Source organism: Leisingera sp. CC-HEC096, from assembly GCF_059429235.1.
The window spans coordinates 2,928,672-2,983,345 of record NZ_JCAIJS010000001.1 but is presented as its reverse complement, the minus strand read 5'-3'; the positions used below and the strand labels follow the sequence as shown (position 1 = coordinate 2,983,345).

At 62.3% G+C, this 54,674-nt stretch carries 54 protein-coding genes, 3 tRNA genes and 2 riboswitches (1 of these 59 only partly in view); of the genes, 19 read left to right on the top strand and 38 right to left on the bottom strand.

Going from position 1 to position 54,674, the window contains the following annotated elements:
- The 8 genes from flhB to AC5STI_RS14285 all read right to left on the bottom strand — a co-directional run.
- A protein-coding gene (gene flhB / locus AC5STI_RS14320; RefSeq protein WP_475048755.1) for a flagellar type III secretion system protein FlhB crosses the window boundary here: on the bottom strand, nucleotides 1-657 show its 5' portion. 432 nt of this gene lie to the left of the window's left edge; only the first 657 of its 1,089 coding nucleotides appear in the window; its start codon is at nucleotides 655-657; the stop codon falls past the left edge of the window.
- Nucleotides 654-1,433, bottom strand: coding sequence for a flagellar biosynthetic protein FliR (locus AC5STI_RS14315; RefSeq protein WP_475048753.1), 780 nt, complete (start codon nucleotides 1,431-1,433; stop codon nucleotides 654-656). The genes flhB and AC5STI_RS14315 overlap by 4 nt, the downstream gene beginning before the upstream one ends.
- On the bottom strand, nucleotides 1,430-3,463 hold the full coding sequence (gene flhA, locus AC5STI_RS14310) for a flagellar biosynthesis protein FlhA (RefSeq protein ID WP_475053059.1): 2,034 nt from the start codon (nucleotides 3,461-3,463) through the stop codon (nucleotides 1,430-1,432). Before flhA ends, AC5STI_RS14315 begins: the two co-directional genes overlap by 4 nt.
- Before the next feature lie 459 nt (nucleotides 3,464-3,922).
- Nucleotides 3,923-6,373: a hypothetical protein gene (locus AC5STI_RS14305; protein ID WP_495447143.1), complete on the bottom strand. Its 2,451-nt coding sequence runs from the start codon at nucleotides 6,371-6,373 to the stop codon at nucleotides 3,923-3,925.
- Nucleotides 6,370-7,239 carry a flagellar motor stator protein MotA gene (gene motA / locus AC5STI_RS14300; RefSeq protein WP_475040211.1) on the bottom strand — a complete coding sequence of 290 codons (870 nt, stop codon included), beginning with the start codon at nucleotides 7,237-7,239 and terminating at the stop codon, nucleotides 6,370-6,372. Before motA ends, AC5STI_RS14305 begins: the two co-directional genes overlap by 4 nt.
- Before the next feature lie 78 nt (nucleotides 7,240-7,317).
- Nucleotides 7,318-7,932, bottom strand: a complete 615-nt coding sequence (locus tag AC5STI_RS14295; protein ID WP_495447142.1) for a MotE family protein — start codon at nucleotides 7,930-7,932, stop codon at nucleotides 7,318-7,320.
- Entirely contained in the window at nucleotides 7,932-8,378 is a 447-nt protein-coding gene (locus AC5STI_RS14290; RefSeq protein WP_495447141.1) for a hypothetical protein, read from the bottom strand. The genes AC5STI_RS14295 and AC5STI_RS14290 overlap by 1 nt, the downstream gene beginning before the upstream one ends.
- A gap of 9 nt (nucleotides 8,379-8,387) precedes the next feature.
- Nucleotides 8,388-8,912 (bottom strand): flagellar basal body-associated FliL family protein, encoded by a 525-nt coding sequence (locus tag AC5STI_RS14285; RefSeq protein WP_490399460.1) that lies wholly within the window; start codon nucleotides 8,910-8,912, stop codon nucleotides 8,388-8,390.
- Between the two features lie 119 nt (nucleotides 8,913-9,031).
- Here AC5STI_RS14285 and fliF point away from each other — a divergent pair, with 119 nt between their 5' ends.
- Genes fliF through fliP form a run of 4 tightly spaced genes read left to right on the top strand, consistent with a single transcriptional unit; the run spans nucleotide 9,032 to nucleotide 12,330 of the window.
- The gene (gene fliF / locus AC5STI_RS14280; protein WP_490399459.1) at nucleotides 9,032-10,702 is read left to right on the top strand and encodes a flagellar basal-body MS-ring/collar protein FliF; all 1,671 of its coding nucleotides are present in this window, start codon (nucleotides 9,032-9,034) and stop codon (nucleotides 10,700-10,702) included.
- On the top strand, nucleotides 10,702-11,301 hold the full coding sequence (locus tag AC5STI_RS14275) for a FliH/SctL family protein (protein WP_475048738.1): 600 nt from the start codon (nucleotides 10,702-10,704) through the stop codon (nucleotides 11,299-11,301). Before fliF ends, AC5STI_RS14275 begins: the two co-directional genes overlap by 1 nt.
- On the top strand, nucleotides 11,294-11,590 hold the full coding sequence (locus AC5STI_RS14270; RefSeq protein WP_259967947.1) for a FliM/FliN family flagellar motor C-terminal domain-containing protein: 297 nt from the start codon (nucleotides 11,294-11,296) through the stop codon (nucleotides 11,588-11,590). The genes AC5STI_RS14275 and AC5STI_RS14270 overlap by 8 nt, the downstream gene beginning before the upstream one ends.
- Nucleotides 11,587-12,330: a flagellar type III secretion system pore protein FliP gene (gene fliP / locus AC5STI_RS14265; protein WP_475048735.1), complete on the top strand. Its 744-nt coding sequence runs from the start codon at nucleotides 11,587-11,589 to the stop codon at nucleotides 12,328-12,330. The genes AC5STI_RS14270 and fliP overlap by 4 nt, the downstream gene beginning before the upstream one ends.
- Nucleotides 12,331-12,805: 475 nt before the next feature.
- Here the strand turns inward: fliP and AC5STI_RS14260 are convergent, their stop codons facing one another.
- The 5 genes from AC5STI_RS14260 to AC5STI_RS14240 all read right to left on the bottom strand — a co-directional run bounded on the left by AC5STI_RS14260 (nucleotide 12,806) and on the right by AC5STI_RS14240 (nucleotide 18,683).
- Nucleotides 12,806-13,912: a flagellar basal body P-ring protein FlgI gene (locus AC5STI_RS14260; RefSeq protein ID WP_495447140.1), complete on the bottom strand. Its 1,107-nt coding sequence runs from the start codon at nucleotides 13,910-13,912 to the stop codon at nucleotides 12,806-12,808.
- Nucleotides 13,909-14,916, bottom strand: a complete 1,008-nt coding sequence (locus AC5STI_RS14255) for a flagellin (RefSeq protein ID WP_495447139.1) — start codon at nucleotides 14,914-14,916, stop codon at nucleotides 13,909-13,911. The genes AC5STI_RS14260 and AC5STI_RS14255 overlap by 4 nt, the downstream gene beginning before the upstream one ends.
- 3 nt (nucleotides 14,917-14,919) lie before the next feature.
- A complete protein-coding gene (gene flgK, locus AC5STI_RS14250; RefSeq protein WP_495447138.1) occupies nucleotides 14,920-16,368 on the bottom strand; it encodes a flagellar hook-associated protein FlgK in 1,449 nt (482 codons plus the stop codon).
- 46 nt (nucleotides 16,369-16,414) lie between these two features.
- Nucleotides 16,415-17,722: a flagellar hook protein FlgE gene (locus tag AC5STI_RS14245; RefSeq protein ID WP_475048728.1), complete on the bottom strand. Its 1,308-nt coding sequence runs from the start codon at nucleotides 17,720-17,722 to the stop codon at nucleotides 16,415-16,417.
- 124 nt (nucleotides 17,723-17,846) lie between these two features.
- Nucleotides 17,847-18,683 carry a flagellar motor protein MotB gene (locus AC5STI_RS14240; RefSeq protein WP_495447137.1) on the bottom strand — a complete coding sequence of 279 codons (837 nt, stop codon included), beginning with the start codon at nucleotides 18,681-18,683 and terminating at the stop codon, nucleotides 17,847-17,849.
- Nucleotides 18,684-18,955: 272 nt separating this feature from the next.
- Between AC5STI_RS14240 and nirK the strand changes: the two genes are divergently transcribed.
- Together nirK and AC5STI_RS14230 are read left to right on the top strand one after the other, a co-directional pair.
- Entirely contained in the window at nucleotides 18,956-20,080 is a 1,125-nt protein-coding gene (gene nirK / locus AC5STI_RS14235; protein WP_495447136.1) for a copper-containing nitrite reductase, read from the top strand.
- Between the two features lie 76 nt (nucleotides 20,081-20,156).
- Entirely contained in the window at nucleotides 20,157-20,951 is a 795-nt protein-coding gene (locus AC5STI_RS14230) for a formylglycine-generating enzyme family protein (protein ID WP_475048723.1), read from the top strand.
- Between the two features lie 335 nt (nucleotides 20,952-21,286).
- Here the strand turns inward: AC5STI_RS14230 and hemN are convergent, their stop codons facing one another.
- Entirely contained in the window at nucleotides 21,287-22,642 is a 1,356-nt protein-coding gene (hemN, locus tag AC5STI_RS14225; protein WP_495447135.1) for an oxygen-independent coproporphyrinogen III oxidase, read from the bottom strand.
- Nucleotides 22,643-22,859: 217 nt separating this feature from the next.
- On the opposite strand from hemN, the gene AC5STI_RS14220 reads away from it, so the two are divergent.
- Nucleotides 22,860-22,946, top strand: a tRNA-Leu gene (locus tag AC5STI_RS14220).
- A gap of 97 nt (nucleotides 22,947-23,043) precedes the next feature.
- Here the strand turns inward: AC5STI_RS14220 and AC5STI_RS14215 are convergent.
- Together AC5STI_RS14215 and AC5STI_RS14210 are read right to left on the bottom strand one after the other, a co-directional pair.
- Nucleotides 23,044-24,531 (bottom strand): flavin-containing monooxygenase, encoded by a 1,488-nt coding sequence (locus AC5STI_RS14215; protein WP_495447134.1) that lies wholly within the window; start codon nucleotides 24,529-24,531, stop codon nucleotides 23,044-23,046.
- Nucleotides 24,532-24,542: 11 nt separating this feature from the next.
- Nucleotides 24,543-24,986, bottom strand: coding sequence for a cupin domain-containing protein (locus AC5STI_RS14210; protein WP_495447133.1), 444 nt, complete (start codon nucleotides 24,984-24,986; stop codon nucleotides 24,543-24,545).
- A 125-nt stretch (nucleotides 24,987-25,111) separates the two neighbouring features.
- On the opposite strand from AC5STI_RS14210, the gene AC5STI_RS14205 reads away from it, so the two are divergent.
- Nucleotides 25,112-26,131, top strand: a complete 1,020-nt coding sequence (locus AC5STI_RS14205) for an AraC family transcriptional regulator (RefSeq protein WP_495447132.1) — start codon at nucleotides 25,112-25,114, stop codon at nucleotides 26,129-26,131.
- 130 nt (nucleotides 26,132-26,261) lie between these two features.
- On the opposite strand, the gene AC5STI_RS14200 is transcribed toward AC5STI_RS14205, so the two are convergent.
- A tRNA-Arg gene (locus tag AC5STI_RS14200) sits at nucleotides 26,262-26,338 on the bottom strand.
- 144 nt (nucleotides 26,339-26,482) lie between these two features.
- Here AC5STI_RS14200 and AC5STI_RS14195 point away from each other — a divergent pair.
- Both AC5STI_RS14195 and AC5STI_RS14190 read left to right on the top strand, forming a co-directional pair.
- Nucleotides 26,483-27,508, top strand: coding sequence for a LacI family DNA-binding transcriptional regulator (locus tag AC5STI_RS14195; RefSeq protein ID WP_421052924.1), 1,026 nt, complete (start codon nucleotides 26,483-26,485; stop codon nucleotides 27,506-27,508).
- Nucleotides 27,508-28,710, top strand: a complete 1,203-nt coding sequence (locus AC5STI_RS14190) for a winged helix-turn-helix domain-containing protein (RefSeq protein WP_495447131.1) — start codon at nucleotides 27,508-27,510, stop codon at nucleotides 28,708-28,710. Before AC5STI_RS14195 ends, AC5STI_RS14190 begins: the two co-directional genes overlap by 1 nt.
- A 6-nt stretch (nucleotides 28,711-28,716) precedes the next feature.
- On the opposite strand, the gene AC5STI_RS14185 is transcribed toward AC5STI_RS14190, so the two are convergent.
- The 6 genes from AC5STI_RS14185 to AC5STI_RS14160 form a co-directional block, all read right to left on the bottom strand.
- Nucleotides 28,717-29,145, bottom strand: coding sequence for an acyl-CoA thioesterase (locus AC5STI_RS14185; protein WP_495447130.1), 429 nt, complete (start codon nucleotides 29,143-29,145; stop codon nucleotides 28,717-28,719).
- Nucleotides 29,146-29,313: 168 nt separating this feature from the next.
- Nucleotides 29,314-30,819 carry a TRAP transporter large permease gene (locus AC5STI_RS14180; RefSeq protein WP_475048707.1) on the bottom strand — a complete coding sequence of 502 codons (1,506 nt, stop codon included), beginning with the start codon at nucleotides 30,817-30,819 and terminating at the stop codon, nucleotides 29,314-29,316.
- Nucleotides 30,816-31,397, bottom strand: a complete 582-nt coding sequence (locus AC5STI_RS14175) for a TRAP transporter small permease (RefSeq protein ID WP_495447129.1) — start codon at nucleotides 31,395-31,397, stop codon at nucleotides 30,816-30,818. Before AC5STI_RS14175 ends, AC5STI_RS14180 begins: the two co-directional genes overlap by 4 nt.
- 81 nt (nucleotides 31,398-31,478) lie before the next feature.
- Nucleotides 31,479-32,522 (bottom strand): TRAP transporter substrate-binding protein, encoded by a 1,044-nt coding sequence (locus AC5STI_RS14170; protein ID WP_490399445.1) that lies wholly within the window; start codon nucleotides 32,520-32,522, stop codon nucleotides 31,479-31,481.
- A 322-nt stretch (nucleotides 32,523-32,844) separates the two neighbouring features.
- Nucleotides 32,845-33,543 (bottom strand): fumarylacetoacetate hydrolase family protein, encoded by a 699-nt coding sequence (locus AC5STI_RS14165; protein WP_495447128.1) that lies wholly within the window; start codon nucleotides 33,541-33,543, stop codon nucleotides 32,845-32,847.
- Between the two features lie 345 nt (nucleotides 33,544-33,888).
- Nucleotides 33,889-33,964: transfer RNA gene (locus AC5STI_RS14160), tRNA-Lys, on the bottom strand.
- A 187-nt stretch (nucleotides 33,965-34,151) separates the two neighbouring features.
- Here AC5STI_RS14160 and dapF point away from each other — a divergent pair.
- Nucleotides 34,152-34,994, top strand: coding sequence for a diaminopimelate epimerase (gene dapF / locus AC5STI_RS14155; RefSeq protein ID WP_475053055.1), 843 nt, complete (start codon nucleotides 34,152-34,154; stop codon nucleotides 34,992-34,994).
- Complete coding sequence (gene mtaB / locus AC5STI_RS14150; RefSeq protein WP_495447127.1) at nucleotides 34,991-36,253, top strand: tRNA (N(6)-L-threonylcarbamoyladenosine(37)-C(2))-methylthiotransferase MtaB; 1,263 nt, start codon at nucleotides 34,991-34,993, stop codon at nucleotides 36,251-36,253. Before dapF ends, mtaB begins: the two co-directional genes overlap by 4 nt.
- A gap of 17 nt (nucleotides 36,254-36,270) precedes the next feature.
- Here mtaB and AC5STI_RS14145 read toward each other — a convergent pair whose 3' ends face one another.
- Both AC5STI_RS14145 and AC5STI_RS14140 read right to left on the bottom strand, forming a co-directional pair.
- A complete protein-coding gene (locus tag AC5STI_RS14145; protein WP_495447126.1) occupies nucleotides 36,271-36,495 on the bottom strand; it encodes a nuclear transport factor 2 family protein in 225 nt (74 codons plus the stop codon).
- Between the two features lie 16 nt (nucleotides 36,496-36,511).
- Nucleotides 36,512-36,685 carry a hypothetical protein gene (locus AC5STI_RS14140; protein WP_495447125.1) on the bottom strand — a complete coding sequence of 58 codons (174 nt, stop codon included), beginning with the start codon at nucleotides 36,683-36,685 and terminating at the stop codon, nucleotides 36,512-36,514.
- 339 nt (nucleotides 36,686-37,024) lie between these two features.
- On the opposite strand from AC5STI_RS14140, the gene AC5STI_RS14135 reads away from it, so the two are divergent.
- A complete protein-coding gene (locus tag AC5STI_RS14135; protein ID WP_495447124.1) occupies nucleotides 37,025-37,462 on the top strand; it encodes a glyoxalase superfamily protein in 438 nt (145 codons plus the stop codon).
- Nucleotides 37,463-37,547: 85 nt separating this feature from the next.
- Here the strand turns inward: AC5STI_RS14135 and AC5STI_RS14130 are convergent, their stop codons facing one another.
- The 4 genes from AC5STI_RS14130 to AC5STI_RS14115 all read right to left on the bottom strand — a co-directional run bounded on the left by AC5STI_RS14130 (nucleotide 37,548) and on the right by AC5STI_RS14115 (nucleotide 41,075).
- Nucleotides 37,548-38,333: a cytochrome c1 gene (locus AC5STI_RS14130; protein WP_490399440.1), complete on the bottom strand. Its 786-nt coding sequence runs from the start codon at nucleotides 38,331-38,333 to the stop codon at nucleotides 37,548-37,550.
- A gap of 19 nt (nucleotides 38,334-38,352) precedes the next feature.
- Nucleotides 38,353-39,687, bottom strand: coding sequence for a cytochrome b (gene petB, locus AC5STI_RS14125; protein ID WP_490399439.1), 1,335 nt, complete (start codon nucleotides 39,685-39,687; stop codon nucleotides 38,353-38,355).
- Between the two features lie 12 nt (nucleotides 39,688-39,699).
- Nucleotides 39,700-40,260, bottom strand: coding sequence for a ubiquinol-cytochrome c reductase iron-sulfur subunit (petA, locus tag AC5STI_RS14120; RefSeq protein ID WP_490399438.1), 561 nt, complete (start codon nucleotides 40,258-40,260; stop codon nucleotides 39,700-39,702).
- 212 nt (nucleotides 40,261-40,472) lie between these two features.
- Nucleotides 40,473-41,075 carry a glutathione S-transferase gene (locus AC5STI_RS14115; RefSeq protein ID WP_495447123.1) on the bottom strand — a complete coding sequence of 201 codons (603 nt, stop codon included), beginning with the start codon at nucleotides 41,073-41,075 and terminating at the stop codon, nucleotides 40,473-40,475.
- A gap of 112 nt (nucleotides 41,076-41,187) precedes the next feature.
- Here AC5STI_RS14115 and AC5STI_RS14110 point away from each other — a divergent pair, with 112 nt between their 5' ends.
- Complete coding sequence (locus AC5STI_RS14110; protein ID WP_495447122.1) at nucleotides 41,188-41,484, top strand: antibiotic biosynthesis monooxygenase family protein; 297 nt, start codon at nucleotides 41,188-41,190, stop codon at nucleotides 41,482-41,484.
- 51 nt (nucleotides 41,485-41,535) lie between these two features.
- Nucleotides 41,536-41,685, top strand: a riboswitch (FMN riboswitch).
- 79 nt (nucleotides 41,686-41,764) lie between these two features.
- Nucleotides 41,765-42,202 (top strand): 6,7-dimethyl-8-ribityllumazine synthase, encoded by a 438-nt coding sequence (locus AC5STI_RS14105; protein ID WP_495447121.1) that lies wholly within the window; start codon nucleotides 41,765-41,767, stop codon nucleotides 42,200-42,202.
- Between the two features lie 67 nt (nucleotides 42,203-42,269).
- On the opposite strand, the gene AC5STI_RS14100 is transcribed toward AC5STI_RS14105, so the two are convergent.
- From AC5STI_RS14100 to thiB, 3 genes are read right to left on the bottom strand one after another with little or no spacing between them, the layout of a single operon-like run.
- Complete coding sequence (locus tag AC5STI_RS14100; protein WP_495447120.1) at nucleotides 42,270-42,962, bottom strand: thiamine ABC transporter ATP-binding protein; 693 nt, start codon at nucleotides 42,960-42,962, stop codon at nucleotides 42,270-42,272.
- A complete protein-coding gene (locus AC5STI_RS14095) occupies nucleotides 42,949-44,505 on the bottom strand; it encodes a thiamine/thiamine pyrophosphate ABC transporter permease ThiP (RefSeq protein ID WP_495447119.1) in 1,557 nt (518 codons plus the stop codon). Before AC5STI_RS14095 ends, AC5STI_RS14100 begins: the two co-directional genes overlap by 14 nt.
- Nucleotides 44,481-45,458 carry a thiamine ABC transporter substrate binding subunit gene (gene thiB, locus AC5STI_RS14090; protein ID WP_495447118.1) on the bottom strand — a complete coding sequence of 326 codons (978 nt, stop codon included), beginning with the start codon at nucleotides 45,456-45,458 and terminating at the stop codon, nucleotides 44,481-44,483. Before thiB ends, AC5STI_RS14095 begins: the two co-directional genes overlap by 25 nt.
- A 32-nt stretch (nucleotides 45,459-45,490) precedes the next feature.
- A riboswitch (TPP riboswitch) is annotated at nucleotides 45,491-45,582 on the bottom strand.
- A gap of 232 nt (nucleotides 45,583-45,814) precedes the next feature.
- Between thiB and aroC the strand changes: the two genes are divergently transcribed.
- Entirely contained in the window at nucleotides 45,815-46,915 is a 1,101-nt protein-coding gene (aroC, locus tag AC5STI_RS14085; protein WP_495447117.1) for a chorismate synthase, read from the top strand.
- A gap of 65 nt (nucleotides 46,916-46,980) precedes the next feature.
- Here the strand turns inward: aroC and AC5STI_RS14080 are convergent, their stop codons facing one another.
- Entirely contained in the window at nucleotides 46,981-47,397 is a 417-nt protein-coding gene (locus AC5STI_RS14080) for a MerR family transcriptional regulator (protein WP_495447116.1), read from the bottom strand.
- Between the two features lie 73 nt (nucleotides 47,398-47,470).
- Here AC5STI_RS14080 and AC5STI_RS14075 point away from each other — a divergent pair, with 73 nt between their 5' ends.
- Nucleotides 47,471-48,109, top strand: coding sequence for a cation efflux transmembrane domain-containing protein (locus tag AC5STI_RS14075; protein WP_475048677.1), 639 nt, complete (start codon nucleotides 47,471-47,473; stop codon nucleotides 48,107-48,109).
- 92 nt (nucleotides 48,110-48,201) lie between these two features.
- On the opposite strand, the gene AC5STI_RS14070 is transcribed toward AC5STI_RS14075, so the two are convergent.
- On the bottom strand, nucleotides 48,202-49,704 hold the full coding sequence (locus AC5STI_RS14070) for a malonate--CoA ligase (protein ID WP_495447770.1): 1,503 nt from the start codon (nucleotides 49,702-49,704) through the stop codon (nucleotides 48,202-48,204).
- Between the two features lie 94 nt (nucleotides 49,705-49,798).
- Between AC5STI_RS14070 and AC5STI_RS14065 the strand changes: the two genes are divergently transcribed.
- Nucleotides 49,799-50,734, top strand: coding sequence for a DMT family transporter (locus AC5STI_RS14065; RefSeq protein ID WP_495447115.1), 936 nt, complete (start codon nucleotides 49,799-49,801; stop codon nucleotides 50,732-50,734).
- 55 nt (nucleotides 50,735-50,789) lie between these two features.
- Here AC5STI_RS14065 and AC5STI_RS14060 read toward each other — a convergent pair whose 3' ends face one another.
- A complete protein-coding gene (locus AC5STI_RS14060) occupies nucleotides 50,790-51,494 on the bottom strand; it encodes an SDR family oxidoreductase (RefSeq protein WP_495447114.1) in 705 nt (234 codons plus the stop codon).
- 96 nt (nucleotides 51,495-51,590) lie between these two features.
- Between AC5STI_RS14060 and AC5STI_RS14055 the strand changes: the two genes are divergently transcribed.
- Nucleotides 51,591-52,427, top strand: a complete 837-nt coding sequence (locus AC5STI_RS14055) for a LysR substrate-binding domain-containing protein (protein WP_495447113.1) — start codon at nucleotides 51,591-51,593, stop codon at nucleotides 52,425-52,427.
- Nucleotides 52,428-52,430: 3 nt separating this feature from the next.
- Here AC5STI_RS14055 and AC5STI_RS14050 read toward each other — a convergent pair whose 3' ends face one another.
- From AC5STI_RS14050 to AC5STI_RS14040, 3 genes are all read right to left on the bottom strand, one after another.
- Nucleotides 52,431-52,802, bottom strand: coding sequence for an SPW repeat domain-containing protein (locus AC5STI_RS14050; RefSeq protein ID WP_495447112.1), 372 nt, complete (start codon nucleotides 52,800-52,802; stop codon nucleotides 52,431-52,433).
- A 139-nt stretch (nucleotides 52,803-52,941) separates the two neighbouring features.
- Complete coding sequence (locus AC5STI_RS14045) at nucleotides 52,942-53,901, bottom strand: AraC family transcriptional regulator (RefSeq protein WP_495447769.1); 960 nt, start codon at nucleotides 53,899-53,901, stop codon at nucleotides 52,942-52,944.
- 133 nt (nucleotides 53,902-54,034) lie between these two features.
- Nucleotides 54,035-54,505: an MgtC/SapB family protein gene (locus AC5STI_RS14040; RefSeq protein ID WP_490399424.1), complete on the bottom strand. Its 471-nt coding sequence runs from the start codon at nucleotides 54,503-54,505 to the stop codon at nucleotides 54,035-54,037.
- Nucleotides 54,506-54,674: the final 169 nt, after the last annotated feature.

Sequence of the window (54,674 nt, the reverse complement as noted above, 5' to 3'; positions counted from 1 at the left end):
GTGCTCGGCATGCTGGAATGCCGCGTCGACGATCCCGATTGCCAGCGCGATGATAAGTGCCAGGAACAGAAACTCCATCGACAGCTGCGCGAGCATCATAACCACCGATTGGGGTCCAGTTCCGGAAGACGCAATCATCTCTGGCAGCCGATGGGAGAGGTAGATGCCTAGGCACACCGAATAGAGCGTCAGCTTCACAAAGCTTTTGAAGAACTCGAACAATCCGGAGCGGCCAAATTTGTTCTTAGCGTTTGAGACGATCGAGATCCGCGATAATTTCGGCTCCAGCTTGCTCGGCGCAAACACCAGCGCCCGCTGTCCGACAATCGACAGCAGCACAATCGCAAAAGGCACAAGAAACCATGGCAGCACCGGGCGGAAAGCACTGCCGATGAACCCGCCCACCGGCGCAGCGGCGGAGCCCTCGAAGAACAGCGGCGCCAGCCGGTCCGGCTGGTCCAGGTAGGCCATCAGCGCGGTGCCGATCCCTTCGACGCTGCTGCTGCCGGCCGCGTAAAAGGCGATGATCAGCCCTAGATAGGCGGCTGCCACCGACAAGTCTGTGGACTTGGCAACTTCACCTTTCTCCCGGGCCTTGCGGAGCTTCTGCTCCGTTGGCTCGAATGACTTGTCTGAGTCGTCGTCCTGGCCGCTCATGGCATCCCGCCCCCTGGATCGGCAAAGAAGGTCATCAAGGCCCGGGACCAGACATCCAGGATTACCGGGCTCCCGACCATAAGGATGAACAGCCCCATGAGAGTGATCACCGGTGCGCCAACCATGGCCACCATCAGCTGCGGCATCGCACGGTTTATCACGCCGAGCGCGAGGTTATAGATCACTGCGGTGATCACAAAGGGCGCTGCCAACGTAAACGCCAGCGAAAAGCTTTGCGAGACACGGAAAACACCCCATTCTGTCAGCCCGGCCGCAACCGGAAACTGGCCCGCTGGGAACATCTGGTAAGAGCCGATCAGCAGTTCCGCCACCCGCACATGCAGACCCATCATGGTGGCGAGGGTCACGCCGGAGATCATCAGCACGGCGCCAAGCGCCGGCATCGGCTCTGCACCGATGCCGCCCAGCACCTGCGACAGTGAAGTCGCCTGCGCCGCCATCGTTCCTGCCGTCTGCAATGCCAGCACAAAGATCCGGACGCCAATGCCCATTGCCAGGCCAATGATGGCTTCAGTCACAGCAAAGCGGCCATAGGCCAGCACGTTGTCCGGTTCTGGTAATGCAGGCAGCGCCGGTGCCACAACAAAGGTAAAGGCCGCAGCGACCGCCAGCTTGACCCGCGTTGGGACGTAGAGTTCCCCCATCGCGGGCAAAACTGACACCATCGCAGCCACTCGCAGGAAAACAATGGCAGCGTGCCAGAATCCTGCCCCCAGCATCAGAACAAGCTCTGGCGGCAGAAAGTTCAGGTTCATGCCTGCACCATGCCAACGAGGGCAGGCCGCGCCTCCAGGCCGATTTCCTCGAACGACAGGACCGGATTGGTGATCCCGCGGGACTTCAGAATCGTCCTCAGATAGCGGCGGCGGCGGGTCGACGTAACCACTGCGGCGAACACGCCCTGATCGGTAATAGTCGAGAGCTTATCGCTCAGCCCGTCGGCCAGGCGGTTGAACAGATCCGGCGGCAGCGCGATGTCGAGCCCGGCGCCTTGCGCGTCGACTTGGTAGGTCGAAAACTTGTCCTCCCACTCCGGCGCCAGCTGGATCAGAGGAATGGTGCCGTCCTCGCGTTTCATCTCGGCCACCAGCTGGAAGCCGAGGCGCTGGCGCACGTGCTCGCAAATCAGCTCAGGCTGCGTGGTATGCAAGCGCGCCTCTGCAATCGATTCCAGAATCAAAGGCATGTTCCGGATCGACACTCTCTCCTCCAGCAGCAGCCGCAGAACCGCATGCAGCGTATCCATCGGCACCTTGTCCGGCACCAGCGCATCCAGCAGCTTGCGGTTCGCCTCGGCGCGGAAGCTGTCGGTAAGCTGTGTCATTTCGTCAAGCAGCCTGCGCAGGGACTTGAGCGTCAGCAGTCTGCTGAAGTTCTGCTTAATTATCTCCAGCAGGTGGGTCGCCAGGATTTCCGGCGGCGTGACCACGGTTGCGCCGGCCAGCGCCGCCTGCTCCTGTGCCTTGGCGGAAATCCAGCGCGCCGGGGCACCGTAGACCGGCTCCGTCACGTCCGCGCCGGCGGGCAAAGCATCATGGTTGTCCGGCATCAGCGCCAGGACCATATCGGGATGCAGGGTGCCGCGCACCTGTTCGACACCCTGCACCTTGATCACATAGGTGCCCCGCTCGAGATCGTGCTGATCGGTCAGGCGGATCTCCGGCAGGATCAGGCCGAATGTCGTGGCGATGTGGGACCGCATGTTTGCGATCCGCGCATCAAGCCCAGTGCCATGGTCCAGCACCATGCTGACCAGATCGGGCGCGAACTCCAGATGCAGATCGTCGAGATCCAGAATGTCGCCCAGCGGCCGCGCGGCAGAGGGGTCGGAGGCCTCTTCGATCTTTTCTTCGATCTCGGCTTCTTCATCGTCCTGCTTCTTCTTGGCCATCCGGAACGCCGTGTAGCCCAGAACTCCCCCTCCGATCACGAAGGGCAGAAACGGCAACCCCGGCACCAGCGCAAACAGCACCATCAGCACGGCAACGGTGGTCAATGCAGCGGGGTGCCGGCCAAACTGTTCGAACAATGCGGTGTCGGTTGCACCCGTAGTGCCGCCGCGCGCCAGCAGCAATGCGGCCGCAATCGAAATAATCACCGAGGGGATCTGCGATACCAAGCCATCGCCCACGGTCAGAATAGCATAGGTCTCAAACGCGGCCCCAACCGGCATGCCGTGGACCAGCACCCCCATGATCAGCCCCATGACGAGGTTCAGCAGAGTAATCAACAAACCGGCAATGGCGTCGCCCTTGACGAACTTCGACGCACCATCCAGCGAACCGAAGAAGGTCGTTTCCTGCTGGTCGCGCTCGCGCCGTTCCTTGGCGGTCTGGTGATCGATGGCACCCGCGGACATATCGGCGTCAATGGCGAGCTGCTTGCCAGGCATTCCATCCAGGGCAAAGCGGGCACCCACTTCAGCCATCCTGGCGGCGCCCTTGGTGATCACCATGAAGTTGACGATCAAAAGTACCCCAAAGACCACCAGGCCGAGGAACACACTGCCGCCCATGACGAACTGAGCAAACCCTTCGATGACGTTACCAGCCGCATCGGTGCCAGAGTGGCCTTGACCGATGATCAGCTTGGTGGAGGAGACGTTCAGCGACAGGCGCAGCATCAGCGAGGCCAAAAGAACTGTCGGGAAGGAGGAGAAATCCAGCGGCCGTTCGATGAACAGCGTGATGGTGAAGATCAGGATCGCAAGCGCAAATGAAGCCGCCAGCCCGACGTCCAGCACCCAGGCCGGCATAGGCAGGATCATCATTACGATGATCGCCATCAGCGCCAGCGCCAGCAGGACAGTGGGGCTGAAAAGTTGTTCTGTCGTCAGCTTAGGCACAGTTTCGGCCCCATTTATTAATGTTTTTCAATTGATTGAAAATCTCACTGGGCGCCACAGCCAGAAACGGCAGCCATCCGGATGTTAGCCAGTCAGCAGCCCGCTCGGTGCCGGCTTGCATCGACCCGGCGGCTGCCTCTGCAAGCCATCCGGAATTAACCTTGGAGAAATGTGTGAGAGTGGCACCAGTGGCGCCAATAGCATCGCGTGCCCTGTGCGTTGCGCGCGGACTTGGCCCTTGCAGGCAAAGTTTAAAGTTGTTTTCCGGCATTCTGCCCGTTCCAAATCAGGATTCACCCGTTACCCAGGTTACCGGCAGCCAGTTGACAAAGTGTTATCAGCCGAATGCAAAGGCCGCCCCGGGCGGGACGGCCAAAACACAGTAAACCGAATGCCGGATCACTGACTGTCTTCAGGAGCGTCCAGTGTTGTGCCGACCTGGTTCAGCAAGTCGGCGATACCGCCCCGCGTCCCCTCGCTGCTCTCCACCAGTGCCCGCGCATACGCCAGCGGCGGCAGGCTGTCCGGATCCTGGGCGGTTTCGCCGATTTTTGTGGTGACAGAGGCGACGGTTCCGAATTGCGCCCCTTCCTCCGGCTTGATTTCCTCGATCGCTCCCAGATCCTCAGAGTGCCAGAATCCGCGGGCGGCTGCATCCTTGTCATCCTCAGCCAGGAGATACTCCCCAGCACGGGCATACTCGCCATTGCGCCAAAGAGCCTCGGCGCGCAGGCGGTTGGCCCGGGATCCTTCAAGCCCCATCAACTCAACCAGCGCCCGATGCGGTTTATCCTGCGCCAGCGCAGCCTCGGCCATCATAAGCCGGCGGGCCTCATTTTCCGGCGCCAGCGACAGCTTGTTGAGCAGCACCTGAGCCTGGTCCGCAAACCCAAGATCCAGTAACCGGCGGGCCACCGGCACGGCGACAGGGGCAGCCTCAGCTGCCGTGGCCTGCCCTGCGAAGACCAGCCCGTACTGCAGGAAAGTCACATCGTCCGCGCGTTCAGCCAGCAGCAGCATCAGCGGCTCCAGCGCAGCGGCCCTGGCACCTGGGCCATCACGTTCCGTCAGGCCCTTGAGCTCATGAAACGCGTCCTGGAACTGCCCCATAAGCGCCAGAGAAGATACCTGGGCTTTACGCAGCTCAGCGCCCAGCTCCGTCTCCCGGTTCTCCAGTTCATAGGAGGCAATCAGATCCGGCACATCCGGCGAAAGCGCCTTGCGCTCCTTTACGCTGAGGGCCACCAGATCAATCAGCGCGGCCGGTGCATTGCCGGTACGCTCCGCGACTTCGCTCGTCAGCTCTTCGGCCACCTTCTCAGAATCACCTTCCAATTCGGCAATTGCCGCCTCAGCCAGGTTGATTTCCGGCACGTCCTCAATTCCAGTCCGGTCCACGGCACGCAGCACCGCTTCCGCCACATGATGATCGCCAGCTTCGGCAAACATCTTGCTGACACGCGGCCCCAGATGAACCCGCAGATGGGTCGGCATCTTCGAGAACGCCTGCTGAATAGCATCGGTATCGGCGCTTTTCTTGACCGCACCGTCAGCCAGAACTCCCCAGAGGGCGCTGCTTCCTTCGCAGCCCTGCTGCGCTGAGAAGGGATGCTGCGGTGGCAGCTCTGCACCATCCATCAGCAGAGCCATGGCCGTCAGCAAGGCAGCCTCCGCGCCGTTCCGGTCCCCGGGCGGCAAGATTGCCAGCATGGACCGGGCTTCCGCTCCGAAGCCGAAATAGAGATAGATCCGTGCCAGCGCAAAGACGCCCGCCGGGTTGATGTCGTCGAACTCGCGGACCAGCGCGCTGCGCAGCGGACCAATCTGGTCGGAAAACGGGCTGTCGGAGCCCCAAGTGCTGATGGCCACTGCGTTGTCAGGCAAACAATGAGATGCCTCGGGACTGCCATCGCTAAGAACGGCCATCAGTCCGGTTTCACGGTCAATTGCGGAAGTCACGGAGATATGGTCGAGCGGGTTCAGGGGCCTATCCGAAGGTCCAAGAGGATCCAGCCCGGCCGCTGCTTCCGCGGCGGGCAGCCCGTCCGCGGCCACGCTCACCAGGCCCTGGTTCGCCGCGCGTCCAATCTGTTGCAGCAACCGCTGCTCGGACTCTTTGACCACCGCAGCACGCTCGGTTTCCGCCAGATTGATTAGCGCCCCGGTCTCCGGCAGCGCGTGCGGGGCGTCTTCGGTGATGCCTTCAGCGTCCACGCGGTAGCTGCTTCCGTCGAGCGGCAAAACGAGATCCTCTGCTGCCGGTTCTTCGGACGCAGCAGATTCAGGCGCAAGATCCAGCGCCTGGTTGTCTTCTTGAGGCCGGATTGTACTCCCCGGATCAGACCGCCCCGCTACTGCGGCGGCCAAAGCCGTCCGCGCATCCGCTGACGCCGACTGAGAGAAACTGAACCGGTAGCCGGCCCCCGCAGCCGGCGTGGTCACCGGAAGAATGCTGCCTGCCGTGGAATATTGCGGCTGCTGCGCCGGTTTACCGCCATCGCGGATGTCGACCACCAGATAGCCATCCTCCTGCACATAGGAGGTTACCGTGCACTCGCACCCCAATTGCAGCCGCAGCGGCTGGCCCGGGCCATTCTGTCCGAGGGATTGCAGCCGGGTGCGGGGGATCAGGTTGAAGACCCGGGTTGTATCAAAGACCACCTCAGGCGCGTCAATGTTGACCGTCGCCGTATTGCCGCTTTGGGTCAACGACCAGTCCGCACCGTTCGGAAGGCGCATCACCAGGCGCGTGAACCCCTTGTGTTCGCCCGAGCGGGTCACAATGGTCTGCGCCTGGGCAGTGGCGGCTGTCAGGACAACAGCCGCCGTGGCAAGTGCTCGCCAGATCATGCTGCGTCCTGTTTCACCGATTTCAGGGCTTCTTCCAGCTCCGAGAAGCCGGGGCGGAAATGCGACGGGGTATTCTGGCGGCCGACTTCAATGCAGATAGCTGCTGCGTGATTGTGCAGATTGGCCACCAGCACCTCGCGGATGAGCTGGTAGAAGTGTGCATCTTCCTCGACCACGGTCTTCACCTTGCCGGCAAAGGGCGCCGCAAGACAGTAAGCCAGGAAGATGCCCAGGAAGGTTCCCACAAGAGCGCCGCCGATCATCTTGCCGAGAACCTCTGGCGGCTGGTCGATCGATCCCATGGTCTTGATCACACCGAGAACCGCCGCAACGATCCCAAGCGCGGGAAGGCCGTCAGCCAGGGTCTGCAGCGCATGGCTGCCGTGCATGGCATGGTGATGATTCGCCTCGATCCTCTTCTCAAGCACCTCTTCCACCTGATGCGGATCGTCATAGTTCATCGATGCCGAACGCATGGTATCGCAGATCAGGTTCACCGCTTCCTTGTCTCCCAGGATCTTGGGGTATTTGTTGAAAACAGAGGAATTTTCCGGGTCTTCGATGTGCTGTTCAACTTCGACCGGGTTCGCGCGCGCAATCCGGATCAGGGCGAACAGCAGACACAGCAAGTCGCGGTAGTCATCCGGCTTCCACTTGGGGCCCTTGAAAACCTTGCCGACATCCTTGAGCGTGTGCTTGATGCCCCCCATGTCGTTGCTGATCAGGAAGGTGCCAACAGCCGCCCCGCCAATCATCATCATTTCAAATGGCAGCGCCTTAATGATGATCGCCAGTTTGCCGCCGGCCAGAAGGTATCCGCCGAACACCATGGCAAAGATCACCACAATGCCTACAATCCCGATCATAGGTCCACTCCGAATTCCGTTGGTTTTTATTAGTTTAGACGAGTCGTCCTAAGGAAAGACTAAGCCCGCGCGCCCAACTCATTCCGTGGGCACAGCTCCGTTGCGTCCGGCTAGGACAACGCTGATGGTGTAAGCCGCTTCCGGGCTGAGACCCGCCATGATTCCTGCCGCGGCCTCCGGCTGCATCCGGGCGAGGAAGCCAGCCGCAAACGCAGGATCCATTTCCTCGAACAGGGCTGCAGCCTCCTTGGGCTTCATTTGCTCATAGACAGAGGTCAGACGCGTCACATCCGCCTCAGTCGCACCGTCAGCCAGTGCCAGGGTCGCGCGCAGCTTTTCTTCCGCCTGCTCCAGCGCCGCCAGTTTTTTGTCGATCGCCTGATCGGCGATTTCCAGCGCCTTCATCCGGTCCTGAATCTCCGCTTCCCGCGCATCCAATGCCTGTTCCCGCTCCTGGAATGCGGCCAGCATCGTCTGCAGCTCAGCGGAAGTCGGCATCGATTCGCGGTGCGGCTCGCCCTTGTGTGCCTGCTCTTCGCCACCCGGCTCCTTCAAGCTGGCCACTTCACGGGCAATTGCCGGCCCGGCTTCCAGGCCAAGCCGCACCACGGCAGAGCCCATGAGCAGAACCGCCAGCATCATCAGTGTGCTGCCACGCCGCAAATGCTTGGATTTCTTCGCTGCCTTTGCCATCACGCCACCCGGTTCTGGCTGCGGTTATGGCGGACAAACATCAAGCCGGAGGGTTTGCTCTCCTCCTGTTTCTCCTCTTCCGGTTGCGCTTCAGCCTCATAGGCAGCTGCCATTTCCTCATCTTCCGCAGCGGGCTCTGGCGCTGGTGCCGCAGCGTCGGCTTCGTCAATGTCATGCATCGACGCCATCATCAGCTCCAGACGTTGCGCGACCGTTTCGGCCCGGCCCGTCAGCTGCTGCAGCGCCTTGCTGGAGCCATCCGACACCTGCTGCGCCGCCTGCAATGATTTGTTGAGATCATCCACTTGGGCGGACAGAACGGCAACTGCACCACCCACGCCCTTCTCCAGATCATTGAACCGCTTGAGACGGCGCGACAGCACCAGACAATAGAATCCGGCGCCCAGCGCCCCGGCCGCAAGCAGGATATCAGCAATAATGTCCATCCTGTCCTCCTAGTTCAGTACGAAATCCATGATCAGCAGATCGCGCACCCGGCCCTGGCCGGTGGCAATGTTGATCCGCCGCAGCATCTGCGCTCTCAGTTTCGGCAGAGCCATCGGATCGGTCAGATCCTCAAGCTCCAGTGCTCTCAGGTAGCTGTTCAGGACATCGACAACCCGCGGGAGGATTTTCTCGACCTCGGCCTGGTGCGCCAGGTCGACCTCAAGCTGCGCGCGGAACCGCAAATGCTTGATACCGCTGGCTTTGCGCAGGGTAATCACAATCGGGTCCATTTCGATGAAGGCAAGATTGGCGATATCCTCCGCCGTCTCACCAGTGTCCACGCCTTCTGGCGCCTCTTCGGCCGCAGCCGCCGGTTCTGGCGCTGCTTTCTGACCAAAGGGAAGAAGGCCTGACTGAACGGCAAAGAATCCGCCGCCGCCGCCAACCAGTGCCAGCACCACCCCGATGATGAGGGGCAGTTTGCTTTTCTTGGCCGGGGCTTCTGCTTCTGTATCTACTGCAGCGTCTGTCATGGCTATCCCTAAAACGTCGTGCAGCATCTTCATAACCTGCGAGGAACTAACCGAATGTTAAGGCCGATCCGTCAAAAAGGTTGCACGCCGGACAGAACGCCGGTGCGACGGAGGTTAATGTGCAGCAGATCAAGAATGTCTGGGCAGAGATGGACATGCGAAAGCGTCTGATTGCCGTGGGTGCCACGGTAATTATGATTCTCAGCGTCATCGCGATGTCCCATGTGGCAAGCAAGCCATCAATGACACTGCTATATGCCGGGCTGGAAAGCGGCTCGGCCGGAGATGTGGTGCGGGCGCTGGAACAGCGCGGCACCCAGTATGAAGTGCGTGGCGGCTCTATCTATGTGCCGTCGACGCAGCGTGACGAACTGCGGATGACGTTGGCCAGCGAGGGCCTTCCGGCCAATGGCGGCAAAGGGTATGAGCTGCTCGATTCTCTCAGCGGCTTTGGCACCACCTCGCAGATGTTCGACGCCGCCTACTGGCGTGCCAAGGAAGGCGAACTGGCCCGCACCATAGTCGCCAGCCCGCATGTCAGCCAGGCCCGGGTGCATATCGCCAACACAGGTTCGAATCCCTTCCAGCGCACGGTTGAGCCAACCGCATCGGTCTCCATCGTGCCCATGGGTTCGCCGATCACGCCTGCGCAGGCCAACGCAATCCGTTTCCTGGTGTCCTCCGCTGTCACCGGCCTTGCGGTGGAAAATGTTGCCGTGATCGATGCCAATGGCGCTCTGATCGGGTCGTCGGATGCCACTGCTGCAGCCGGTGCCGGCACCGATGACCGCTCCCAGATGATTCGCGAACGTGTCATGCGCCTTGTCGAGGCCCGCGTCGGCCAAGGCAACGCCGTGGTCGAGGTCAGTGTCGAAACCGTAACCGACACAGAATCCATCCGCGAAAAGCGCGTGGATCCCAAAAGCAGGGTCGCGGTTAGCACCGATGTCGAGGAACGCGCCGATTCTTCCACCAATCAGGCGGGTGAAGTCACCGTTGCCTCCAATATTCCCGATGGCGATGCCGCCTCCGGCCAAGGGTCCAAGGCCAATACCAGCGCAACCCGTGAGCGGATCAATTATGAAATCTCCGAAACTGAGAAGGAAATTCTCCGCGGACCCGGCGCCATTAAGCGTCTGACTGTCGCCGTCCTCGTGAATGGCACAGCAATCACCAACGCTGCTGGGGAAACAGTCTTCCAGCCCCGGCCGGAAGACGAACTCGCCGCAATGCGGGAACTGATTTCCGCAGCCGTCGGCTTTGACGAGGATCGTGGAGACGTCATTACCCTTAAGTCCATGGAGCTGCCGGCGGTGGAGCCGCAGGGCACGGTGGCCACGGCCTCCTTCTTCGACAATCTCTACTTCGACGCTATGTCGCTGATCCAGATCGGCGCGCTGGCTCTAGTCAGCCTGATCCTGGGCCTCTTCGTGGTGCGGCCGATCCTGTCGAATCAAGCCGCGCCGGTGGCAGCGCTGCCAAGCCCCGAAGGAGGCGACCTGCCTGGTTTGCCCGGCGTTGGCGGCGACGGCTTCATGACCGCTCCGGACCTGGGCGCGGGGCTCGCGCTTGATGGTGAAATCGAAAACAACGAAACCGGGCAGTTCGAACCGATGGGCGGCCTGCCGGCTATGGGCACGGGCGACATGATGGGCGCCGCCGGGCTGCCGGCCTTGGGCGGCGGCATGGATGATCCCGTCGACCGGCTGCGTAACCTGATTGGTGAGCGGCAGGAGGAAACCGTCCAGATCCTGCGCGGCTGGCTGGAAGAAAATAGGGAGCAAGCCTGATGACAATTGCGCATTTGCTTGAAGATTTCGGGTTCAACACACCGGCGGCACCGGTACTGCCGACGGTGTCCGAAGAGGTCATAGAAGAACAGCGGCTGGCCTCCTTTGAGAAGGGTTACAGCGCCGGCTGGGACGACGCCGTGACCGCCAAGGATCAGGAAACCATCCGGATATCCACTGAGCTGGCCAACTCGCTGGAAGATCTGAGTTTTACCTATCACGAAGCGCAGAGCCAGCTGCTCGATTCGCTGGATCCGATGTTCAAAGTGCTGACCAGTGCCATACTGCCGGATGCCATGGCTGCCTCCTTTGGGCACCACATTGTTGATCAGCTTGCCGGAATGGCGAAAGGGCAGACCGACCAGCCGATGCAAATCGTGGTTTCTCCGGGCGAAGGGGCGCCTGTACGCAGCCTGCTGCCGCAGAACTTCTCTGTTCCGGTGACCGTTCGGGAAGACAGCGCGCTGTCTTCCGGCCAAGCCTATCTGAGCGTCGGCAGCACCGAATGCGAAATCAATTGCGATGCCCTTCTCGAATCGATCCAGGATTCGATTGAGGCCTTCACCTACCACGCGAAAGAGGACAGCCAGTATGGATGACGCCGCCGACCTGAACATGAAAGCCGCTGATGCAAACAACCCCTTTGTTTCGGTTCCCGTCGAAGTGGTTGTTTCGGTCGGCAAGGCCCGGCCGCTGATCCGAGATCTGGTCAGCCTGGGTGAAAATGCGATCCTGACGCTCGACAAACGGGTCGAAGACCCTGTCGACCTCTATGTCGGGGACCGGCTGGTCGCCCGCGGCCAGCTGGAAGAGCTGGAAGGCGAGCAAGCAGGCCAATTGGCCGTACGCCTGACGGAAATTGCCGATCTGCAAAGCGGTTTGGGATGACACACAAGACGATTGTGCGGGCGGCCCTTGTTTCAGCGCTTCTGCTGGCCTTGCCGCAAACCGCCCTGGCTCAAGAATTGAGCCTTTCGCTGGCAGACGGCGAGTCGATTTCGGCCCGCTCAATCCAGCTGATCCTTCTGATTACCGTGCTCAGCCTGGCCCCCGGCCTGCTGATCATGGTTACCTGCTTTCCATTCCTAGTGACGGTGTTGTCGATCCTGCGCCAGGGCATCGGGCTGCAGCAGGCGCCGCCGAACATGCTGATCATCAGCCTGGCGCTGTTCCTGACCTATTTTGTGATGGAGCCGGTCTTTACCGAGGCCTGGAGCACCGGAATCAACCCGCTGCTGGAGGAGCGGCTTGAACCGGGCGAGGCCATCACCCGCAGCCTGGAACCATTCCGGGCGTTTATGGCCAACCGTCTGGATCCGGACACGTTTTATGCCATTGCTGATCTCAGACCGGAAACTCAGGGCATGGACCCGGTGCCAGAAGCGCCGCTGTCCGCACTGATCCCGAGCTTCCTGCTGTCGGAAATTGCACGCGCCTTTCAGATCGGTTTTCTGGTCTTTCTTCCCTTCCTGGTGATCGACCTTGTGGTCGCCGCCATCCTGATGTCGATGGGTATGATGATGGTGCCACCGGCCATCGTGTCCCTGCCGTTCAAACTGGCGTTCTTTGTTGTCGCCGATGGCTGGAGCCTGATCGCCACCGCGCTTGTTCGCAGCTACTACCCCTAAACATCTGAACCCACACACTAGGAATAGCCCGGACACATCATGTGCCCGGGCTTTTTCCTGTGCGGGAACTCTTGCCGTTGCCAGAAACTGGTGCTCCTTGAAAGCCGAAGGGGGGGATTGAGTTGCATGAGGTCCGGCACTGCGCAGGTCCGGCCCTCTGGCCGCTCGCTCCGCCCGCCGCGGAAAGTGGCCAGACGCTTGCGTCCCCTCAAGCACAGCCGCTTGCCTGAAGTGGGCAAGGAAAATGCGCGCTCGGTCACCACTGCAAGTCCCGATAAATACCCAAAGCTCTTTGATAGTTTGCCTCCTGCCCTGGCTGCGCTCCGAGAGCCTGCAAGCAAACATCCAGCACAGGGCCTGAGCGCTATTCACAGCCAGGTGAGCGCCGGAGACGAGTGGTTTAGGGAAAAGCAAAGAAATACCCCGGCTTCAGCAGATGAAGCCGGGGCGTGTTCCGTCGGAACTGGCGCGCGTGTCAGCGGACAACGAACTCCGCGTGCAGGGCCCCTGCGGCTTTGAGGCTTTTCAGGATATCGATCATGTCCCGTGGAGACACTCCCAGGGCATTCAAGCCTGCCACGACTTCTGAAAGCGAGGTTGTTTCGGGCACTTCAGCCAGCTGGATCCCCTCCTCTTCCTCGATGGCGGCACCGGTTCTGGGCACCACAACCGTTTCACCATCTGCAAAGGGATTGGGCTGAACAACCAGCGGCGTCTCTTCGATCCGAAGGGTGAGGTTCCCCTGAGCAACAGCCACGCGGGAAATCCGCACGTCGCTGCCCATCACGATGGTGCCGGAGCGCTGGTCGACCACCACCCGCGCCTTGCGCTGTGGCTCAACCAAAATGTTTTCAATCCTGCCCACCGCATGCGCTGTGGAACGTGTATTGGTTCGGCGAATGTCGACTTCGACCGTCCCGGAATCGCGCATCAAGGCAACGTTGCGGCCAAATTCGTTGTTGATCGCCCGCTCGATCCGCCCGGCAGTGGTAAAGTCCGGCTCCCGCAGCGCCAGCCGCATGGAGCTCAGCGAAGCCAGGTCAAAATCGATCTCCCGCTCGACACGCGCACCGGCCGGGATCACGCCAGCCGTCGGCACCCCCTGGGTAACCGTGGCGGCTTCACCTTCAGCCACCGCACCGCCAGCCAGGATCGTCCCCTGGGCAACGGCATAAATCTGGCCATCCGCGGCATTCAGAGGTGTCATGATCAGCGTGCCGCCCATCAGGCTTTTGGAATCGCCGATGGCCGACACTGTCACATCAATAGTGCTGCCGACGCGGGCAAAGGGCGGCAGGGTCGCCGTCACAAAAACCGCCGCCACGTTCTTGGGCCGGAACTGCTCGCCAGTCACGTTGACGCCAAGCCGCTCCAGAATGTTGGACATGATTTCTTCGGTGAACGGCGAATTACGCAGCCCGTCGCCGGTGCCATCCAGGCCGACAACCAAACCGTAGCCGACCAGGTCATTGCCGCGAACCCCGTCGAATTCCACCAGATCTTTGAGCCGGATGGTGCTTGCCTGCGCCAGCACAGGCAGCAGAAACAGGCAAGCGAGTAAGAGACGCAAGAAACCCATCATGAGATGTACTTCAGCAAGGACAGCTGCGAGCTGCGGGCTGTGATAGTGTACAGTCCTTCCAGCTGCGTTTGCGCTTCTTGCAGCCGGGTATAGGTCTCATAAGGATCGGCTGATACCAGATTGTTTTTGACAATGCTCAGGCTGGTTTTCGAAGCCTCGTTGCGGGTGTTGACTGCCTCGAGCTGGCCTTCGATGAACCCTACATCGGCTTGGAGATCAATCAGCTTATCCGCGCTTTCGGACAGCTCGCTGCTGGCCTCGATGACCAGGTCGATCCGCACGTCATCGGTCAGGCCGAGGCTGGGTTCATCCGCCAGAGCAGTGATCACATAACTCTGCAGGGCATGCTTGAGGTTGTCATCATCGGCGCGGATGCCCAGGGTCACCTGTTCTCCTTCGCCGACTGTAACCGGCTGCAGCGACGTTGTGGAGCCTTGATACATGACGGCGTCAAAGCCCGCCGGATCGTCGAACCAGTCCTTGACGGCCTGGATGATGTCATTGCTGGTTGTCAGCCCTGCGACTTCCGCGAGCGCGGCAGTCATTAAGGTGCTGGCGTCATTCAGAGGTTTGGTGTCCGTCGCCGTGCCCGCAAAGATCGTCCGCCCCCCGACTGAGGTGTTCATCAGGTTGATGGCGCTGGACATTCGCTGCTTGGCCTGGCTGCCGAACTGCTGCGCGTTATCCGTGTCAATCGCGGGCGACAGCCTCAGGATGTCGTTGCGCATCGCCTCCACCTGGCTGTGCACTTTGTCAAGGCTGCCTTGCGTGGCGGTGGCAAACAACTGAACTTCTCCATTGGCAACCATATAGCTGTCGATCCTGTTCAGCGAGCTCTCGAGATCTGCAAGATAAGTGAAATCGCCGCCGAGCCGCTCGCTCAAATTGGACGATTTACCGGTGGCAAACTCTTCAGACAGTGTGGTGACGTTTTCCTTCAGTTCCGTATTGCGGCTGCGGAGAAAGAGGTGCTGCGCCATATCGCCGTATGAATTCAAAATCATGGGTCAGATCCTCAAAAGTGTTTCCATAAGTTCGTCGACAACGGTGAGCACGCGGGCGTTGGCGGCATAGTACTTCTCAACCAGCATCAAATTCTGCAGCTCCGCGTCGGTGTCGACACCCAGCGCCAGTTCCGCTTGGCTCAGCTCGTTGAAACTGGTTGCGGCAAAAGTTGATGCACGCGAGGCGGTTTCGTTATCCTGTGCAAACCGCGACAACAGGTTCGCGCTTAGCGTCGCAGCTGTCATGTCTGCGGTCCCAAGTCCGACAGAGGACACCGTACGGGTGGTGTTCAGCGTGTCGGAATAGGCCTGTAGCAAACTGGAATCGCCAGGATCGCCGGGGCCGGCTGCATAAAGGCCATCGCGGAACCGCCAAGTCTCACCGGCGCCGTCCAAAGCCACCAGATCATTCAGCTCAATCCGGTTGGATATTCCGACGAAATTCGACGGATCGTAGAAGGCCCCATCATCGGTAAAAATACCGGCGTCCGTGACCCCGATGCTGGCATCCAGTGCCGGGTCCTGGAAACGCTCGATAAGATCGGCGGCCATGGCGTCCAGATCCTCCTGAGCCTCGACCGCGGTCACATCACGGATTTCGAACTGCGCGGTCAGGGTGCCGCCGCGCAGCGGACCATCCGGGCTGGTGTCGATTGTTTTACCGTTGACTTGGAGGCCGGAAATCATGCCGTTGCCCAATGTCATGTGCGGCATGATATCGCGCGAAGGCGTGAAGCTCAGCTCAGACGCCTTGTGATCCAGCAGCATCACCCCGCCGGTCGAATACAGGGTTACTTGGCCGTTGTCGCGGCGGACAACATTGACCGGAATAATCCCGTTCACCTGGTCAATCAGCTGGTCACGCTGGTCATGCATTGCCACGGCGTCCATGCCGCCTGCTTCCACCACCATAATACGCGCGTTGAGCTTCTCGATCTCTTTCAGTGCCTGGTTCACCGTATTGACCTGGCTGCCGATCGCACTGTCCGCATTGATCCGCAGGTCGCGCAGCCCTTCAGCCGTGCGCGATATCGAGTCTGCCAAGGAGTTGGCCTTGACCGCAAGGTCGTTCAGACGGGGTTGCGAGTCCGGTCTCGAGACCGCTTCGATCAGCGAAGATTCGAAGTCCGAGAGCTGTGCGGCCAGTGACATCCCGTCATCAACAGTGCCCACCAGATCGGACATCCGGCCGAAGAAATCGGCCTCCGCCTTGGCGGCTCCGTATTCCGCTTCGGCAACCCGGCGGTTGGAGATCAGCACCGGATCATTCATGCGTTGGACATTGCCGGTCTGGACACCGGGAACGCCCACGCCCGGGCTGTTCAGATCCAGAACCCGGCGCGTGTAGCCCGGGGTCAGCGCGTTGGCCAGGTTTTCAGAGACCACTTGCGAGGACCGGCCGGCCGCGGTCAGCCCGCTCATCGCGCTGTTAAGGGCGGTGTAAAGAGACATGTTCAGCCTGCTTTCGTGAAGCCAATGTCAGGGAGCATCAAGCGCTTTAGCGCTTGATGTTGGTGGTTTCCTGCAGCATCTCGTCAACGGTCTGGATTACCTTGGCGTTAGACGAATAGGCTCGCTGGGTCTGGATCATGTCGGTCAGCTCTGTCGCCACGTCGACCGCCGATTCCTCCTGTGCGTAACCCAGGATTTCTCCAGTCGGCCCGTCACCGGCATCCCACAGGTAAAACGCCCCGGAATCGTCAGTCGGCTTGTAGGTCTGGCTGTCCAGCGCCCGCATGCCGTTGATGTTGGAGACATCCGCCAGCGGAACCTTGTAGATGACCTTCGTATCGCCGGAGTCATAGGCGGCAATCACCTCACCGGAGGCGTTGACCTCAACCGAAACGAAGGAACCGACTGCCGTACCGTCCTTCTCAGTCGTGCCAGGCACGAATTCGTCGCCCAGCTGGCTCATCCCGTTCTGTTCGCCAATGACACCGATATTGATCTCGACCGGGCCGCCCGCAACGTTGATGGTCACCGAGCCGGCGGTTCCGTCGTAGGCACCCCCGGTTACGGTCGCTACGCTTTGAAGCGTGCCGGCCGACGATGCGCTGTCATCGAATGTCAGTGTGTATTCGCCGATGACCGTTGCGCCTGTCGCGGAGTCCACGATTTGCATTGTCCATTCGTTCGTACCGGTGGTAGCCGGCAGCGTTGCAACCGTGGGCGTATAGGTGATCGTCAGCTCTTCGGAGCGGCCCATGTTGTCGTAATACTGTACCACCTGTTCGACAACGGCGCCGGAGGCACCCGGATCGGTTTCGGCGGCGGGCAAGTTTGCCGTCAGGCTGATTTCCGTTGTTGGTTCCGCTGACAGCCTGTTGAGGTCGATCCGGACGGGTTCAAGGCCGTCGCTGGTATCGCGGGCCGCATCCGGAACCGTGCCGTCAGCCAGCGCGGGCCAGCCCATCAGGACCAGGCCTGAGTCCGTCGACAGATACCCGTTGGAATCAGTCCGGAAAGAGCCGGTGCTGGTCAGCATCATAGACGGGCTGCCGCCAGCCTCCACTTCAGTGATCGAGGCCACCGGCAGCATGCCGCGGCCGCGCACTGCCAGATCGGTGGCGTTGTTGGTCGAAACCAGCGGGCCGCGCTCGTCGATAAGCCGGACGTTGGTCGCGCGCACACCACCCGCAGAATAAGTGCCGCCGGAACCGGACAAGACCATGGAATGGAAATCGGTCTGGACCCGCTTGTAGCCGCGGGTCGAGGAGTTGGCGATGTTATCGGAAATGGAAGCCAACCGGCTGGCATTGGCGCTCAATCCTGAAACGCCCGCGTTCAGCGACGAAGAAATGGTCATAGCACGCCTTTCTGCTGCATCTAATCATTCTGGTTGCAACAGCTAGCGCAGGAGCGATTAACGGGCGGCTAACAGATAAAATATGACCTATCTGTCAGCCGCCTGCCTCAATGTTTTCAGGGACTTATTCCCGCAAAAAGATGATCTCGATCCGGTCGTTGCGAGCGGCCATGGGATTTCCGACAGCCAGCTTGCGGTCGGCATGCCCAGTCACCCTGTAAACCCGGCCCGCGGCCAGACCGCCCGATTCGAGCAGCGTGCGCGTCTTGTCCGCCCGCGCGTGGGACAACTCCCAAACCGGATTCTTCGCGAGAACAACCGGGTGGGACCGAATATGGCCGCCGATAGCGACATTGCTGGTCACGCTCTCCGAGACCCGCGCAATCATCCTGACCAGATCCCTGAACAGCGGTTCCGGTTCCGCCTGGTCCTGTTTGAACAGGGGCATGTCCTCGGTGGCGAACAACTCGATGATCAGCCCTTCGTCGGTGACCCGGGTCACGATATGGCGGGACATTGCGACCGACACCATGCTCTCGCCGCCGCGCCCGGACAGCTGTTCCTCGATTGCGCGGAACTTGGAATCCTCTTCCTCGCGATTCTCGTTGGACTCAACCCCGGTTTCACCCTGCGCCTGCTGGGCATCCATCGGGTTGATATCCGTTGCCCCAGTACCAGACTGCGGTTTGATGTCTTCGGTGAACATGCTGTCACCTTGAAACGCACCATTGCCGCCGCCGGAAACCCGGCTCAGCGGAATCGAAGGCGAGAAGTAATCCGCCAGCCCCTTGCGTTGTTTTTCCGTCGTCGCGTTCAGCAGCCACATCAGCATAAAGAAGGCCATCATCGCGGTCACGAAGTCGGCATAGGCCACCTTCCACGCGCCACCGTGATGGCCATCGCCACCACTGACTTTTTTCTTCTTGATGATAATGGGCGCCACATTGCTCTGTGCGCTCATATCCACCACCACTATTTTCACCCATCCCTGAAATAGCAGGCGGCGCGTTAAACGAGCCTTAACAATTAAATTTGCCGGCAGTTCCTTCCTAAACCGCTTCGTTGATCACGCAGCCTTGGCCATGTTCTACAGCGGCAAATCCTGCATGTTAAAAACCTCTTATCTTGACATCAAGAATTCATATCGAAGGTTGATAAGGGACAAACACCTGTACAGCGCGCGGCGCTAGGGTCTCCTCAACACAGCACATTGAACACTGAAAGGAGATCATCATGCTGACCCGCAGAGCCGCACTGATGGGGGCAGCCGGCGCAGCAGCGCTGCCTGTACTGGCCAAAGCCGCAAAGGCCGAGAGCACATCCGTCCACGAGGCCGCGGCGCCTGTGGACCTGTCCAGCCTCAAGCGCATCAAGCGCGAGCTGGTTGCACCGCCCTTCGTGCATGAACACGAGCAGATCGCCCCGGGTGCCCCCCGCATCGTCGAATTCGAGATGAAGATCATCGAAAAGGAGATCGAGGTCGACCAGGGCGCCTACCTTCAGGGGATGACCTTTGACGGCTCCATCCCAGGTCCGATGATGGTGGTGCATGAGGGCGATTATGTCGAACTCACCCTTATCAACCCGCCGGAAAACATGCTGCAGCACAACATCGACTTCCACGCAGCCACCGGCGCCCTGGGCGGCGGCGCGCTGACATTGGTGAACCCGGGCGAGAAAACCGTGCTGCGCTTTAAGGCAACGCGTCCCGGCACTTTTGTCTATCACTGCGCACCGGGCGGCCCCATGATCCCCTGGCACGTCGCCTCGGGCATGGCCGGCACCATCATGGTGCTGCCGCGCGAAGGGCTGTCGGACCATAACGGCAATCCGGTGAAATACGACCGCGTCTTCTACATCGGCGAAAACGAGTTTTACATTCCAAAGGACGCAAACGGCGACTACATCCGTTATGAGGACGTGGGGGAAAGCTATCCCGACACGCTGGAAGTCATGAACGGGCTGATCCCCAGCCACGTGGTCTTCAACGGCGCAGTTGGCGCGCTGACCGGCGAAAATGCCATGAAGGCGAAGCAGGGCGAGAAAGTGCTGTTCGTGCACAGCCAAGCCAACCGCGACAGCCGTCCGCACCTGATCGGCGGCCACGGCGACCTGGTCTGGGAAGCCGGTAAGTTCAACAACGTGCCGGACCGGGATCTGGAAACCTGGTTCATCCGCGGCGGTTCGGCCGGGGCAGCGCTCTATGAGTTCCTGCAGCCAGGTGTCTATGCCTACGTGAACCACAACCTGATCGAGGCGGTGAACCTTGGCGCAACGGCCCACGTGGTGGTCGAGGGCGAATGGAACAACGACCTGATGGAACAGGTGGTCGCCCCGACCGAGTATTCCGGCTCCTGACCTTCGGCCGGAAGCAAAACTGGACAGGGCGGCCGCAGCACGCAGCCGCCCATTTTTGCCTTGAAGGAACGCAGACATGAAAGTTGAGCTGATTGCCGCCGGGCTTGCCGCCGCCATTGGCCTGCCGGGGTTCTGGTATTCCGCCGTCAAGGAACCGGCGCCGCAGGCCGAAACCGTGTCTATCGCTGCAGACACAATCGCCTACCGCCCGATCGGAAACTTTCACCGCAACGGCAAAAGCGTGGTGCCGCCGGAACAGCGGCGGCCTGTTGCGGCATTTGAAATCATGAAACATCAGGTTTCAGGCGCGGATTATGCGGCCTGCGTGGCAGCGGGCGCCTGCAAGGAAGCGGACAGCACCCCGGCAGAAGGCAGCCAGCCGCAAACCCATGTCAGCTGGCACGACGCCACTGCCTATGCTCAATGGTATTCCAAGGAAACCGGAGAGAGCTGGCGGCTGCCGGACGAAGCCGAATGGCAGCTCGCTGCGGCCGAAATCTTTGGCGACGAGGCGGTTGAGACGGATGGCGGCGACCCGGCCCAGCGCTGGCTGCGCCAATACGCCCGCGGCGTCACGCTGCGCGGCCTGCCGGGACCTGCTCAAGACCCGAAAAGCGAGCCCAGCGCCAATAGCAACGGCCTCAGCGGGCTCGGCGGTAACATCTGGGAATGGACCGGCGGCTGCATGCAGAACGGCGAGGTGCGCAAGGACGGCAGCCTGGAGCTGGGCGATCCTTACTGCAGCGCCCGCATCACCGGCGGCCGCCACCGGGCGGTGGTGATCGATTTCATCCGGGATGCCAGCGTCGGCGGCTGTGCGGTCGGGCTGCCGCCGGACTATCTGGGATTCCGGCTGGTGAAAGACGGCTGACGCTAGGAAAAAGGGGCGTACTCCCGCGCCCGCAGGTGCCCCGGCTGCGCCGGAACTCCTTCGCGGCCTTGGGCCCGGCAGCTGCGCTGCCTGTCCCGTCAATAGCCGTTCAAAGACACGCCTGCCTTGAACGGCTCTTCCGATTATTGGCCGGTCAAACCCGCCTCTAAGGCAAACCGCACCAAGGCGCTGCACCTGCAGTCCCTAACCCGGTGCTGGCGAGCGGAGCCAGGTGATGAGGATGGCCGCGCTGTGCGCCAGCACAGCGCCACGCCCAACTGTGAGGGGCCTCCGGCAGGAGGCTCTTGAAAAGGCGGGAGCACGCCGCTCGCGGTTCAGGACGCCCTGCTGTAACGCACACCTTCGGGCACATGTGCATCAAAGCTGCTGGCAACGATCCGGGTCAGCGGACGGCCCTCGGGGAGGATCTCCAGCGCTCCCGCGTCCAAGCTCACCAGATCGCCAAAGCGGGCCGCGATCTGCGCCAGATCTGCATCCAAGCTTGCCGCCAGATCCCCAAAGCGCTGCCGCAGCTCTGCCCGGTCCAGCCGGAACTCGCACATCAGCATCTCGATGGCACGGCCGCGCAGCAGGTCCTCCTGGCTCATCACATGGCCGCGCGCGCCAGTAAGCTGCCCGGCCTCAACCCGCTGCACATAGGCAGGTGTTGCGGCGGCGTTCTGGATGTAGCCCCCGGCAAAGCGGGAGATCGAGGACGCACCGAACCCGATAAGCGTCGGGCAAGTGTCGTCCGTGTAGCCCTGGAAATTGCGCCGCAGATGGCCGGTGCGGGCCGCCGCCTCCAGCCCGTCGCCGGGTTTGGCGAAATGGTCGATGCCAATCGCGGTAAAGCCCGCCTCTGCAAATTTCTCCGCCGCCAGCCCGGCCAGATGATACCGCGCCAGATCGCCGGGCAGTGTCTCTTCTTTTATCAGCTTTTGCCGCTTGGCCACCCACGGGACATGCGCGTACCCGAACAGCGCCAGCCGGTCGGGGTTCAGGCTCAGCACCTTCTCCACCGTGTCCGCCATCCGCGCCTGCGTCTGATGCGGCAGACCATAGACCAGATCGGCATTCAGCGAATTGATCCCCGCCGCGCGCAGATCCTCGACACAAGCCCTGGTCACCTCAAACGGCTGCGCCCGCCCGATCGCCTGCTGCACCAGCGGGTCAAAGTCCTGAATACCGATGCTGGCCCGGTTCATACCTTCCGCCGCCAGCGCTGCGATCTTGTCCCGGTCGACCATGGTGGGATCAATCTCGACCGAGAACTCCCAATCGTCAGTATGCGGAAACACAGCCTTCACCGCCTGTGCCAGCCGGTGGATCAAGTGCGGAGGCAGGATGGTCGGCGTGCCGCCGCCCCAATGCATCCGCCCCATCCGCAAGCCCTTAGGCAAGAGCGGCGCCACCAGCTTCAGCTCCTGCTCCAGCGTGCCGATATAGCTCTCCACCGGACTCAGCGTCTGGGTGCCTTGAGTGCGGCAGGCGCAGAACCAGCACAGCCGCTCGCAGAACGGGATGTGCAGGTAGACCGAAACCGGCACATCCGGATCCAGTGCCTGCAGCTCACGGGCCTGCTCCGCGGCACCAACGGCTGCAGAGAACACCGGCGCGGTCGGGTAAGAGGTGTAGCGGGGCACCCGGCTGTCGAACAACCCAAGGGCTTGGAGGCGGTCAATCTGTTTCATGACTTTCCTATGCCCCTTTTGCGAATCCGCCACTTTGCGCAGGATCAAACCGGCACCCGGAATTCCTCAAAGGCGAGAATCCGGTCGGACCCGTCAACGCACTGGATTCACATGAGAAAACAATCACCGGGCAGTTTTTCAGGAAAATCGCCAAGGACGCACATTTTCCGTTTGACGCTGCCAGCGACTCCGCTTATACGCCCTCCTCACGACACCTGCCCAGGTGGCGGAATTGGTAGACGCGCTAGCTTCAGGTGCTAGTGTCCGTATGGACGTGGAGGTTCGAGTCCTCTCCTGGGCACCATTCCCCCTCACTCGAAAAACAGCTGACGGCAGGGGCAAGATAACGTGCCCTGTTAGGCATGTGCGCCCGCCGTTTCCGGCAGACGCAGGGGCAGACCTCAGGCCGCCCTGTATTGCGGTGCCGTTGCTAGGAACCGGCCATAGGCACTGGCGTCCGGCGGCGCGAATTGCTCGGCCAACGGATTCGAGCGTTTCCATTGCGTCGCGCCCATATCCATCAGCAGCTCATCGAAATGCTTGAAATGGAACGGCGCCGAGCACAGCCCGCCATAGATCTGCGCCGCCGGACGCTCCTTGCGCCGCCAGTCGAGCATCATCTGGATATTGTTCTCCATCTCTGCCCGCGAAGGCTGCCGCGCCAGCTTGCCGTCGGCATAGCGGACGAGCCAGTTCGCCACCATCTCCGCCGACAGAATTGTGCAGAAGCTGGAATTGAAGCCGACAAAGCCCATTTCCGGCAGATCCGGGTTCACCGCCAGGCGGTAGGTCCGGTACTGGCCGTCCGCCTCGATCAGCTTGTCCAGATGCCGCTGGGCCAGATAGGGAATACCCAGCTTCCAACCGACCGCCGAGATCACCAGATCAGCGCCGATACGCTCACCATTTTCCAGCACAATTTGGTCATCGTCATAATGCGAGAAGGTGGTGCGGTGCGGCAGGATCGAGCCGTCCTTGAAGCCTTCGAACAGTCCCGGCGTGACGATGGGCACCGAGCAGGAGACATCCTTTTCGATCGGAATATCGGGCACCATGTCCCACTTCTTCAGCCCCAGCTGCAGCTTCAAAAGCGTCTCTAATCCACGGAAATTGGCCCAGATCAGCGGCTTCGCCAAACCATAGAAGGCCCTGTGCAGCCAGCTGCGGCCCCAGCCGTTGAACTGCACCTCCTGCGCCCGCATGTAGAGCAGCTTCTTGAAGTTGATGCCGCCAACAAAATACGGCACCCGCCAGACATTCTGCCGGTAAACCAGATGCACCTGCCTGGCGCCGTTCTGCGCCGCATTCACCGCCACGTCGGTCGCGGATTTGGAGCCGCCCAGCACCACAACCCGCTTACCGCGCGCATGTTCGGGATCCAGATACTCAGAGGAGTGCATCACCTCCCCGCCCTGCGCGGTGAAGGCCTCCTGCCCGGGATGGGTAAGGATGTTCTTTTCGGAAAACTGCCCGGTGCAGACTACGGCAAAATCCACGTCCTGCGCCCGGGTTTCGCCGCCTGTCTCGATCACCAGCCGCCAGCCCGGCTGCCCGTCCGGGCGCCGGTCCATCTCCAACACATTGGTGTTCAGCTGGAACAACCGGTGCAGATCATGCTTGTCCGCATAGGAATGCAAATAGGCATGCACCTGCGGGCCCTTGGGCCATTCCGGGTAATCCTCCGGCATCGGATGGTCAGTATAGCAGTACAGGTCCTTGGGCGATTGCGTTTGCACCCCCGGGTAGGATCGCGAAGGCTCCCACACCCCGCCCAGATCGTGGCTGCGTTCGAAGCCAAGAACCTGATGCCCCTTTTCGGCAAAGGCCTTGGCCGCAGCCAGCCCGCTCACCCCGCCGCCGATTACGGCGACCGTCTTGCGTTTCACCATGTCCGCCTCCCTTATTCCGACGGCGGCGGCAGGAAATCGACCTCGTGCAATGCCGACAGCCGCACCAGCTCTTCCGGATCAGTCACCCCGTCCAGCGCAGAGAACAGCTCGAACAGCTTGCGCGACGGCGCCACCCCGAAAACGCAGGTAGCCTCTGCTCCTGAACGGTTGAAGATGCCATGCGCTACCCCCATCGGCATCCGCACCGTGTCGCCCGGCCCGGCTTGGTAAACCTCACCGCTGAACTCGACGTCCAGCGTGCCGTCCAGCATGGTGATCCATTCATCCTGGGTCGGATGCACATGCGGCGGCACAAAGGTTCCGTCCGGAACGACCGCGTGCCAGATAAAGGCGTTCTCGCTGTGCAGCTTGGGCGTATAGGTGTGCCCGACGACATTCCAGGACAAGCCCTCCAGCCCGCCGGCCGCCTTGGTGATTCCCTGATCCAGAGCCATAGTTTCCTCCCTTATCGCTCAATCACCGAGCCTAGGGGCAGCAGTGGAAAAGGATTATCCAGAATGCGCAAAATAGCGCAGACGCGCGCGATTGCCTGATTTCAGAACCGTGTTAGGCTGCGCGGATGACCCGGCAGCAGCCATCACAGAAGCACGAGCCTTTGCGCGCGTGGCGGCAATTTAATAGCCGCGACCTTGACGAGGCCCGCGCGCTGGTGGCGCAGAAATTCTGCGACCACCGCCTGCGGCCTGCCGGCAGGACCCGTGGCCTCGGCACCCGCCACAATCATGTGCCCGGGGGCAGCCTGTCTCTCAATTACCTGAGCTATGGCTCCGCCGTGCAGATCGACCCCGGTGAACTGAGGGACTTCTATCTGGTGCAAATGCCCCTCTGCGGCACCGCCCAAGTCGCCAACGGCGCCGCAGCGGTGGACTCGCACACCGGCCAGGCCACCGTTCTCAACCCGACCCGGGCAACCCGGATGACCTGGCACGCCGACTGCCAGATGCTGCTTCTGCAAATCGAGCGGGACGCACTGCACGGGTTCGCCGAGCGTGCAGCCGGGCTGCCACTGTCCGAGCCGGTGGTCTTTGACACTGCGGCACCACTCGGCACCGGGCCTCTGCAGAGCTGGACCCGGCAATTCATCGCCTGTGTCCGCGCCACCGACGCCCGGGCCGGTTTCGGCCACTGGAGCGCGATGCAGCAGCAGGTGATCGAGGAGCAGCTGATCCTAGGCCTGCTGACCCACCAGCAAAGCAATATCCGCCATCTATTGTCCCCGCGCGCGCCGCAGGGCAGCAGCCTGCAGATCCGCCGTGCGCAGGACTTTATCCACGCTAACGCGGCTGAGCCGCTGACCGTCACTGCCATTGCCGCCGCGGCCGGCTGCAGCATCCGCACACTGCAAGCCGGGTTCCGCCAGCATTTCGGCCTGAGCCCGGTGGAATACCTGCGCGACCTGCGGCTGGATCTGGCCCGCTACCTGCTGCTGTCGCGCCCTGCCGGGACGCCGGTCAGCAGCATCGCATATGACAGCGGCTTTTCCCACCTGGGCCGGTTTTCCCAGCTTTACCGCGCGCGCTTTGGCGAGCTACCCAGCACCACCCGCGCGGCGTCCGGCTTTCCGGAACCATCCTCTTGATCATAATCTCCCGGACACGCCAAGTTTGCTTGGCGGGCGCATCCAGCTTCCGGTAGCGTCGTTGGAACCAACAAAGGTCAGCCGGCCAAGGAATTCAAAACTGAACCCACCGTTTTTTGATTGCAGAAATTGGCGACCCCGGCAGGATTCGAACCTGCAACCTGCCCCTTAGGAGGGGGCTGCTCTATCCAGTTGAGCCACGGGGCCGCGCGTTTTTACGCGATAGCAAATCCATCCTGCGATCACAATGGGATGGACCGTGCCAGCAGCCGTTTTGCCGCGCAGTTTCCATTGTGCAGCAGCAGATGTCTGCGCTAACCTGAATACAGCAGTAACAAGAGGCTCAATAACGTGACAACGGACAGCAAGCGCCCGCTCACCCTTCGCGATGTATCAGAGGCGACCGGTGTTTCCGAAATGACCGTGAGCCGCGTGCTGCGCAACCGCGGAGACGTGTCGGAGAAGACGCGCACCAAAGTGCTGAGCGCCGCCAAGGAACTGGGCTATGTGCCCAACAAGATTGCGGGTGCGCTGGCCTCGAACCGGGTGAACCTGGTGGCGGTGATTATCCCGTCGCTGTCCAACATGGTGTTCCCCGAGGTGCTGACCGGCATCAACAAGGTGCTGGAAAACACCGAGCTGCAGCCGGTTGTCGGCGTCACCGACTATCAGCCCGAGAAAGAGGAAAAGGTGCTGTACGAGATGCTCTCGTGGCGCCCCTCCGGCGTGATCATCGCGGGGCTGGAGCATACCGAAGCCGCCCGCGCCATGCTGAACAGCGCCGGCATCCCTGTGGTGGAGATCATGGACACCGACGGCAAGCCGGTGGACGCGATGGTCGGCATTTCCCACCGCCGCGCGGGACGCGAGATGGCCAAGGCGATCCTCAAGGCGGGCTACCGGCACATTGGCTTCATGGGCACCAAGATGCCACTCGACCACCGCGCCCGCAAACGCTTCGAAGGCTTTACCGAGGCGCTGGCCAAGGAAGGTGTGGAGATCGAGGATCGCGAGTTCTATTCCGGCGGCTCGGCCCTGGCCAAGGGGCGCGAGATGACCCAGGCCATGCTGGAGCGCTCTCCGGAACTGGATTTCCTCTATTATTCCAACGACATGATCGGTGCAGGCGGCTTGCTGTACCTGCTGGATCAGGGCATCGACGTGCCCGGCCAAATCGGCCTTGCCGGTTTCAACGGCGTCGAGCTGCTGCAGGGGTTGCCGCGCAAGCTTGCCACCATGGATGCCTGCCGCCTCGAAATCGGCCGCAAGGCGGCTGAGATCATTGCCGCGCAGCTGGAGGATCCGGACGCGGAGATCGAGACTCACGTCACACTGACCCCGACCATCTCTTATGGCGATACGCTGAAACGGCGCTGATGGCGCTGCGGCGGCTTGGCAACCAAAGCGCGCGGCGGCTGTTCCTGGACCGCCACGCGCTGCTGGAAAAGCCCGCGGGTCCAGCCAAGGGCCAGGATCTGCTGGACCTGATTAGGCGCCTGGGTTTCGTGCAGCTCGACAGCATCAACACCGTCGCGCGCGCCCATGACGTGATCCTCTATTCCCGCCGGCCGGGCTACCGGGCGCAAAACCTCAAACGGCTTTACGAGCTGGACCGCGGGCTGTTTGAGCATTGGACCCATGACGCCGCGATGATCCCGATGGCGTTTTACCCGCACTGGCATCTCAGGTTTCAGCGCGACACCGAGCTCTTGCGCAAACGCTGGCGCAACTGGCGGCGCGACGGGTTCGAGGCGCAGTTTGAAACCGTGCTGAACCACGTCCGCGATCACGGGCCCGTCAACTCTTCCGATGTTGGCAAGGACGAGAAAAAGGGCTCTGGCGGCTGGTGGGACTGGCACCCGTCCAAAACCGCGCTGGAATATCTTTGGCGCTCTGGTGCGCTGACGGTGGTGGGGCGCGAAGGGTTTCAGAAACGCTATGACCTGACGGAGCGGGTGATCGAGGAGCATCTGCTCCCCGGCGCCCTCTGCGATGAAGCGGCGACGGTCAACTGGCTGTGCTCTGCCGCCTTGGACCGGCTGGGCTTTGCCACACCGGGAGAGCTCGCCGCCTTCTGGGACACGGCCTCTCCGGCGGAAGCCAAGGCCTGGTGTGTGGAACAACTGCGCCGGGGCGAGCTGGAAGAGATCGAAATTGAGCGGGCGGACGGCAACCTGCGCAAGGTGTTCAGCCGTCCTGGCACCATCGAAGCGGCGGCGGATCTAGGTCCGGCGCCGGGCCGGATGCGGGTCCTCAGCCCCTTTGATCCGGCCCTGCGCGACCGTAAGCGGGCCGACAGGCTGTTCGGCTTTCACTACCGGATCGAGGTCTTCACCCCCGCCCCCAAACGCCAATACGGTTATTATGTCTTCCCGCTGCTGGAGGGCGAACGCCTTGCGGGCCGCATCGACATGAAAGCAGACCGCGACGCAGACTTGCTGCGCGTGACCGCCGTCTGGCCGGAGAGGGGCGTGAAATGGGGCGCGGCCCGCATCAGGCGGCTGGAGGCGGAGCTGGACCGGGTGGCGCGGTTTGCAGGTGTCAGCGCGGTGGCGTTCTCTGATGGCTGGCTGCGCTGACCGGCCCTACTCGGGCCGCAGTTGCGCCTCGATCACCGCCCGGTAGTCTTCCGGTGCGGATTTGGCGGTGAAGGTCTCAGGGGCGATGAAGACACAGATAAATTTGCCTTCGAAACACAGCACCCCGTCCTGCCGTGCATTGACCCGGAAAGTCACCGACTTGCTGCCCAAAGCAGCCGGCCAAACTTCGCACATCAGCCGGTGGCGGGGCGTAACAGGGGACCGGAAGTCGATGCTCATATGCACAAACGGCGTGCCGGTGCCGCGGTCCAGTTCCATCTGATACCAGCCGTCACCGTCCAGGTGATGCTCCCACCAGGCGTCGATCGCTTCCAAGGCAAAGGCAGGCAGCCGCCCGGTATAGGCAATCCGCGCCGGGTCGCAATCGCCCCAGCCCACACGGATTTCATAAACGAATGCGTCTTGCCCTGCCATTTCCTGCCGCCCTGCATATTTCTTCATTTGGATCCTACCGGCGCGAGTCCGCGGTATCAAACGGCACGGACCCTAAGCGCCGCTGCGTCAACAAACAGGCGCGGTAGCGGCACTGGATCAGATCCGGCAGCCAGCCCTCCCCCGCGCGGGGCGGGAGAGGGCAGCGCGTTACTGCATCAGCATCAGCGGCAGCAGCGTGATGATCGGGAAGGCCACCAGGATGACCACCCGTATCAGGTCGGAGGCGACAAAGAACATGACCGCCTTGTAGGTGTCGATCATCTTGGTCTTGCGGTCCATCGCGTTGATGATGAACAGGTTCATGCCCACCGGCGGGGTGATCAGGCCAACCTCCACCACGATCAGCACCAGCACGCCGAACCAGATGGCGACATACTCCGCCTCGATCCGGTTCACCCGGCCTTCGGTCACCCGGATGCCCAGCTCCTTCATCTGCTCACGGGTCAGTTCGGCACCTGTGGCGATGGCATCCTGTATCGAGGCAAGCATCTCTGCCCCCATCCCCTCCGGCACGCCGGCCTTCAGCACCTCCATCGCGGCATCCGCTTGCATCGCGGGCAGGGACAGCAGACCAAAGTCCAAGGCAGAAATCACCGGGAAGAAGATCGGGATGGTCAGCAGGATCATCGAAAGCGAGTCCATAAGACAGCCGAACACCAGATAGAAGGCGAGGATCAGCGCCAGCACCATCCAGGGGCTGAGGCCCTGGCTGACTACAAGGTCCGCCAGTTCCTGCGGCACCTTGGTCAGTGCCAGGAACCCGTTGTAGAAGCCTGCGCCCAGCACGATGAAGAAGATCATCGCGGTGGAACGCGCCGTCACCAGGAAGCTGTCCGCCAGCGTCTCGCGGTTCAGCCCGCCATTGGTCCAGGCGATGAAGCCGGTGCCAAAGGCCCCCACGGCCGCGCCTTCGGTCGGGGTGAACCAGCCCAGGTAGATACCGCCGACAACCAGACCAAACACCAGCAGCACCGGCCAGACATGGAACAGCGCGGCAAAGCGGTCGCGCATTGGAACCGGCGGACGGGTGCCCGCGCTTTCCGGGAACAGGCGCACATAGATCGAAATCGCAATCACATAACCCAGCGCTGCCAGCAGGCCGGGGATGAAGGCCGACAGGAACAGCTTGGCGATGTTCTGCTCTGTCAGGATCGCATAGATCACCAGAACGACCGAGGGCGGGATCAGGATGCCCAGCGTGCCGCCCGCCGCCAGCGTCGCGGTGGAGAAACCGCCGGCATAACCGTATTGCTTCAGCTCCGGCAGCGCGACCCGGCCCATGGTGGCCGCGGTCGCCAGCGATGAGCCGCAGATCGCGCCGAAGCCCGCACAGGCGCCAATGGCCGCCATGGCGACCCCGCCCTTGCGGTGGCCCAGGAACCCTTCGGCTGCCTTGAACAGCGCGGTGGACATGCCCCCCAGCGTCGCAAAATGCCCCATCAGCAGGAACATCGGCACAATGGTCAGCGAATAAGAGGAAAAGGTCGTATAGGTCTCGCTTTTCAGCCGCCCGAACGCGACCTGCGTGCCATCTGTCACCCAGATCAGCCCGCCAAGGCCGACCAGAAACATCGAGAGTCCGATCGGCACCCGCAGAAAGATCAGAATCATCAAAACCGGAAAGGAGGCGATGCCAATTTCAAGAGCCGTCACTGTTCACCCTCCACGCCGTCCCAGATCAGGATCCGGCCGGTAAAGAATTCGATGGTGCGCACCGCACCCATGTAAGTGCCCACGATGGCCGCCACGACGGCTGCCACCAGGCTGATGGCGTAGGCCCACCAGATCGGAAATTCGAGCAGGAAGGAGGTCTCGCCATTGGAATACTTACCTGCAAGACCGTCCGCCAGCCGCCAGGCGATCAGCACCAGAACCGCGGCAAAAACCACCTCTGTCACCATCCGCAGAAACCGTTTCACGCCGCGCGGAAACGCATTGGCCACCACATCGACCGAGGCATGGCCCGCCGTGATCTGGCACAACGGCAGGAAGGCGAAGATGGCAAAGGCCACACCGGCCTCAACCAGCTCAAAGTCGCCGTTCACCGGCCCGACCCAGCTCGTCATCCATTTCGAAAACCCTGGTGCAATCCGCTCCATCAAATCGCCATGGAAGAAACCGTTGAGCAAGCGCCCAGCGATCGAAACACATGTCAGAATGATCAGAAGTGTGAGGACCGCACCGCCCAGGTAGGCCATTGATTTGGCCAGCCGCATCATGAGCTTGTGCATGGTTCAGTTGCCTTGTTCCGGTATGCAAAGGGCCGCAGTGCCAATGCCGCGCGGCCCTTCACCTTTATCAATTCAAACGCCTTACTGGTACTGCGGCGTGTATTTCTCGATCAGCCCGCTGGCTTCTTCGATCAGCGCAGCACCGTCGATGCCCTTTTCCTTCATGTCAGCGATCCACTGGTCATAGATCGGCTGCGCACGCTCGCGCCAGATGGCGGTCTGGTCTTCGTCCAGGGTGATGACGTTATTGCCCAGGTCCAGCGCCATCTCGCGCGAGGGACCGTCCGAATCCGCCTGGGTGCCGCCGGCAAAGACCGAGAACTCGAGGCCGGAGTTGTCGTCGATGGCCTTTTTCAGGTCATCCGGCAGACTCTCGTACTTCTCCTTGTTCATCGCCAGAACGAAGGTGAGAGTATAAAGCGCCTTGCCCGTGAACTCGGTGTGGTTCTCCACCAGCTCCGGAACCTTCAGCGCCGCGGTCACTTCCCACGGAATGGTGGTGCCGTCGATTACGCCCTTGGACAGGCCCTCCGGGATCGCCGGAACCGGCATGCCCACCGGCGTCGCGCCCAGTTCGGTCAGCAGCGCGTTGACCGAACGGCCGCCGCCGCGGATCTTCATGCCTTCCAGGTCTTCCGGAGTCTCCACCGGATCGGCGGTATGGATCATGCCCGGCCCATGCACCCAGGTGCCCAGGATCTTCACATCCTTGAACTCGGTGTCCTTCATGTGCTTGTCGAACATTTCCCAATAGGCATGCGACACGGCGCGTGCGTTGGTCATCATGAACGGCAGCTCAAACACCTCGGTCGAGGGGTAGCGGCCCGGGGTATAGCCCACCACGGTCCAGACGATGTCAGCGACGCCGTCAATGGCCTGGTCCATCAGCTCCGGCGGCTTGCCGCCCAGCTGCATCGACGGAAAGCGGTCAACCTTGATGCGCCCGCCCGAGGATTCCTCGACGTTGTCCGCCCAGACATCCAGGATCAGTTTCGGCACGTTCGCCTGCGCCGGCAGGAACTGGTGCAGCTTCAGTGTCACCTCCTGCGCAAATGCCGGTGCCGCGCAGAATGCTGCAACAGCTGCCGCGCCAACGGCGCCCAGTAGCTTTCTCCGAGTGGTCATATCGTCCTCCCTTTGACCTCATCCCTTGCCGGTTTCCCGCCTTCGCAACTTTGCTGCGGAAACCAGCGATTATCTTTCCATTTCTGCCGTCAGAGCCCCGCAAAAGGTTCGTTTATCGAACCGGCTGCCTCCCTGCTATTAGGTGCGTTTGTAACCATCAACAGCAGATTATGCATTTTTTACTCATGAAATCTGCCTGCCGGCTCTTGCCGCAAGCAGATTCTCCGCTTGATATGTTACGAAGCTCCCGCAATCACATTCAAATTGATACATATTGAAACCACCGCAAAGCAACAATATTCGTTTGCTGTCCAGCCTTGCGTCATTCCGCTGCAGTCAGGGACAGCTCTACCGGCACAAGCCCGTCAATCCCGCCGCGCATCCGGTCGCCGCCTTGCACCGGGCCTACCCCGGCAGGCGTGCCGGTCAGAATCAGGTCCCCGGGGCGCAAATGGTAAAACCCTGACAGATGGCAGATGATCTCCTCCACCGACCAGATCATTTCCTCCAGCGTGGCATCCTGCCGGGTCTCCCCGTTCACCTCCAGCCAGATCCGCTGCTTCTCCGGGCCGCCCCAGTCTGCCGCCCGGGTCAGCGGTGCCAGGACTGTGCCGTTCTCCAGGTCTTTGCCCAGATCCCAGGGCCGCTGTTTCTGCCGTTCGCGGATCTGCAGATCACGCCGGGTCATGTCCAGCGCACAGCCGTAGCCGAAAACCGCATCCCGGGCTTCCTCCGGTGACGCCCGGAACACCGGCGCCCCGATGGCCACGGCCAGCTCCATTTCATAATGGAAGTTCTCCGTGCCCGGCGGATAAGGCACCTCCGAACCTGACAGCACCGCATTGACCGCCGCCTTGGTGAAATAGAAGGGGGCCTCCCGATCAACTTCGTTTCCCATCTCAGCGGCGTGTGCTGCATAATTGCGTCCGACACAAAACACCCGCCCGACGGAATAGCCTGCGGCCTCCCGGGCAACCGGAATCACCGGCGTCGCCGGCAGAGCAAACATAACCTCACCCATCTGAATATCCCTTTGGTATGGCCTCCCGCCTAGTCAGACCCACAAACAATGAGCCTGTAAACCCTGCTTACGGCACCTAACGAGTTGAATTTCCTAACCCATGCACAGACCATCGGCGCCTCCGCCGAAGTTCCGCCGGTTGCACTGCCCCGTTGAAGCACGCTGCTGCCTCAAAGCAGGAAGCGAACTTGGCTGAAGCGAGCTCAAACACCCAGCGTTTTTAACCGAAAGGGGGAGGGCTTCGCCAATTCTCTTGTAAACGCCGGTATGCACATCCGGAGGGCCGCAGGAATCCCGAAGGGGATCAGCGTCTTAAAGGTATTCAGCGGTGTTTTTGGGAGGAAGTGGTGAGCCGTGCAGGATTCGAACCTGCGACCCACTGATTAAAAGTCAGTTGCTCTACCAACTGAGCTAACGGCCCACTTCTTCGTCGCGGTCTAAGTGTTTTTCCCAGAAGGTTCAAGCACTTATTTCGCTTCGGAACTGCTTGGCAGCGTGTGTCGCGCTGTCCCGATAGGCGGCGTATCTAGGGGGAGTAGCGCGGGGGGTCAACCCCTTTTTTCAACTTTTCTCGCCGAAGGCTGGATTCATCTTTGCGCCGGGTCTATATGCCCGCCATGAGCACCTCCGCAGATACCGCACTCCCCTTCATGAAGATGCACGGGCTGGGCAACGATTTCGTCGTTGTCGACGCGCGCGCGCAGGACATTGCCATCACTCCGGCAATGGCCAAGGGAATCGCCCACCGCCAGTTCGGCGTCGGGTTCGACCAGCTGACCGTGATTTCAAACGGCAAGGGCGACGCGCATCTGACCTTCTACAATGCCGATGGCTCCACCTCCGGCGCCTGCGGAAATGCCACCCGCTGCGTGGCGCGCCACCTGATCCTGGAAAGCGGCAAGCCCGAGCTGCACCTGACCACCGGCCGCGGCGATCTTTACGCCCGCGATGCCGGCAATGGCCTCACCTCCGTCAACATGGGCGCGCCGCAGCTTGACTGGCAAGACATTCCGCTGGCCGAGGAAGCGGACACGCTGGAGCTGCCGATCGAGGGCGGACCCACTGCCACCGGAATGGGCAATCCGCATTGCACCTTCTTTGTCGAGGACGCAGAGGTCATTCCGCTGGAGGAATTCGGCCACCGCTACGAGCACCACCCGCTCTACCCCCAGCGCACCAATGTGCAGGTCGCGCAGGTGACCGGCCCCGACCGCATCCGCATGCGCGTGTGGGAGCGCGGTGTGGGGGTGACACTGGCCTCCGGCTCCTCCTCCTGCGCCACGGCCGTAGCAGCCGCCCGGCGCGGGCTGACGGGTCGCAAAGTGCAAATCGACCTGGATGGCGGCACCCTGTGGATCGACTGGGCCGAGGACGGTGTCTGGATGACCGGCCCCACCATGCATGTCTTTGACGGCACCTTCACTCGTGAATTTCTGGAATCACTGGCATGAGCGTCCCAAAGTTCACCACTCTCGGCTGCCGCCTCAACGCCTATGAGACGGAAGCGATGAAGGAGCTGAGCCAGCAGGCGGGCCTCGAGAATGCCGTCGTGGTCAACACCTGCGCGGTAACGGCGGAGGCCGTGCGCAAGGCGCGCCAGGAGATCCGCAAGCTGCGCCGCGAAAACCCCGAGGCACCGATCATCGTGACCGGCTGCGCCGCCCAGACCGAGCCGGAGACCTTCGCCTCCATGGAAGAGGTCACCCGCGTCATCGGCAACACCGAGAAGATGCAGCCGGAAACCTGGCAGCAGATCGCCAAAGGCCCGGACTTCATCGGCACCACGGAAAAAGTCCAGGTCGACGACATCATGTCAGTGACCGAGACCGCTGGCCATCTGATCGACGGCTTCGGCACCCGCTCGCGCGCCTATGTGCAGGTCCAGAACGGCTGCGACCACCGCTGCACCTTCTGCATCATTCCTTACGGCCGCGGCAACTCCCGCTCTGTTCCCGCAGGCGTGGTGATCGACCAGATCAAGCGGCTGGTGGACAAGGGCTATAACGAGGTGGTTCTGACCGGAGTGGACCTCACCTCCTGGGGCGCCGATCTGCCCGCCCAGCCGCGCCTGGGCGACCTGGTGATGCGGATCCTCAAGCTGGTGCCGGACCTGCCGCGCCTGCGCATTTCCTCCATCGATTCGATCGAGGCGGACGAGAACCTGATGCAGGCGATCGCCACCGAGCCGCGGCTGATGCCGCATCTGCACTTGTCGCTGCAACACGGCGACGACCTGATTCTCAAGCGCATGGCCCGGCGCCACCTGCGCGACGATGCCATCGCCTTCTGCGAGGAGGCCCGCAAGCTGCGCCCGGAAATGACCTTTGGCGCCGACATCATCGCGGGTTTCCCGACCGAAACCGATGCGCATTTCGAGAACTCGCTGAAACTGGTCACAGACTGCGATCTGACCTGGCTGCACGTCTTCCCTTATTCCAAGCGCGAGGGCACCCCGGCGGCCAGAATCCCCAGCCAGGTGAACGGCAACATCATCAAGGACCGCGCCGCACGTCTGCGGGCTGCCGGCGATGCCCAGGTCTCCCGCCATCTGGCCGGACAGGTCGGCAAGATCCACCGTATCCTGATGGAAAACCCGCACATGGGCCGCACCGAGCAATTCACCGAGGTGGCGTTCACGGAACCGCAGGACGAAGGCCAGATCGTTACCGCCGCCATTACCGGCGTGACAGGCAGCCAGCTGACGGCCTGATCAACGCCCTGCTCATTTTAGCAGGCAGCAGCTGCCACCGACGCCGTGTCGTAGAATTCATGCAGTTCGCAAATACGCCCGTACCGGAACCGGCACACTACGGCGATATGAGTCTCCACGCGCTTGCCAGTGGCCTTGCAAGTCCAGGCAGTGGTGCCCAGCCCCACCACCCGGTCGCCTTCTGAAACCGTTTCTTCCAGCGTCCAATGCTCCATTTCGAATGCGCTGGTCAATTCGGACAAATAGCTGCGCAGTTCCTCACGCCCGTTCCGCGCCGCACTGAAATCCAGACCGTGCCCCCCCCTCCGCCAGCGAACGCAGGCACATGTCCTCGCTGGTGTAATCGTCCCACATAGCCAGATCCCCCGCTTTGCAGGCGTTCCAGCGGTCCATGGCCTCGCGCAGGATCTCTGCATTCGATTGACCGGACATTGCAACTCCTCCCACTCGTAAAAAATATACAACCTTTAAAGGGTGCGCCTCTGCCCTGCACTCCGTCAAGCGTGTCACAGACAGGAAGCGAGGCGCAAAAGTTCCCGCACGATAGGAGTGGCGCAGGCGCAACTGCCCCGGCAGGCCCAGTCTTTGATGGTTTGCGCCCCGGCTCAGGCCACGCTATGACCAAGCCAAGGTCCCGGATACCTGCCGCTCGCGGCCTCTGGCCATGGTGAAATCCGGATAAGGTTTATCCTGACGCCTGGGTGCGCGCCCGGACAGCAACGCGAGCCCTGTCTGCAACGGCATATGCACCCTTTTGCGAAAGGTACATCCATGCAGACACACTCTGCCCTTCCAAACGTTCCGCAACTCAAGGCCGAAGCACGCCTGCTGCGCAAGCATTCTGAGACTCAGGGCCAGCCCCTCAGCCATAGCACCGCCCTGGAACGGATCGCTCAGTATTATGGCTTCCGCGACTGGAACACTCTCTCTGCGCGCGCGTCCAACGCGCCGGAGCTTCAGGTCGGCATGCGGGTCGAAGGCCGCTACCTGGGACAGCCGTTCACCGGTTATGTCCACGGCCTCGCCGCTTGCGGCAGCAGCGGCCTCCGGCGGGTCACGCTGCAGTTCGACGCGCCCGTCGATGTGGTCCAATTCGAAAGCTTCTCGTCCTGGCGCCACCGGGTGTCGGCAGTCATCAATGCAGACGACCGCTCGCCGCAGAAGACCTCAAACGGCCTCCCCCACCTGACGGTCAGCCCGCTGGCGTAAACTGCCGGGCCGCGCCCTCAAGAAAAATAAACCCCCGCAGAACTCTGCGGGGGTTCGTTGTTTCAAGCTGTCAGCCAGCCAGGGATCACTCTTTGCCCTTAACCGGCGCCCACAGCTTCTTGTTGGTCAGATACAGCAGCACAGACAGCACGGTCAGGAACAGCACGCCGACAAAACCGGCCTGCTTGCGTGCCATCATCTTGGGCTCGGCAGTCCACATCAGGAAGGCCGCGACGTCCTGCGACATGGCTTCCACGTCGTTGGCGTGGCCGTCGGCGTATTCCACCTGCTCATCCGACAGCGGCGGCGCCATCGAGATCCAGCCGCCCGGGAAGGCGGTGTTTTCATAGAAGGTGGTGCCTGCTTCTTCCTTGGTCTCACCGGTGTAACCTGCCAGCAGCGAGGCGATGTACTCGGCACCGCCCATGCCTTTGAACAGCTGGTTCAGACCCAGGCCGTAAGGGCCGTGGAAGCCCGCGCGCGCCTTGGCCATCATGCTGAGATCCGGAGCGCCGGCGTTGTTGTTTTCCGGGAAGTGATCGACCGGCTTGGCCGGGCGGTCTTCGTCCAGTGCCGGATCGTAGACGCTGAAGTTATCAGCTGCGTAAGCGCGCACCTGATCTTCGGGCATCTGCGGGCCGCCTTCGTCCGAAAGGGTGCGGATCGGCACCAGCTTCAGACCATGGCAGGCTGCGCAAACTTCGGTGTAGACCTGCAGGCCGCGCTGCAGCTGGTTGCGGTCATAGGTGCCGAACGGACCCTCGAAGGAGAAGTCATAGTCTTCGATGTGGCCTGCCCCGCCTGCTGCGAAAGACGCAGCAGGGATCAGGGCCAGAGCGAAGGCGGCACCGGTTGCCAGTTTCTTGAACATTGCTAGGTGTTCCTTCTTCTTACTCGGCAGGAGTGGCTTCAGCAGAAGATTTCTTGCCATAGTGGGCTTCGAAATCCTCTTCGATGGTCGCCGGTTGCGGCAGCGGCTTCTCGATCACGCCCAGCAGCGGCAGGATCACGAAGAAGTAGCCGAACCAATAGGCCGATGCGATCAGCGAGAACGATGCATAGGGCTCTTCCGCCGGCATCGCGCCCAGCCACATCAGGGCAAAGAAGTCGATCACCAGCAGCGCGAACCACCACTTGAACATCGGACGGTAGCGGCCCGAACGGACCCGCGAGGTGTCCAGCCAGGGCGCCAGAGCCATCGCCAGGATCGCGCCGAACATGGCGATCACGCCAAAGAACTTCGCATCCACGATGCCGCCGGTGATGAAGGAGGCGAACTGCACAACCCAGACCTCGGAGGTGAAGGCACGCAGGATCGCGTAGAATGGCAGGAAGTACCATTCCGGAACGATGTGCGCCGGGGTCACCAGCGGGTTGGCTTCGATATAGTTGTCCGGGTGGCCCAGGTAGTTCGGCATAAAGCCGACAATCGCCCAGAACACAACCAGCACAACGGCCAGGCCCAGGAAGTCCTTGATCACGAAGTACGGCCAGAACGGCAGGGTGTCTTTCTCCGCTTCGGCTTTGGAGCCTTTGCGCACGTCAACACCGGTGGGGTTGTTGTTGCCCGTGGTGTGGAAGGCCCAGATGTGCACGATAACCAGCGCTGCGATCACGAAGGGCAGCAGGTAGTGCAGCGAGAAGAAGCGGTTCAGGGTGGAGTTGTCCACTGCCGGGCCGCCCAGCAGCCAGGTCTGGATTGCTTCGCCGATGAACGGGATCGCGCCGAACAGGCCGGTGATCACGGTGGCGCCCCAGAAGGACATCTGACCCCACGGCAGCACGTAGCCCATGAAGGCGGTGCCCATCATCAGCAGGTAGATCAGCATGCCGACAATCCAAGTGATCTCGCGGGGCGCCTTGTAGGAGCCGTAGTACAGGCCGCGGAAGATGTGGATGTAGACAGCAACAAAGAACAGCGAAGCGCCGTTCATGTGAAGGTAGCGCAGCATATGGCCGCCGTTCACGTTGCGCATGATGTGCTCGACGGAGGCAAACGCCATGTCGACATGCGGGGTGTAGTGCATCACCAGGACGATGCCGGTGACGATTTGAAGCGCCAGGCAGAACGCCAGGACGATGCCCCAGATCCACCACCAGTTCAGGTTCTTGGGGGTGGGGATCATGATAGTGTCATAGATCAGGCCGACGATGGGCAGGCGGCTGTGCAGCCACTTCTCTGCGCCTGTCTTCGGCTCGTAATGGTCGTGCGGAATACCGGACATGAGCGCGTTTCCTTATCCCAGCTTGATGGTGTTGGCGTCGGTGAACTCAGCCACCGGCACGTGCAGGTTCTCCGGCGCCGGACCTTTGCGGATGCGGCCTGCGGTGTCGTAGTGCGAGCCGTGGCAGGGGCAGAACCAACCGTTGAATTCGCCGGCACCGTCGCCCAGCGGCACACAGCCGAGGTGGGTGCAAACACCCATCATCACCAGCCATTCGCCGGCGTCGTCCATGGTGCGGTTCACGTCCGCCGCGTCGGTGCCCGGTTTGTTCGGGTTTTCCGACCGCGGGTCGATCAGCTCGGACAGCTCCACGGCACGTGCGGCCTCGATCTCTTCCTGGGTGCGGCGGCGGATGAACACCGGCTTGCCCAGGAACATGACCGAAATCTGCGTGCCTACTTCCACGCCACTGACATCGACCAGGATCGAGGACAGCGCTTTAACGTCGGCGGAGGGGTTCATCTGGTTGACCAGGGGCCATACGGCGGCACCCGCGGTCACTGCCCCGGCGCCGGCAGTGGCGTAGTAGAGGAAATCTCTCCGGGTTCCTTCGTGGTCTTCTGCGTGGGACACGAGGTTTTCTCCAATTCCAGCGCCCGTTTAGGGCAAACATGCGCATGCACCGCGATTGCTCGCAGTGACTCTGGCGCGTGTCTAGCGGGGAGAGAGCCGTTCGTCCAGCGGTCATGGGCGCGCAGAAAGCCGCAGACGGCGATTCTGTCACGCCTGTGTGACAGTGCCGCACCCATATCGTTGCGGCACCCGTCCGTTTCAAGAGGCTGGGCTCACGCCGCAGGCGGTTTTGTCGCCTGCATCGACGGGCGCGATTCGAACTCGGAAAACCACTCAGCCAGCGGCTCGTTGCCCTGGCGCCAGTTTGTATCCGGGTGGCGGAAGTCCACATAGGCCAGCGCGCAGGCCACCGCGATCTGGCCGATATCCAACGGCCCACGCAGATGGCTCATCCAGCGCGCATTCAGCGCCGCGCAGCCGCCCAGAACCTTGCTCTGCTGTGCGTCCAGCCAGCCGTCCCACTGCTTTTCTTCTGGGCGCAGCCGTTTTTCATAGGACATCAGCACGGCCGCATCCATGATCCCGTCAGCGGTTGCTTCCAGCACCTTACTGTCCCAGCCGCGGCCATACAGCTTGCCGCCCGCGCGCTCATCCAGATAGGCGCAGATCACCCGGCTGTCATACAGCGCCGGCCCGTCATTGCGCTCCAGCGCCGGGATCTTGGCCAGCGGGTTGCTGGCCTTCACATCCGGGCTGGGCTTCAAGGGCGTGGTGGTGACATCAAAGATTTTAACATCGTCCGCCTGCCCGGTTTCATGCAGCAGCACAACGACCTTGCGGGCAAAGGGTGATGCTTGGGAATAGGTGAGCCTCATGGAAAATCCTCCGCTGTTTGGCCGCAGCCTAATGCAAGCGGGCCTGAGGGGAAGGGGCAATCACCGCACTGTGTTAAACTGGGTCTGTGTAACAAGTCGCAGGAGACCCCCAATGATCATGCGAATATTCCAGGTTGTCATCCGCCCCGGCAAGGAAGCCGAGTTCAGCAAGTTCTTCCATGAAACAGCAATCCCGCTGATGAAAGGCACAGACGGCATCGTCTCTGTCCTGCCCGGCGCGCCGCGCGCCGAGACCCCGCGAGAATTCAGCTTTGTCATGGTCTGGAAGGACCTGGCCTCCCTCAAGGCCTTCGTGGGCGAGGATTACACCAGCCCGCACATCGACCCCGCCGAAGCTGAGCTGGTCGAGTCGCGCACCATCAAGCACTACGACTTGGTCGAGACCTGACACCGTGCCGCAATTCCCGCTTGCAGGAATTTCCGCCGCTTGCCACAGTCCCGGCGTTCTCAGGGCGGGGCGGAATTCCCCACCGGCGGTAAGCGGGCACGTCCCGCAAGCCCGCGAGCGGCTTCCGAGGTTTCGGAAGTGTCAGCAGATCTGGTGCAACTCCAGAGCCGACGGTCACAGTCCGGATGAAAGAGAACGTGCAGAAGGGCGGCGCCAGGCGTACGCCCGTCTGTTCGTGATCGCCTTGGGTGACGTGTCAGACACACAAGGAGATTACTACATGACACACACCCGCTATGCCTTCATCAAGGCGCAATGGCACGCAGATATTGTCGACCGCGCGCTGGAAGGCTTCCTCCAGCTGATCCCGGCGGATCAGGTCGACGTGTTCGACGCACCCGGCGCCTTCGAGATGCCGCTGCTGGCACAGGAGCTGGCCAGGACCGGCAAATACGCCGCCGTCGCCTGCGCTGCGCTAGTCGTCGACGGTGGCATCTACCGGCATGACTTTGTGGCCCAGGCCGTGGTCGACGGTCTGATGCGGGCAGGCATGGACACCGGCGTTCCGGTGCTGTCGGTCTCGCTGACCCCGCACCATTTCCAGGAAACCGATCATCACGTGGCCATCTACCGCGAGCATTTCGTTCAAAAAGGCAACGAAGCCGCCAGTGCCGCATTGATGATCACCAAAACGCGGGAAACGGCGCCGGCCGCATAAAACAGAGGCCTGCGCCCGCCCGGGAGCAGGCAGGCGCAGGCCGGGCCTCAAGCGGCCCAGCCATGGTTCATCCCAAATACGCCTTCAAGGCAGGCGGCGGGTTGTCCAGCAGCTCCGCCGTCTGTTGCGGCGGGTGAGCCCTGCCCTCCGCCACCAGAACCACCTGATCAGCGATCCGGCGGGCATCATTCGGATCATGGCTGACCATCAGCACCGTCGCCCCGTTCTCGCGGGCAAGCTCCGCCACCAAGTCCAGCATTTCTGCCTTCAGCGCCGGCCCAAGTGCCGCAAAGGGCTCATCCAGCAGCAGAATATCGCGCCCCTGCACCAGCACCCGCGCCAAGGCCACCCGGCTCTGCTGGCCGCCCGACAGCGCCGCTGGCTTGCGCGCGCCCATGCCGCCAAGCCCGACCCGTTCCAAGGCCGCGTCCACCCGGCTCCACTCCGTCTGGCTCAGCCGCAGGTTCGCATGCAGCCCCAAGCCCACATTCTGCGCCACAGTCATATGCGGGAACAGGTTGCCGTCTTGAAACAGCATCGCCACCGGACGCTTGCCCGGCGGCCTGTGCGTCAGGTTCGACCCGTTCCACGAAATCCGACCCCGGGTGACCGGCAGAAAACCGGCAACCGCCTCCACCAGCGTGGATTTCCCGGCACCTGACGGTCCGATCACCGCAACGCAAGCGCCGGGACTGATCTCCAGATCCGCCTCCACCGCGTAATCGCCGTTCATGATCCTGCAGGTCTCAAGCCTCAGCATGCCAGCGTCCTCCGCGGTCCAAGATCCAGAATGCCCCCATCGACAGAATCAGCAACAGCAGCGCCGCAGCCGCAGCCGCTTCCATCCGGTAGGCCCCCATCAAACGGTAGATCTGCAACGGCAGCGTTGCGAAATCCGGGTCGGCAAACAGCGCCACCACCCCAAGATCGCCCATCGACAGCGCAGCCGCCAGCCCGGCGGCAAACCCCGTCTGCGCCCGCATCCGCGGCAGGTAAACCCGCCGGACAAAGGCCCAGCCCCGCATGTCCAGCGACAGCGACAACCGTCCATAGCGCCCCAGCACCTCCCGGGAGCGCGGAACCAAAATGCGCATGGCAAAGGGCAGCGCCATTACCGCATTGACCAGCGCCGTCACCGGCAGCGCCAGCGCAAAAGGGTCCGCAATGGGATATATCAGAATGAACAGCCCGGTGCCGATCACCAGCGGCGAGGCCGCAAGGCCGAGGATACCCGAAAGTTCGGCGATGCCGCTGCGCCCGGCAGCAGCCGCAGCGGCCATCGGCAGGGCCAGCATCAGCAGAATCACGGTGCTGAGCGCGGCAACCAGAATCGAGTTGCCCGCCGCCTGCCAAACGGAGCCTTTCAAAGCAGCCAGCCCCGGCAGACCCGCCAGCACAATCGCCGCCAGCGGCAGCAGCAAAAACGCCGCCGACAAGACAATCCAGAACCCGTCCAATCCGCGCGCCAGCGCCCCCTGCCCGTCCCAGCGCCGCACCGCGCGGTCAAGCCCGGCGCCAAAGCCCTCCCCCGCCGACACCCGCAGCGCCACCAGCGCGGCTGCCCCGGTCAGCACCAGCTGCATGCCCGACAGCAGCGCGGCCCGGCCCAGGTCGAAATCGAAGCGGAAGGCCTGATATATGGCGAGCTCGATCGTCGTCGCCCTCGGGCCGCCGCCCAGGGTCAGCGCCACGGCAAAGCTGGAGAGGCAGATGGCAAAGACCACCGCCAGCGCGCCGGGCGCCACCCGCCGCAGCATCGGCCCTTCCAGCAGCCGCCACATCGCCAGCGGCCCGGCATCCAGCTGCGCCGCCAGGCGGAAGCGTTCGGCGGGAATCTCCTGCCAGCCCTGCAAAATCAGCCGGGTCGCCAGCGGCAGGTTGAAAAACACATGCGCCAGCACCACCCCGTGCAGGCCATAGATCTGAACAGGCTCTAACCCGAGGGAAATCAGCCCCTGGCTCAGCCAGCCCGCCCGGCCGAAGACGGCCAGCAAACCAAGAATGGCAACAATCACAGGCAGGATGAACGGCGCGCCCAACAGGGCAATCAACAGGCTCCGCCCGGGAAACCGCCGCCGCGCCAGCGCGCGGGCAACGGGAATGGCAAGACCGACGCTCAACAGCGCCGACAGGCTTGCCTGGGTCAGCGTGAACCGCAGCGCGGCCCAGTCACTGGCGCCAAACCCGGTGCCGGCCTCCGCCCTGAGGACCACAGCCCTCAGCGTTCCCAGGATCAGAGCAGCCACCAGCAGGGCTGCACTGATCCCGGGAAAGGCGCTTACTGGCTGAGCGCGTCCAGCCATTCGCCCAGCGCCGCGTCACGCACCTCTGCCGCTTCAGACTCGCTCAGCAGCAGCGATTTCTCCGGCGCGATCAGGGTGTCGAATCCTTCCGGCAGACCCGCCGCCGGTGTCACCGCCGGATACATCCAGTTGGTGGTCGGGATGACCGACTGGAACGCATCCGACACCATGAAGGCCAGGAACTGGTCCGCCAGCTCCGGCTGGTCGCTGTTTGCCAGCTTGCCGGCAACTTCCACCTGCATGTAATGGCCCTCATCAAAGGCCGCCGCCGCCTTGGAGCCATCTTCCTCCGCAATCAGGTGATACGCAGGCGAGGTGGTGTAGGAGAGAACCATGTCAGCCTCGCCCTCCAGGAACATGCCATAGGCCTCGGACCAGCCCTTGGTCACGGTCACGACATTGTCGGAAAGACCCTTCCAGATCTCCGGCGCCTCTTCGCCGTAGGCGGCCTTCACCCACAAGAGCAGACCCAGACCAGGGGTCGAAGAGCGCGGGTCCTGAATAACGATTTTCTTGTCGCTGGCGGCCAGCGCCTTGAAATCCGCTGGCGCCGCGGCGTCAGCGTTATGGACAAAGGCAAAGTAGCCCCAGTCATAGGGCACAAAGGTCACGTCGTTCCATTCAACCGGCAGCGCGTAATCGGCGCTGACCGAATGCTCGGCAAACAGGCCGGTTTCCTTGGCCGCCGCGGTCAGGTTGGTGTCGAGCCCCAGCACGACGTCTGCATCCGAACGCTCGCCTTCCAGTTTGACCCGCGCCAGCAGCGCCGCACCGTCGCCCGCGCCAACCAGTTTCAGGTCGCAGCCGCAAACTTCCTCGAACGCTTCTTCCACCGCCGGGCCGGGGCCCCAGTCGGAGACAAAGCTGTCATAGGTGTAAACGACCAGTTCAGGCGTTTCGGCAAAGGCTGCCGAGGCGCCGAGCAGTCCCGCTGCAAATGCAAGATGTTTCATGCCATCCTCCTTTGCGGCTTTGGGCAAGGGTGGAGGCTTTCCAGTACCTTCCCTCCGCCGGTGTGATCCGGTTCAGGTTCAACGGGTGTCATCTCAGCGCTCGCGCGCACCCCGAGGTGGCGCGGACATTATGCCTCAGCCGCAGCAATGACAAGCCAAACTCCGGCCAGGACCTACAGTTCAGGCAAACTGGACCGCCCGCAATCGGGATCCCCTGTTCTTCTGGCTGAAAATACCCCGGGGGGAGCCGCCGCAGACGGCGGGGGCAGCGCCCCTGCCCGGTCCACGGCAGAGGAATCCACTTGAGACACAGCCCCCTGCCCGCTAAGCACGTCCCGCAAAGGAGACCGCGCCTCATGTCGATGAACAGCTTTGGACACCTCTTCCGCGTCACCACCTGGGGCGAAAGCCACGGGCCTGCGCTTGGCGCCACCGTTGACGGTTGCCCGCCGAACGTGCCGCTGGAGCCGGAAATGCTGCAGCAGTGGCTCGACAAGCGCCGCCCCGGCCAGAACAAGAACACCACCCAGCGCAATGAGCCGGATGCGGTGAAAATCCTGTCCGGCGTGTTCGACGGCATGACCACCGGCACGCCGATTCAGCTGATGATCGAAAACACCGACCAGCGGTCCAAGGATTACGGCGAGATCTCCCAGACCTTCCGTCCGGGCCACGCCGACATCACGTACTTTCAGAAATACGGCAACCGCGACTACCGCGGCGGCGGCCGCTCCTCGGCGCGCGAAACCGCGGCGCGGGTTGCCGCGGGCGGTGTTGCACGTGAAGCAATCAAGGCACTGGTGCCGGGGCTGGAGATCAAGGGCTATATGACCCAAATGGGCGAGCTGGAAATCGACCGCAGCCGCTTCGACTGGGAGGCGATCGACCAGAATGATTTCTGGATCCCCGACGCAGGCGCGGTGCAGGAGTGGGAAGACTACCTGCAAGCCCTGCGCAAGGCGCATGACTCGGTGGGCGCCGTGGTCGAAGTGGTGGCGCGCGGCGTCCCCGCCGGTATCGGCGCGCCGGTCTATGGCAAGCTCGACACTGACCTGGCCGCCGCGATGATGTCGATCAACGCGGTGAAGGGCGTGGAGATCGGCGAGGGCATGAATGCCGCGCGGCTGAAAGGCTCGGAAAACGCCGACGAGATTTTCATGGGTGAGAACGGGCCTGAGTATTCCTCCAATCACGCCGGCGGCATCCTCGGCGGCATTTCCACCGGACAGGACGTGGTGGTGCGCTTTGCGGTCAAGCCGACCTCCTCGATCCTCACCCCGCGCAAGTCGATCCGCAAGGACGGCTCCGCTACCGAGGTGATCACCAAGGGCCGCCACGACCCCTGCGTCGGCATCCGTGCGGTACCGGTGGCGGAGGCGATGATGGCTTGCGTGATCCTGGACCACCTGCTGGTGCACCGCGGTCAGATCGGCGAAAACCAGGGCCGCATCGGCTAAGGATCAGGCTCTAACAAAGGAGTTTGCCCGAGTGCAGTTCGGGCAATTCCTCTCAGCCTGCGTCCTCAATCATGCTCACTTGCGCATTGGCTGTGATCGCCCAGCGCGGTCAGCACCTTGCAGCAGCCGCCATTGCCGCCGTCGCACAGGTGGCTGATCCGCTCCAGTTCCGCGGCCAGGCGCTCCAGCCTCGCAATCCGCGCGCGCACGTTCCGCAGCTGGCTGCGGGCGAGCCGGTCGGCCTCGGCGCAATCATCGCCCAGCTGCCCGTCCAGCCCCATCAGCGCCTTGATGTCCTCCAGCGAAAAGCCAAGGTCCCGGGCGTGCTTGATGAAGCCCAGCGCCTCCATGCCGTCCTGCCCGTAGCGGCGCTGGTTGCCGGCATTGCGGCCCGGTTCCGGCAGCAGGCCGATCTCCTCGTAATAGCGGATGGTCGGAACCTTCACGCCGGTGGCCTTGGACAGCTGACCGATGGAAAACATCGCAATGACCTCTTGATGCTCTAGTGACTAGAGGCCCTACATTGATCTCGAATCAGGAATGAGGACAAGAGCAATGGCAGGCTGCTGCAATCATGAGGCCCGGTTTGACGGGGTATCGGCGGACTACAAACGCAGGCTTTGGCTGGTGATCGCCATCAACGCCGGCATGTTCGCGGTGGAAATGGGCGCGGGTCAGCTGTCCGGCAGCCAGGCGCTGAAGGCGGACGCCTTGGACTTTCTGGGCGATGCGCTGACCTATGGCATCTCGCTGGCGGTGATCGGCGCCACCCTGCGCACCCGCGCGCTGGCGGCACTCGGCAAGGGAATCAGCCTCCTGCTGATGGGGCTGTGGGTGTTCGGCTCCACGATCTATCAGGTATTTTACGTCGGCGTGCCGCAGGCCCATATCATGGGGGTGATCGGTTTCATGGCGCTGGCGGCCAACCTGATCTCGGTGCTGCTCTTGGCGCGCTACAAGGACGGCGACGCCAATGTGCGCTCGGTCTGGCTGTGTTCGCGCAATGACGCCATTGGCAACGTGGCGGTGATGATCGCGGCGCTTGGCGTCTGGGGCACCGCTACCGGCTGGCCGGACCTCATTGTGGCCGGGATTATGGGCGGGCTGTTCCTGAACTCCGCCTTCCAGATCCTGGTGCAAGCGGTGCGGGAATGGCGCGAGGAAGAGGCGCATACGGCAGCGCACTCGTCTTAAGACTTGAGGGTTGCGCCTGTCTGGGCGGGCGCGAATGCGCCTGCCGGGGGCAGGCAGGCGCAGCCCGGCCTATCGGCCGGGCGGTTCAGGCACTAACCAAACAGCTCTGCGAATTCCTCACGCAGGGCTTTCTTCTGCACCTTTCCCATGGTGTTGCGCGGCAGCGCGTCCAGCAGGAGGATCTCCTTGGGCTGCTTGAACTTGGCCAATTGCCCGGACAGCGCCGCCTTGATCGCCGCCGCGCTGGTGCCCTCACCCTCCGGCACCACCACGGCCACCACACCCTCGCCAAAGTCTGGATGCGGCACCCCGATCACCGCGCTTTCCAGCACGCCAGGCAGGTCGTCGATCAGGCTCTCCACTTCCTTGGGGTAGACGTTGAAGCCGCCGGTGATGATCAGATCTTTCTCGCGCCCGACAATGGTGACATAGCCATCGGCATCAACCTTCGCCATGTCGCCGGTGATGAACCATCCGTCCGGCTGCAGCTCCTCCGCCGTCTTTTCGGGCATCTGCCAATAGCCCTGAAACACGTTCGGCCCGCGCACCTCCAGCACACCGATCTCTCCGGCGGGCACCTCAGCTCCGTCCCGGATCACCCGTGCCTCCACCCCAGGCAGCGGGAAACCGACAGTGCCGGCCCGGCGCTCTCCGTCATAGGGGTTCGACGTGCTCATGTTGGTTTCGGTCATCCCGTAGCGTTCCAGGATGCGGTGGCCGGTGCGGGCCTCCCACTGCTCGTGGGTGTCCACCAGCAACGGTGCGGAGCCGGAGATGAAAAGCCGCATATTTGCAGCGCGCTCCGGCGTCAGCCGGTCATCCGCCAGCAGCCGGGTATAGAACGTCGGCACCCCCATCAGCGCCGTGGCCTTGGGCATCGCCTCAAGAATGGCATCGGCATCGAACCCCGGCAGAAACACCACCTGAGCGCCCGCAAACAGCGCCACATTCGTCGCCACAAACAGCCCGTGGGTGTGGAAGATCGGCAGCGCATGGATCAGCACGTCGTCCTTGGTGAACCGCCAGTAATCCCGCAGGGTCAGCGAATTGGAGGCAAGGTTATCATGGCTCAGCATAGCACCCTTGGAGCGGCCGGTGGTGCCTGAGGTGTAGAGAATCGCCGCAAGATCATCCGCCTGCCGGGCCATCGGATCAAAGCCGCCCTGCCCGTCCGCCAGATCCCGCAAGCTGCCCTGCCCCGCCGCATCCAGTGTCAGCACCTTGGCCTCCCCGGAGACCGCGCTGATCTCCTCCCGCCGTGCAGGATCGCAGACCACCACCCGGGGCGTTGCATCGCCGACGAAATAGGCGACCTCCGGCCCGGTATAAGCAGTGTTCAAGGGCAGAAAGATGCCGCCCGCCATCACCGTACCCAGGTAAAGCTCAATCGCCTGGATGGTTTTCTGAACCTGCACCGCCACCCGGTCCCCCGGCTGCACCCCCTGGCCCGCTAGCGCCGCCGCCATCCGCTCTGCCCCGGCAAACAGCGCGCCAAAGGTGACCGTGCCGCCACCGGGAAGCCTGGCAAAGACATCGTCCTCGCGCCCCAGGGACGACACGTGCAGCTGGCGGATCAGGTGGTTGGCGTCATACATCGGCGACTCCTTCATCTGTCGGCGCCATTTGCGCGCCCCCGCGTGCCGAAATCAAGCCATTGATCTTTGCGGCGCTTGGGCGCAGGGTCGCGCCATGGCGGAATCCTTAACATCGCATCGGCCTGTGCTGGCGGTCCTGCTGAAAGTGACCGCAATTGCGCTGTTCACCGCGCTGTCCGGGATCATCAAGGCCACCTCCGAAACCGTGCCGGCGGGAGAGGCCGTATTCTTCCGCTCCTTCTTTGCTATCCCGGTCATCGTCGCCTGGCTCGTCGCGCGCGGAGAGCTGCGGCACGGCCTGATCACCAAAAAGCCAATGTTTCACGTGTGGCGCGGGCTGGTCGGCACCTCGGCGATGGGGATGACTTTCATGGGGCTGGCGCTGCTGCCGCTGCCTGAGGTCACCGCCATCGGATACGCCACCCCGATCTTCACGCTGATTCTGGCAGCGCTGTTCCTGGGGGAGACCATCCGGATGGTACGGATCAGCGCTGTGGCCATCGGCCTGCTGGGGGTTCTAATCATGATCTGGCCCCGCCTTGGCGGCGATCTGGAGGACGGCGCCATGCTGGGTGTCCTGCTGGTGGTCGGCGCCACGGTGGCGCGCGGCTTCGTGCAGATCCACATCCGCCGCATGGTGCAGTCCGAACACACCGCGGCAATCGTGTTCTACTTCTCGCTGACGGCCTCCGGCCTCGCACTGCTGACCGCCCCGTTCGGCTGGGTAATGCCTGACGCAAAAACCGCCGCACTGCTGGTCAGCGCCGGGCTGGTCGGCGGGGTGGCGCAGATCCTGGTCACCTCCTCCTACCGCTTTGCTCCGGCCTCGATGCTGGCGCCCTACGATTACGCTTCGATGATATTTGCCATCGTCATCGGCTACGTCTGGTTCGATGAGTGGCCGACGCTGGTTATGCTGGCAGGCGCAGCGCTGGTCATCGCCGGCAATGTGCTGGTGATCTGGCGCGAGCACCGGCTGGGCCTGCAGCGCGGCAAGGCCAAGCCGATGATCGACCCAAAAGGCGGATAACAGGCTCCAACAAGGGATTTTCCGATAGTTGAGCCTGCTCCCCAATCAGCCTGGCTCAAATCGCACGGGTCAGCCCCCCGTCCACGCGAATGTTCTGCCCGGTGGTGTAAGCCGCATCATCCGAGGCCAGATAGGCAATCAGCGCCGACACTTCACGAGCAGTGCCATAGCGGCCCATCGGGATCCGCGCCTTGCGGTCCTCAGTCTCCGGCAGGCTGTCGATAAAGCCCGGCAGCACGTTGTTCATCCGCACGCCCTGGCCTGCAAACTTGTCTGCAAACAGCTTGGTAAAGCTCGCGAGCCCCGCCCGGAACACACCAGACGTGGGAAACAGCGGATCCGGCTCAAACACCGCAAAAGTGGAGATGTTGATGATCGACCCCTTGCCCTGCGCCGCCATGATCGGCGCCACCAGCCGTGCCGGACGGATCACATTCATCAGGTAGTATTCCATCCCCAGATGCCAGTCATCGTCGCTGATCTCCATGATATCACCCTTGGGCCCGTGGCCCGCGGAATTGACCAGAACATCAATCCGCCCCCAGCGATCCATCGCCTTGTCCACCAGCGCCTGCAGATCGCCTTGCTCCAGGTTGGAACCCGTGTGGCCCACCCCGCCCAATTCCTGCGCCAGGGCCTCGCCCTTGCCGGAGGAGGAGAGGATCGCAACCTCATACCCCTGCGAATGAAGATGGCGGGCAGCATCCGCGCCCATGCCGCTGCCCGCGGCGGTGAAGAGTGCAACCTTGGTCATATCCATACTCCTTTGCTTGTCTCCAAGATGGCCGTTGCAGCCGCGCTTGACCAATCATGTCTCATCGCGCCAGACTGTAGGAAATCTACTGACTGAGACCCGATGCGCTTTCCCAACCTCAACGCCCTGCGGATGTTCGACGCTGCCGCCCGCCACCTGAACTTCGGCCGCGCGGCGGAGGAGCTGCACCTGACCCAAGGTGCGGTGGCGCAGCAGGTGAGGCGGCTTGAGGCGGATCTGGGACACAAGCTGTTCCACCGCCACGCCCGCGGGCTGACACTGACTGACACCGGGCGCAGCTACCATGTGCCGGTGCAACAGGCGCTGGCGCTGATCCGGGAGGCGACTGACAAGCTGGCCCCGGCTGTACAGCGGGTGACGCTGTCGGTGCCGCCCTCCTTTGCTTCAAAATGGCTGGTGCCGCGGCTGCCGGAATTTGAGGCGCGGCACCCGGACATCGACCTGCGGGTGGTGGCGGAGGAGAGCCTGACAAATTTCAAGCGGGACGGCATCGACATTGCCATCCGCCAGGGCAGCAAACCGCAGGAGAGCAGTTTGAACTCCGCCCTCCTGTCGCTGGTGGATCTGGTGGCCGTGGCCAGGCCGGATTCGGCTCTAATACAGGAAGAAGCTCTGGAATTGGCTGATCTCGCCCAGCATACGCTGATCCAGGACGGGCACCGGCACTGGGACCATCTGCTGCAGCAGGAAGGGCTCACCGCCAAGGGCCGGGTCCTGCAATTCAACCAGACCGCACTGGCGATGGATGCTGCGATGAACGGCCAGGGGATTGCCCTGGTGCCGCGCATTTTCCTGGGCGGCCAGCCGCTGGAAATCCTGTGGCAGGCACCGCGCCTGGGCGATCAGGGGTTCTACGTGCTTTGGCCCAGCGCACAGGGCCGGGCCAAGACAGTGGTGGACTGGCTCTTGCGCCAATAACGGTCAGGCAGAGGCTGCCTCGGCCTCTTCCGGCGCGGTGAGCGAGATCACCGCAACCACCGCAGCCCCATTCAGCAAGTAGAAGGCAAAATCAAGCCCGGCAAAGCCGAAGAGGAAAGGGGCTGCCAGAAAGGTGATCCCGACAATCAGGTCAACGGTCAGGTGCAGCTTGTAGGGCAGCACCCGGATCAGGCCGAGGTGATGGTCGGTCAGCACCGTCAGCACCAAGGCGGTGATGCCGGTTGCCACCGACAGCCACAGCGCCAGCGGATTGCTTGCGCCAAGTCCCAGCAGGAACGGCAGCCCCATCAGGGCGGCGGCCACAGGATAGTCGAGGTAGGCATGGATGGTACGGGTCACAAAACGCAGGGGCATGGGGCAGGTCCTTGTTACTGAGGTGTCTTGGCCGCTTGAAACGGCTCTGACCCCAGAATGGCCCAGTCATCCCGGACGGTGAATTTCAGATCCTCCCGCAAATTGTGCAGATCGTCCAAACTGCGGACGCCTCAGCATGTCAGGCCGCTGCATGCTGCTGCCGGTAGGCCGCAGGCGACATGCCCACCTGTTTTCGGAACACGCGCGAAAACGCCGCCTCGGACGCATAGCCGGCAATCTCCGCCGCATCGGCCACGTTCAGCCCCTGCTCCGCCAGCCCCTGACAGGCGATCTGCATCCGCCAGTTGGTCAGGTATTGCATCGGCGTCACCTCCATCTTGGCGGTGAACTCCTGGGCAAAGGCGGTGCGCGACATCCCGGCCTCGCGCGCCAGCCCTTCCACGCTCCACTCCCTGGCAGGCGCCTGGTGGAACGCCGTCAGCGCCCGCGAAATGCGCGGATCGGCAAACCCCGCCAGCGCCGAACCGCTGGGGCTCTGATGTTCCAGATAGGCGCGGATCGCCTGTGCAAACAGCACCTCGGACAGCTTCAGCGCAATCAGATCGCCGCCAATGCGGGCACCCTGCACCTCGGAGCCGATCATCCGCAGCGTCGCCTCGATCCAGGCCCCGGCAGCCTCGCCGTAGTTCTCGATCACGATATGGGGCGGCAGACGGTCGATCAGCATATGCCCGGCACCGCGCTGTCCCGGCATCGCGGCAAAGGAGAAATGGCCGCAGATCAGCTGAGTATCGCGCACCTCCCCTGCCCCTCCATACACCAGCACCCCGCCGCCGTCATAGCCCGCTTCCTGCAGCACCTGCTCCAGCGGCAGCGCCTCCAGCGGCTGCACCTCGTTGCACAGCAGCATATGCGCCGCGCCATGCGGGATCAGCACCAGATCGCCCTGCTTCAGCCGCAGCGTCTCGCCGCTCGCAGGCACATGCACATTCAGTTCACCACGCTGCACAAAGTGGAACCGCGCGACATTTTTGTACTCCGGCACCTGGATCCCGAACGGCGGGGTGAAGGAGGTGCGGAAATAAAGCGTCCCCCTGAGGGACAGCCGGGTGAGGATATCGCTGAGCAGATCCAACATGGCCTTGATGTTAGGCATGTGGAACCTGCCGTCCATGGTCCCGGACGATCTGCAAGGGAATGTGAACGCCCGGGCAAAGCCTCGCCACGGCCGCAGGAACGGCGCAGCCTAGCTGCAAAGCCCCAGGCGGACGTCAGTCATGGATGTCCGGCCGGTCCTTGCGCCCGCGGTTGCTCATCAGCCGGCTCATCGCCAGGATGCCGGCAGCGCCCGCCGCCAGCAGCACGGCGTGCACGTAATACCCAAGTCCCGATGCCATGCCGACGCCTCCGGCCACCCACAGGCTGGCTGCCGTCGCCATGCCCCCGACCCGCTCATCCCCTTGGATGATCGCCCCGGCGCCAAGAAAGCCGATTGCCCCGACAAGCCCCTGCATGATGCGGGTCGGATCAGCCCCCATATCAAGGTTCAGCGCCTCCATCGACATTTCCATGGTGATCAGCGTGAATCCCGCCGCCCCAAGCGAAACGATCATATAGGTCCGCATCCCCACCTTGCGGTGCCGCAGCTCCCGGTCCAGACCCAAAAGCGCCCCGGCAGCCGCGGCGCACAGCAACCGCAGGCCCAGCTCAAAATAACTTACGTAGGCAATGCTCAGGTCCATCGCGTTCCTGCTCCTCCTTATCGGGCAGCAGCACGCAGCATGCCCTAGAATGACTTTTCAGCAATATGCCCGACTATGGCACACTAATTGGAACTGTGAAGGAAAAGGGAGTTAGCCGCTATGTGCTGCGACATGCCACGCAGTCCTGCAGCCGCAAAGAAAAACCCCC

Excerpts from the sequence above, each read along its gene's own strand:
- AC5STI_RS14290 (WP_495447141.1), bottom strand. The coding sequence starts at position 8,378 with ATGGACATTATTGCTGATATCCTGCTTGCGGCCGGGGCGCTGGGCGCC.
- AC5STI_RS14140 (WP_495447125.1), bottom strand. The coding sequence starts at position 36,685 with ATGTCCGGTCAATCGAATGCAGAGATCCTGCGCGAGGCCATGGACCGC.
- AC5STI_RS14295 (WP_495447142.1), bottom strand. The coding sequence starts at position 7,932 with ATGGCAAAGGCAGCGAAGAAATCCAAGCATTTGCGGCGTGGCAGCACA.
- AC5STI_RS14130 (WP_490399440.1), bottom strand. The coding sequence starts at position 38,333 with ATGTTCAAGAAACTGGCAACCGGTGCCGCCTTCGCTCTGGCCCTGATC.
- AC5STI_RS14170 (WP_490399445.1), bottom strand. The coding sequence starts at position 32,522 with ATGACCACTCGGAGAAAGCTACTGGGCGCCGTTGGCGCGGCAGCTGTT.
- nirK (WP_495447136.1), top strand. The coding sequence starts at position 18,956 with ATGCTGACCCGCAGAGCCGCACTGATGGGGGCAGCCGGCGCAGCAGCG.
- AC5STI_RS14240 (WP_495447137.1), bottom strand. The coding sequence starts at position 18,683 with ATGAGCGCACAGAGCAATGTGGCGCCCATTATCATCAAGAAGAAAAAA.
- AC5STI_RS14165 (WP_495447128.1), bottom strand. The coding sequence starts at position 33,543 with ATGGGTGAGGTTATGTTTGCTCTGCCGGCGACGCCGGTGATTCCGGTT.
- flgK (WP_495447138.1), bottom strand. The coding sequence starts at position 16,368 with ATGTCTCTTTACACCGCCCTTAACAGCGCGATGAGCGGGCTGACCGCG.
- thiB (WP_495447118.1), bottom strand. The coding sequence starts at position 45,458 with ATGAAACATCTTGCATTTGCAGCGGGACTGCTCGGCGCCTCGGCAGCC.
- hemN (WP_495447135.1), bottom strand. The coding sequence starts at position 22,642 with ATGAAACAGATTGACCGCCTCCAAGCCCTTGGGTTGTTCGACAGCCGG.
- AC5STI_RS14275 (WP_475048738.1), top strand. The coding sequence starts at position 10,702 with ATGACAATTGCGCATTTGCTTGAAGATTTCGGGTTCAACACACCGGCG.
- AC5STI_RS14210 (WP_495447133.1), bottom strand. The coding sequence starts at position 24,986 with ATGGCTCTGGATCAGGGAATCACCAAGGCGGCCGGCGGGCTGGAGGGC.
- AC5STI_RS14305 (WP_495447143.1), bottom strand. The coding sequence starts at position 6,373 with ATGATCTGGCGAGCACTTGCCACGGCGGCTGTTGTCCTGACAGCCGCC.
- AC5STI_RS14185 (WP_495447130.1), bottom strand. The coding sequence starts at position 29,145 with ATGGCAGGGCAAGACGCATTCGTTTATGAAATCCGTGTGGGCTGGGGC.
- AC5STI_RS14095 (WP_495447119.1), bottom strand. The coding sequence starts at position 44,505 with ATGGCTGGACGCGCTCAGCCAGTAAGCGCCTTTCCCGGGATCAGTGCA.
- AC5STI_RS14060 (WP_495447114.1), bottom strand. The coding sequence starts at position 51,494 with ATGGATATGACCAAGGTTGCACTCTTCACCGCCGCGGGCAGCGGCATG.
- AC5STI_RS14190 (WP_495447131.1), top strand. The coding sequence starts at position 27,508 with ATGGCGCTGCGGCGGCTTGGCAACCAAAGCGCGCGGCGGCTGTTCCTG.
- dapF (WP_475053055.1), top strand. The coding sequence starts at position 34,152 with ATGCCCGCCATGAGCACCTCCGCAGATACCGCACTCCCCTTCATGAAG.
- AC5STI_RS14230 (WP_475048723.1), top strand. The coding sequence starts at position 20,157 with ATGAAAGTTGAGCTGATTGCCGCCGGGCTTGCCGCCGCCATTGGCCTG.
- AC5STI_RS14055 (WP_495447113.1), top strand. The coding sequence starts at position 51,591 with ATGCGCTTTCCCAACCTCAACGCCCTGCGGATGTTCGACGCTGCCGCC.
- AC5STI_RS14070 (WP_495447770.1), bottom strand. The coding sequence starts at position 49,704 with ATGTATGACGCCAACCACCTGATCCGCCAGCTGCACGTGTCGTCCCTG.
- AC5STI_RS14205 (WP_495447132.1), top strand. The coding sequence starts at position 25,112 with ATGACCCGGCAGCAGCCATCACAGAAGCACGAGCCTTTGCGCGCGTGG.
- AC5STI_RS14285 (WP_490399460.1), bottom strand. The coding sequence starts at position 8,912 with ATGACAGACGCTGCAGTAGATACAGAAGCAGAAGCCCCGGCCAAGAAA.
- AC5STI_RS14110 (WP_495447122.1), top strand. The coding sequence starts at position 41,188 with ATGATCATGCGAATATTCCAGGTTGTCATCCGCCCCGGCAAGGAAGCC.
- mtaB (WP_495447127.1), top strand. The coding sequence starts at position 34,991 with ATGAGCGTCCCAAAGTTCACCACTCTCGGCTGCCGCCTCAACGCCTAT.
- motA (WP_475040211.1), bottom strand. The coding sequence starts at position 7,239 with ATGATCGGGATTGTAGGCATTGTGGTGATCTTTGCCATGGTGTTCGGC.
- AC5STI_RS14045 (WP_495447769.1), bottom strand. The coding sequence starts at position 53,901 with ATGTTGGATCTGCTCAGCGATATCCTCACCCGGCTGTCCCTCAGGGGG.
- AC5STI_RS14270 (WP_259967947.1), top strand. The coding sequence starts at position 11,294 with ATGGATGACGCCGCCGACCTGAACATGAAAGCCGCTGATGCAAACAAC.
- AC5STI_RS14040 (WP_490399424.1), bottom strand. The coding sequence starts at position 54,505 with ATGGACCTGAGCATTGCCTACGTAAGTTATTTTGAGCTGGGCCTGCGG.
- petB (WP_490399439.1), bottom strand. The coding sequence starts at position 39,687 with ATGTCCGGTATTCCGCACGACCATTACGAGCCGAAGACAGGCGCAGAG.
- AC5STI_RS14135 (WP_495447124.1), top strand. The coding sequence starts at position 37,025 with ATGCAGACACACTCTGCCCTTCCAAACGTTCCGCAACTCAAGGCCGAA.
- AC5STI_RS14050 (WP_495447112.1), bottom strand. The coding sequence starts at position 52,802 with ATGCCCCTGCGTTTTGTGACCCGTACCATCCATGCCTACCTCGACTAT.
- flhA (WP_475053059.1), bottom strand. The coding sequence starts at position 3,463 with ATGGCGATCATCGTAATGATGATCCTGCCTATGCCGGCCTGGGTGCTG.
- AC5STI_RS14075 (WP_475048677.1), top strand. The coding sequence starts at position 47,471 with ATGGCAGGCTGCTGCAATCATGAGGCCCGGTTTGACGGGGTATCGGCG.
- AC5STI_RS14255 (WP_495447139.1), bottom strand. The coding sequence starts at position 14,916 with ATGATTTTGAATTCATACGGCGATATGGCGCAGCACCTCTTTCTCCGC.
- aroC (WP_495447117.1), top strand. The coding sequence starts at position 45,815 with ATGTCGATGAACAGCTTTGGACACCTCTTCCGCGTCACCACCTGGGGC.
- AC5STI_RS14175 (WP_495447129.1), bottom strand. The coding sequence starts at position 31,397 with ATGCACAAGCTCATGATGCGGCTGGCCAAATCAATGGCCTACCTGGGC.
- AC5STI_RS14065 (WP_495447115.1), top strand. The coding sequence starts at position 49,799 with ATGGCGGAATCCTTAACATCGCATCGGCCTGTGCTGGCGGTCCTGCTG.
- AC5STI_RS14115 (WP_495447123.1), bottom strand. The coding sequence starts at position 41,075 with ATGAGGCTCACCTATTCCCAAGCATCACCCTTTGCCCGCAAGGTCGTT.
- AC5STI_RS14100 (WP_495447120.1), bottom strand. The coding sequence starts at position 42,962 with ATGCTGAGGCTTGAGACCTGCAGGATCATGAACGGCGATTACGCGGTG.
- AC5STI_RS14105 (WP_495447121.1), top strand. The coding sequence starts at position 41,765 with ATGACACACACCCGCTATGCCTTCATCAAGGCGCAATGGCACGCAGAT.
- fliP (WP_475048735.1), top strand. The coding sequence starts at position 11,587 with ATGACACACAAGACGATTGTGCGGGCGGCCCTTGTTTCAGCGCTTCTG.
- AC5STI_RS14315 (WP_475048753.1), bottom strand. The coding sequence starts at position 1,433 with ATGAACCTGAACTTTCTGCCGCCAGAGCTTGTTCTGATGCTGGGGGCA.
- AC5STI_RS14260 (WP_495447140.1), bottom strand. The coding sequence starts at position 13,912 with ATGATGGGTTTCTTGCGTCTCTTACTCGCTTGCCTGTTTCTGCTGCCT.
- AC5STI_RS14215 (WP_495447134.1), bottom strand. The coding sequence starts at position 24,531 with ATGGTGAAACGCAAGACGGTCGCCGTAATCGGCGGCGGGGTGAGCGGG.
- AC5STI_RS14080 (WP_495447116.1), bottom strand. The coding sequence starts at position 47,397 with ATGTTTTCCATCGGTCAGCTGTCCAAGGCCACCGGCGTGAAGGTTCCG.
- AC5STI_RS14245 (WP_475048728.1), bottom strand. The coding sequence starts at position 17,722 with ATGACCATTTCTTCGTCGCTGAACGCGGGCGTTTCAGGATTGAGCGCC.